Source organism: Halodesulfovibrio sp. MK-HDV (assembly GCF_009914765.1).
Taxonomy (GTDB): Bacteria; Desulfobacterota; Desulfovibrionia; order Desulfovibrionales; family Desulfovibrionaceae; genus Halodesulfovibrio.
On the sequence record NZ_WYDS01000009.1, the window covers coordinates 57,672 to 115,342 of the forward strand.

The 57,671-nt window shown below is 44.3% G+C and carries 55 protein-coding genes and 6 tRNA genes (2 of these 61 cut by a window edge); 28 read left to right on the forward strand and 33 right to left on the reverse strand.

Translation table 11 applies throughout. From position 1 onward, the window contains the following. The 3 genes from MKHDV_RS08705 to MKHDV_RS08715 all read left to right on the forward strand — a co-directional run. Nucleotides 1-193 carry the end of a molybdopterin-binding protein gene (locus MKHDV_RS08705; protein WP_160714358.1) on the forward strand. Its footprint begins 827 nt before the window's first position, so 193 of the gene's 1,020 nt are visible here — the last part of the coding sequence; its start codon lies beyond the left edge, outside the window; its stop codon occupies nt 191-193. A 256-nt stretch (nt 194-449) separates the two neighbouring features. Further along, nucleotides 450-2,054, forward strand: coding sequence for a sensor histidine kinase (locus MKHDV_RS08710; protein ID WP_160714360.1), 1,605 nt, complete (start codon nt 450-452; stop codon nt 2,052-2,054). Between the two features lie 36 nt (nt 2,055-2,090). Next, the gene (locus tag MKHDV_RS08715; protein WP_160714362.1) at nt 2,091-2,765 is read left to right on the forward strand and encodes a response regulator; all 675 of its coding nucleotides are present in this window, start codon (nt 2,091-2,093) and stop codon (nt 2,763-2,765) included. Nucleotides 2,766-2,825: 60 nt separating this feature from the next. Here the strand turns inward: MKHDV_RS08715 and MKHDV_RS08720 are convergent, their stop codons facing one another. The 5 genes from MKHDV_RS08720 to MKHDV_RS08740 form a co-directional block, all read right to left on the reverse strand. Continuing rightward, nucleotides 2,826-4,100 (reverse strand): TRAP transporter large permease, encoded by a 1,275-nt coding sequence (locus MKHDV_RS08720; protein WP_160714364.1) that lies wholly within the window; start codon nt 4,098-4,100, stop codon nt 2,826-2,828. A gap of 9 nt (nt 4,101-4,109) precedes the next feature. After that, a complete protein-coding gene (locus MKHDV_RS08725) occupies nt 4,110-4,610 on the reverse strand; it encodes a TRAP transporter small permease (RefSeq protein WP_160714366.1) in 501 nt (166 codons plus the stop codon). A 75-nt stretch (nt 4,611-4,685) separates the two neighbouring features. Continuing rightward, entirely contained in the window at nt 4,686-5,660 is a 975-nt protein-coding gene (locus MKHDV_RS08730; RefSeq protein ID WP_160714368.1) for a DctP family TRAP transporter solute-binding subunit, read from the reverse strand. 200 nt (nt 5,661-5,860) lie between these two features. Then, on the reverse strand, nt 5,861-6,628 hold the full coding sequence (locus MKHDV_RS08735; protein WP_160714370.1) for an acyl-CoA dehydratase activase: 768 nt from the start codon (nt 6,626-6,628) through the stop codon (nt 5,861-5,863). A gap of 2 nt (nt 6,629-6,630) precedes the next feature. Beyond that, on the reverse strand, nt 6,631-7,908 hold the full coding sequence (locus MKHDV_RS08740) for a double-cubane-cluster-containing anaerobic reductase (RefSeq protein ID WP_160714372.1): 1,278 nt from the start codon (nt 7,906-7,908) through the stop codon (nt 6,631-6,633). Nucleotides 7,909-8,234: 326 nt separating this feature from the next. Between MKHDV_RS08740 and MKHDV_RS08745 the strand changes: the two genes are divergently transcribed. Both MKHDV_RS08745 and glpT read left to right on the forward strand, forming a co-directional pair. Further along, a complete protein-coding gene (locus MKHDV_RS08745) occupies nt 8,235-9,920 on the forward strand; it encodes an alpha-keto acid decarboxylase family protein (RefSeq protein ID WP_160714374.1) in 1,686 nt (561 codons plus the stop codon). A 787-nt stretch (nt 9,921-10,707) separates the two neighbouring features. After that, nucleotides 10,708-12,057 carry a glycerol-3-phosphate transporter gene (gene glpT, locus MKHDV_RS08750; RefSeq protein ID WP_160714376.1) on the forward strand — a complete coding sequence of 450 codons (1,350 nt, stop codon included), beginning with the start codon at nt 10,708-10,710 and terminating at the stop codon, nt 12,055-12,057. A gap of 131 nt (nt 12,058-12,188) precedes the next feature. Here the strand turns inward: glpT and pyrR are convergent, their stop codons facing one another. Further along, nucleotides 12,189-12,728, reverse strand: coding sequence for a bifunctional pyr operon transcriptional regulator/uracil phosphoribosyltransferase PyrR (pyrR, locus tag MKHDV_RS08755; protein ID WP_160714378.1), 540 nt, complete (start codon nt 12,726-12,728; stop codon nt 12,189-12,191). A 453-nt stretch (nt 12,729-13,181) separates the two neighbouring features. On the opposite strand from pyrR, the gene MKHDV_RS18910 reads away from it, so the two are divergent. The 3 genes from MKHDV_RS18910 (at nt 13,182) to MKHDV_RS08775 (ending at nt 14,282) form a co-directional block, all read left to right on the forward strand. Next, nucleotides 13,182-13,496 carry an IscA/HesB family protein gene (locus MKHDV_RS18910; protein WP_254060442.1) on the forward strand — a complete coding sequence of 105 codons (315 nt, stop codon included), beginning with the start codon at nt 13,182-13,184 and terminating at the stop codon, nt 13,494-13,496. A 184-nt stretch (nt 13,497-13,680) separates the two neighbouring features. Beyond that, on the forward strand, nt 13,681-13,995 hold the full coding sequence (locus MKHDV_RS08770; RefSeq protein ID WP_160714382.1) for an IscA/HesB family protein: 315 nt from the start codon (nt 13,681-13,683) through the stop codon (nt 13,993-13,995). Nucleotides 13,996-14,066: 71 nt separating this feature from the next. Further along, a complete protein-coding gene (locus MKHDV_RS08775) occupies nt 14,067-14,282 on the forward strand; it encodes a hypothetical protein (protein WP_160714384.1) in 216 nt (71 codons plus the stop codon). 103 nt (nt 14,283-14,385) lie between these two features. Here the strand turns inward: MKHDV_RS08775 and MKHDV_RS08780 are convergent, their stop codons facing one another. The 11 genes from MKHDV_RS08780 to MKHDV_RS08835 form a co-directional block, all read right to left on the reverse strand. Next, on the reverse strand, nt 14,386-15,336 hold the full coding sequence (locus MKHDV_RS08780; protein WP_160714386.1) for a hypothetical protein: 951 nt from the start codon (nt 15,334-15,336) through the stop codon (nt 14,386-14,388). Between the two features lie 933 nt (nt 15,337-16,269). Beyond that, complete coding sequence (locus tag MKHDV_RS08790) at nt 16,270-16,929, reverse strand: cysteine hydrolase family protein (protein ID WP_160714390.1); 660 nt, start codon at nt 16,927-16,929, stop codon at nt 16,270-16,272. Between the two features lie 281 nt (nt 16,930-17,210). Continuing rightward, complete coding sequence (ilvC, locus tag MKHDV_RS08795; RefSeq protein WP_160714392.1) at nt 17,211-18,200, reverse strand: ketol-acid reductoisomerase; 990 nt, start codon at nt 18,198-18,200, stop codon at nt 17,211-17,213. 109 nt (nt 18,201-18,309) lie between these two features. After that, nucleotides 18,310-18,798, reverse strand: coding sequence for an acetolactate synthase small subunit (gene ilvN, locus MKHDV_RS08800; protein WP_160714394.1), 489 nt, complete (start codon nt 18,796-18,798; stop codon nt 18,310-18,312). Between the two features lie 11 nt (nt 18,799-18,809). Beyond that, nucleotides 18,810-20,501: a biosynthetic-type acetolactate synthase large subunit gene (ilvB, locus tag MKHDV_RS08805; protein ID WP_160714396.1), complete on the reverse strand. Its 1,692-nt coding sequence runs from the start codon at nt 20,499-20,501 to the stop codon at nt 18,810-18,812. Continuing rightward, nucleotides 20,502-20,732, reverse strand: a complete 231-nt coding sequence (locus MKHDV_RS08810) for a DUF465 domain-containing protein (RefSeq protein ID WP_160714398.1) — start codon at nt 20,730-20,732, stop codon at nt 20,502-20,504. It lies immediately after the preceding gene. A gap of 335 nt (nt 20,733-21,067) precedes the next feature. Beyond that, nucleotides 21,068-21,373, reverse strand: a complete 306-nt coding sequence (locus MKHDV_RS08815) for a YggT family protein (protein WP_160714400.1) — start codon at nt 21,371-21,373, stop codon at nt 21,068-21,070. Between the two features lie 134 nt (nt 21,374-21,507). Beyond that, entirely contained in the window at nt 21,508-22,179 is a 672-nt protein-coding gene (locus tag MKHDV_RS08820; protein WP_160714402.1) for an HAD family hydrolase, read from the reverse strand. 283 nt (nt 22,180-22,462) lie between these two features. Further along, nucleotides 22,463-23,323, reverse strand: a complete 861-nt coding sequence (locus MKHDV_RS08825) for a hypothetical protein (RefSeq protein ID WP_160714404.1) — start codon at nt 23,321-23,323, stop codon at nt 22,463-22,465. Between the two features lie 12 nt (nt 23,324-23,335). Continuing rightward, nucleotides 23,336-23,752 carry a hypothetical protein gene (locus MKHDV_RS08830; protein WP_160714406.1) on the reverse strand — a complete coding sequence of 139 codons (417 nt, stop codon included), beginning with the start codon at nt 23,750-23,752 and terminating at the stop codon, nt 23,336-23,338. 3 nt (nt 23,753-23,755) lie between these two features. Beyond that, complete coding sequence (locus tag MKHDV_RS08835; RefSeq protein WP_160714408.1) at nt 23,756-25,381, reverse strand: rhodanese-like domain-containing protein; 1,626 nt, start codon at nt 25,379-25,381, stop codon at nt 23,756-23,758. A gap of 154 nt (nt 25,382-25,535) precedes the next feature. On the opposite strand from MKHDV_RS08835, the gene MKHDV_RS08840 reads away from it, so the two are divergent. Continuing rightward, on the forward strand, nt 25,536-25,724 hold the full coding sequence (locus MKHDV_RS08840) for a twin-arginine translocase TatA/TatE family subunit (protein ID WP_160714410.1): 189 nt from the start codon (nt 25,536-25,538) through the stop codon (nt 25,722-25,724). 70 nt (nt 25,725-25,794) lie between these two features. On the opposite strand, the gene MKHDV_RS08845 is transcribed toward MKHDV_RS08840, so the two are convergent. Both MKHDV_RS08845 and purM read right to left on the reverse strand, forming a co-directional pair. Further along, nucleotides 25,795-26,724 carry a hypothetical protein gene (locus MKHDV_RS08845; RefSeq protein ID WP_160714412.1) on the reverse strand — a complete coding sequence of 310 codons (930 nt, stop codon included), beginning with the start codon at nt 26,722-26,724 and terminating at the stop codon, nt 25,795-25,797. Between the two features lie 145 nt (nt 26,725-26,869). Beyond that, nucleotides 26,870-27,925: a phosphoribosylformylglycinamidine cyclo-ligase gene (gene purM / locus MKHDV_RS08850; protein ID WP_160714414.1), complete on the reverse strand. Its 1,056-nt coding sequence runs from the start codon at nt 27,923-27,925 to the stop codon at nt 26,870-26,872. Between the two features lie 89 nt (nt 27,926-28,014). Between purM and MKHDV_RS08855 the strand changes: the two genes are divergently transcribed. The 7 genes from MKHDV_RS08855 to MKHDV_RS08885 all read left to right on the forward strand — a co-directional run bounded on the left by MKHDV_RS08855 (nt 28,015) and on the right by MKHDV_RS08885 (nt 31,482). Further along, entirely contained in the window at nt 28,015-28,335 is a 321-nt protein-coding gene (locus tag MKHDV_RS08855; protein WP_160714416.1) for a hypothetical protein, read from the forward strand. A gap of 6 nt (nt 28,336-28,341) precedes the next feature. Then, nucleotides 28,342-29,382, forward strand: a complete 1,041-nt coding sequence (amrS, locus tag MKHDV_RS08860; protein ID WP_160714418.1) for an AmmeMemoRadiSam system radical SAM enzyme — start codon at nt 28,342-28,344, stop codon at nt 29,380-29,382. Then, the gene (locus MKHDV_RS08865) at nt 29,369-29,872 is read left to right on the forward strand and encodes a cob(I)yrinic acid a,c-diamide adenosyltransferase (protein ID WP_160714420.1); all 504 of its coding nucleotides are present in this window, start codon (nt 29,369-29,371) and stop codon (nt 29,870-29,872) included. The genes amrS and MKHDV_RS08865 overlap by 14 nt, the downstream gene beginning before the upstream one ends. A gap of 61 nt (nt 29,873-29,933) precedes the next feature. Further along, nucleotides 29,934-30,010: transfer RNA gene (locus MKHDV_RS08870), tRNA-Pro, on the forward strand. A gap of 233 nt (nt 30,011-30,243) precedes the next feature. Then, nucleotides 30,244-30,320: transfer RNA gene (locus MKHDV_RS08875), tRNA-Pro, on the forward strand. A gap of 227 nt (nt 30,321-30,547) precedes the next feature. Further along, nucleotides 30,548-30,624 (forward strand) — tRNA-Pro (locus MKHDV_RS08880). A 171-nt stretch (nt 30,625-30,795) separates the two neighbouring features. Beyond that, the gene (locus MKHDV_RS08885) at nt 30,796-31,482 is read left to right on the forward strand and encodes a DUF554 domain-containing protein (protein ID WP_160714422.1); all 687 of its coding nucleotides are present in this window, start codon (nt 30,796-30,798) and stop codon (nt 31,480-31,482) included. A 251-nt stretch (nt 31,483-31,733) separates the two neighbouring features. Here MKHDV_RS08885 and pcp read toward each other — a convergent pair whose 3' ends face one another. Continuing rightward, nucleotides 31,734-32,402, reverse strand: coding sequence for a pyroglutamyl-peptidase I (pcp, locus tag MKHDV_RS08890; protein ID WP_160714424.1), 669 nt, complete (start codon nt 32,400-32,402; stop codon nt 31,734-31,736). 397 nt (nt 32,403-32,799) lie between these two features. Between pcp and MKHDV_RS08895 the strand changes: the two genes are divergently transcribed. Both MKHDV_RS08895 and MKHDV_RS08900 read left to right on the forward strand, forming a co-directional pair. Further along, nucleotides 32,800-32,876 (forward strand) — tRNA-Pro (locus MKHDV_RS08895). A 206-nt stretch (nt 32,877-33,082) separates the two neighbouring features. Then, a tRNA-Pro gene (locus MKHDV_RS08900) sits at nt 33,083-33,159 on the forward strand. Nucleotides 33,160-33,393: 234 nt separating this feature from the next. Here MKHDV_RS08900 and MKHDV_RS08905 read toward each other — a convergent pair. Further along, a complete protein-coding gene (locus MKHDV_RS08905; RefSeq protein ID WP_160714523.1) occupies nt 33,394-33,936 on the reverse strand; it encodes an AAA family ATPase in 543 nt (180 codons plus the stop codon). Nucleotides 33,937-33,950: 14 nt separating this feature from the next. Then, the gene (pnuC, locus tag MKHDV_RS08910) at nt 33,951-34,583 is read right to left on the reverse strand and encodes a nicotinamide riboside transporter PnuC (RefSeq protein ID WP_160714427.1); all 633 of its coding nucleotides are present in this window, start codon (nt 34,581-34,583) and stop codon (nt 33,951-33,953) included. A 592-nt stretch (nt 34,584-35,175) separates the two neighbouring features. Between pnuC and MKHDV_RS08915 the strand changes: the two genes are divergently transcribed. Beyond that, nucleotides 35,176-35,252 (forward strand) — tRNA-Pro (locus MKHDV_RS08915). A gap of 223 nt (nt 35,253-35,475) precedes the next feature. Here the strand turns inward: MKHDV_RS08915 and MKHDV_RS08920 are convergent. The 6 genes from MKHDV_RS08920 to MKHDV_RS08945 all read right to left on the reverse strand — a co-directional run bounded on the left by MKHDV_RS08920 (nt 35,476) and on the right by MKHDV_RS08945 (nt 42,689). After that, nucleotides 35,476-36,057, reverse strand: a complete 582-nt coding sequence (locus tag MKHDV_RS08920; protein ID WP_160714429.1) for a peptidylprolyl isomerase — start codon at nt 36,055-36,057, stop codon at nt 35,476-35,478. A gap of 74 nt (nt 36,058-36,131) precedes the next feature. After that, complete coding sequence (clpB, locus tag MKHDV_RS08925) at nt 36,132-38,744, reverse strand: ATP-dependent chaperone ClpB (protein WP_160714431.1); 2,613 nt, start codon at nt 38,742-38,744, stop codon at nt 36,132-36,134. A gap of 54 nt (nt 38,745-38,798) precedes the next feature. Beyond that, on the reverse strand, nt 38,799-39,128 hold the full coding sequence (locus MKHDV_RS08930; RefSeq protein WP_160714433.1) for a chaperone modulator CbpM: 330 nt from the start codon (nt 39,126-39,128) through the stop codon (nt 38,799-38,801). Nucleotides 39,129-39,165: 37 nt separating this feature from the next. Next, nucleotides 39,166-40,110, reverse strand: a complete 945-nt coding sequence (locus tag MKHDV_RS08935) for a DnaJ C-terminal domain-containing protein (RefSeq protein ID WP_160714435.1) — start codon at nt 40,108-40,110, stop codon at nt 39,166-39,168. A 347-nt stretch (nt 40,111-40,457) separates the two neighbouring features. After that, on the reverse strand, nt 40,458-41,480 hold the full coding sequence (locus tag MKHDV_RS08940; RefSeq protein ID WP_160714437.1) for a low specificity L-threonine aldolase: 1,023 nt from the start codon (nt 41,478-41,480) through the stop codon (nt 40,458-40,460). 108 nt (nt 41,481-41,588) lie between these two features. Continuing rightward, on the reverse strand, nt 41,589-42,689 hold the full coding sequence (locus MKHDV_RS08945; RefSeq protein WP_160714439.1) for a glycosyltransferase family 4 protein: 1,101 nt from the start codon (nt 42,687-42,689) through the stop codon (nt 41,589-41,591). 265 nt (nt 42,690-42,954) lie between these two features. Here MKHDV_RS08945 and MKHDV_RS08950 point away from each other — a divergent pair, with 265 nt between their 5' ends. The 6 genes from MKHDV_RS08950 to MKHDV_RS08975 all read left to right on the forward strand — a co-directional run bounded on the left by MKHDV_RS08950 (nt 42,955) and on the right by MKHDV_RS08975 (nt 49,232). Beyond that, on the forward strand, nt 42,955-43,953 hold the full coding sequence (locus MKHDV_RS08950; protein ID WP_160714441.1) for a PhoH family protein: 999 nt from the start codon (nt 42,955-42,957) through the stop codon (nt 43,951-43,953). An 11-nt stretch (nt 43,954-43,964) separates the two neighbouring features. Further along, nucleotides 43,965-46,256, forward strand: a complete 2,292-nt coding sequence (locus MKHDV_RS08955; RefSeq protein WP_160714443.1) for an HD family phosphohydrolase — start codon at nt 43,965-43,967, stop codon at nt 46,254-46,256. 5 nt (nt 46,257-46,261) lie between these two features. Next, nucleotides 46,262-46,684 carry an rRNA maturation RNase YbeY gene (ybeY, locus tag MKHDV_RS08960; RefSeq protein ID WP_160714445.1) on the forward strand — a complete coding sequence of 141 codons (423 nt, stop codon included), beginning with the start codon at nt 46,262-46,264 and terminating at the stop codon, nt 46,682-46,684. A 315-nt stretch (nt 46,685-46,999) separates the two neighbouring features. After that, nucleotides 47,000-47,602 carry a 3D domain-containing protein gene (locus MKHDV_RS08965; protein WP_160714447.1) on the forward strand — a complete coding sequence of 201 codons (603 nt, stop codon included), beginning with the start codon at nt 47,000-47,002 and terminating at the stop codon, nt 47,600-47,602. A gap of 458 nt (nt 47,603-48,060) precedes the next feature. Next, nucleotides 48,061-48,702, forward strand: coding sequence for an MFS transporter (locus MKHDV_RS08970; protein ID WP_160714449.1), 642 nt, complete (start codon nt 48,061-48,063; stop codon nt 48,700-48,702). Then, complete coding sequence (locus MKHDV_RS08975; RefSeq protein ID WP_160714451.1) at nt 48,699-49,232, forward strand: MFS transporter; 534 nt, start codon at nt 48,699-48,701, stop codon at nt 49,230-49,232. Before MKHDV_RS08970 ends, MKHDV_RS08975 begins: the two co-directional genes overlap by 4 nt. Before the next feature lie 92 nt (nt 49,233-49,324). On the opposite strand, the gene MKHDV_RS08980 is transcribed toward MKHDV_RS08975, so the two are convergent. The 4 genes from MKHDV_RS08980 to glpA all read right to left on the reverse strand — a co-directional run bounded on the left by MKHDV_RS08980 (nt 49,325) and on the right by glpA (nt 54,398). After that, on the reverse strand, nt 49,325-49,855 hold the full coding sequence (locus MKHDV_RS08980; protein WP_160714453.1) for a type 1 glutamine amidotransferase domain-containing protein: 531 nt from the start codon (nt 49,853-49,855) through the stop codon (nt 49,325-49,327). A gap of 133 nt (nt 49,856-49,988) precedes the next feature. Next, nucleotides 49,989-51,500 (reverse strand): glycerol kinase GlpK, encoded by a 1,512-nt coding sequence (glpK, locus tag MKHDV_RS08985; RefSeq protein WP_160714455.1) that lies wholly within the window; start codon nt 51,498-51,500, stop codon nt 49,989-49,991. 61 nt (nt 51,501-51,561) lie between these two features. Then, on the reverse strand, nt 51,562-52,845 hold the full coding sequence (gene glpB, locus MKHDV_RS08990) for a glycerol-3-phosphate dehydrogenase subunit GlpB (protein ID WP_160714457.1): 1,284 nt from the start codon (nt 52,843-52,845) through the stop codon (nt 51,562-51,564). A gap of 8 nt (nt 52,846-52,853) precedes the next feature. Beyond that, nucleotides 52,854-54,398, reverse strand: coding sequence for an anaerobic glycerol-3-phosphate dehydrogenase subunit GlpA (glpA, locus tag MKHDV_RS08995; RefSeq protein WP_160714459.1), 1,545 nt, complete (start codon nt 54,396-54,398; stop codon nt 52,854-52,856). Between the two features lie 401 nt (nt 54,399-54,799). Between glpA and MKHDV_RS09000 the strand changes: the two genes are divergently transcribed. Both MKHDV_RS09000 and MKHDV_RS18915 read left to right on the forward strand, forming a co-directional pair. Then, nucleotides 54,800-56,134, forward strand: a complete 1,335-nt coding sequence (locus tag MKHDV_RS09000; RefSeq protein ID WP_254060443.1) for a DegV family protein — start codon at nt 54,800-54,802, stop codon at nt 56,132-56,134. Further along, nucleotides 56,041-56,244, forward strand: a complete 204-nt coding sequence (locus MKHDV_RS18915) for a DegV family protein (protein WP_254060445.1) — start codon at nt 56,041-56,043, stop codon at nt 56,242-56,244. Before MKHDV_RS09000 ends, MKHDV_RS18915 begins: the two co-directional genes overlap by 94 nt. A 122-nt stretch (nt 56,245-56,366) precedes the next feature. Here MKHDV_RS18915 and MKHDV_RS09005 read toward each other — a convergent pair whose 3' ends face one another. Continuing rightward, the gene (locus MKHDV_RS09005) at nt 56,367-57,026 is read right to left on the reverse strand and encodes a GntR family transcriptional regulator (RefSeq protein WP_216846896.1); all 660 of its coding nucleotides are present in this window, start codon (nt 57,024-57,026) and stop codon (nt 56,367-56,369) included. A 337-nt stretch (nt 57,027-57,363) separates the two neighbouring features. On the opposite strand from MKHDV_RS09005, the gene hisD reads away from it, so the two are divergent. Beyond that, nucleotides 57,364-57,671 carry the 5' portion of a histidinol dehydrogenase gene (gene hisD / locus MKHDV_RS09010; protein WP_160714463.1) on the forward strand. It continues 1,003 nt past the right edge of the window, so only the first 308 of its 1,311 coding nucleotides appear in the window; it begins with the start codon at nt 57,364-57,366; its stop codon lies off the right edge, out of view.

The window sequence follows — 57,671 nt, forward strand, 5'->3', positions numbered from 1 at the left end:
GCTCGGAGATATTCCGATACTCGGCTTGCCGGGGTGTGTCATGTACTACAAGGCCAGTGTCTTCGATGTTATCGTCCCTCGGATTCTTGCAGGTGTTTCAGTACCCGCTGAAGATATTGTAGCTCTTGGACACGGTGGATACTGTGAAGGCTGTGCTGAATGCCGCTACCCTGTCTGCGGCTTCGGAAAATAAAAATTCTTCTATAGAAATAAAAAGAGTCCTGTAGATTACGATCTACAGGACTCTTTTTATTTCTTCTTTCATAACTTCGCCGCACTATATTTTTTTGCGCAACATCCTTCCCGCAACTATCCCATAAAATATGGGTAACCTACTCTTTTGCCTGCTTGTTCTCGGTATCAAAAAAGCTTATTATAATCCGGCTAAGTATGAGAAAAATGTGTAGATTCTACATTTTTATGTTCACTCAACAAGTACAGGATGCAACATGCAAAAAAGATTAAGCATTAAATACCACATTGCAGGACTTACTATTTTGCTTAATCTATTTATCTTACTCTGTGTGGCGACAATCAGCGGTAACATATCTGCGCAGGTTATCGATGAAGGCATGTCCGAATATGTTATGGCTCTGGCAGACTCTACCGCCTCCATGCCCGTTGTTCAAGAAACGCTCTTCAACGGGACACCTCCTGACAACTCTATTCAAACAATTGTTGAAAAGTTACGAGCTAAAACCAACGCCAGCTATATGGTCGTTATGGATATGAATGCAATTCGCCTCTCGCATCCTATTGCCGCCCGTATTGGCAAGGCATTTGTCGGCGGTGATGAAAAAGAAGTTTTCTCCGGTAAGCGCTACGTTTCGCGTGCCGTGGGAACTCTTGGAGCATCTCTGCGAGCATTTGTTCCTGTCTATTACCAAGATACACAGGTTGGAGCTGTAAGCGTCGGCATTCTTAACACTAAGACTTACCAAGCCAAATACCTTATCTGGTACAAAATAGTCCTTCTTTTCTTTTTGTGCCTCCCTCTCTCTATTACAGGAGCCTTTTTTCTTGCCGGAAGAATCAAAAAGAAAATGCTCAATTTCGAACCACACGAAATCGCAAAACTTCTTTCTGAAAATCAAATGGTTATTGAATCTGTTAAAGATGCGATCATCGCTGTGGATATGCATGGACGCATTACTGTTATCAACCGCGCAGCAAAGAAAATTTTGAAACTGAAGCAGAATGCTGTTGGACGACATATCTCGACAGTCCTCCCCAACTCGTACTTGGAAGATGTGCTCTCATCTGGAAAAGAAATTTTTGATACCTATCGAAAGCTTGGTGGAATCCCTTGCCTCGTAACGGTACAGCCTATCATCATTCAAGATAAGCAAGTCGGCGCACTTGCCTGCTTCCGCGACCGAAGCGAGGCTCACAGGCTTGCAGAAGAACTCACAGGGGTTCGCAAATTTACAGACGAATTACGCGCACAAGCTCATGAATTTTCAAACAAGCTGCATACCCTGCTCGGGCTACTTCACTTCAAAGAGTATAAGAAAGCAGAGGCTCTGATTCTTCAAGGAGCCGAATTACGTACCCAACTTATTTCACAGTTGGAGAACAATATTGAATCACCTGTGATTCGAGGATTACTCTACGGTAAGCTTGCGACGTGCGAAGAAAAAAATATTCATATTGAACTTTCGTTACCGTCCTTTATCCATAATGACATTGGAATTCCGTCGCAGGACATTACTCTGGTTCTTGGTAACTTTATCGAAAACGCCATTGAATCTGTCGAACACAGCCGTGTATCGTCTCCTGAAATCCATATTTCAATGCTGCTCGGAGATAGTGAATTGTGTCTGCAAGTGCATGACAATGGCGGAGGCATACCAGACAACATTGCGTCTACCCTCTTCTCTTCGCAACCACAAAGCAGTAAAGAAGGACACAGAGGATTAGGACTCCGGTTCGTAAAAAAAATTGCCGATTTTTACGGCGGAAACGCCAGCTTCTCATCTGATCCGGAACAGGGCACAGTGTTTACAATAACACTGCCTATTGTCTCCGCATGTTCTATCAGCACGGCGTATTAAGTTTTTTCCTGCTCAATCCTCAACAACGGGAAACACATGAAAATATCTGTAGTAATTGTTGAAGACGACCCAATGGTGGCAGATATTCATAGTAAATACGTATCAAGCCTTGCCGGTTTCACTGTCATTACCGTGCTGGAAAATGGTCAAGATGCCATCGACTACTTGCTGGAACACGACGTTGATCTCGTTATTCTTGATATTTTTATGCCGATTAAGAACGGAATTGATGTGTTGAACACCATCAAAACAGAACAATTACCCGTCGATGTAATTACCATCACAGCAGCTAAAGAGCATGATACAGTTAACACATGTCTTCGCTCCGGCGTGTTCGATTACATCTTAAAGCCGTTTGCATTCTCAAGATTAGAACAGGCGCTACAAAACTATCAGCAAAAATTCATCGCACGGAAAAATATTGGTGAAAAATATCAGCAGCAGCAAATCGACTTAATGCTCAATTTTGCAGCAGAAGAGACCACACTGGAACTTCCCAAAGGGATTCAGGAATTCACTCTGAAAAAGATTTGCACCACGCTCAAAAGCTCGCCTGTTCCTCTTTCTGCTGCGGAAGCTGCTAGCGAATCAGGCATTTCACGCGTTACAGCACGGCGCTATCTTGAATATTTACTTGAAATCAGCAGGGTCACACTTGAACCGCAGTATGCTCCTGTGGGACGTCCGGTAAACAGATACCGGTACCGATAACATTCAATAACAAAAAGCTCCGCCTGAAAGATCAGACGGAGCTTTTTTATTATTTGCAGGCTAGGAAAATAGCCTTGGGAGGAAGAGGATAACATCAGGGAACAAAGTCAGAAAGAGTAGTACAGCAAGCAGCGCCCCTAGATAAGGCATCGTCGCTCGCATCACCCGCTCAATCGGAACATTGGTAATAGCACTTGCAACGAACAAATCCAGCCCGACAGGAGGAGTGATACACCCGATTGCCAAGTTAACAACCATAAGCACACCAAAGAAGAGTGGATCGATCCCTAAAGTAACAGCAACCGGAAGAAAAATTGGGGTAAGAATTACCACCGCAGCCGACGCGTTGATAAGTGTACCAATAACCAACAACAACACGTTCATCATAAGCAGGAACAGGAATGGCGAATCCGTAATGGATACCATGTACGCCCCGATGTGATGCGGGATCTGCAAGTTGGTAATCAGCCAGCCGAAGACCTTAGCAGTACCAACAATAAACATAATAATGGTGGTACCGATTACCGCATTAAAGATAATTTTCGGAACATCTTTCAGGCTCAACTCTTTATAGATAAAGAACCCGACAAAAATACCGTACACCGCCGCAACTGCTGCCGCTTCTGTCGGAGTAAATATTCCGCCGTAAATGCCACCGATGATAATGACAGGAGTCATCAGCGCCCAGAAGGATTCCTTGAAGGATGATAAAACATTACGAACGGAAAATTTTTGTGATGAAGTAAGGTTGTGCTTCTTAGCATAAAACCAACTGACAAGGCACATAGCCAGTCCCATCAGCGCCCCCGGCACAAAACCACCGATGAACAAATCACCAATAGATACTCCGGCAACTACCCCATACACTACCAGTGTAATAGATGGCGGAATAACAATACCTACAGTACCCGCAGCAGCAACAATGCCGGTAGCCTTTTCACGTTCGTACCCATTACGCTCCATTTCATCGACCATTGTTGTGCCGATTGCAGCCGTAGTTGCAGCCGATGATCCTGAAATTGCAGCGAAAAACATACCCGAAACAGTTACTACCTGGGCAAGACCACCTGTGAATGATCCAACGAGTGACTGCGAAAACGATACAAGTCTGGAAGTTACCCCGCCTGCGGTCATAAAAGCGCCTGCAAGCATGAAGAACGGCACTGCCATAAATGAAAAAGAATCAATGCCGGAGTACATAACCTGTGTAAGCACAACCTGTGGTGTGTTTGTAAAAAGATACAAGCACATGGACACGGAAAGTGTCAGCGAAAATGCAACCGGAACACCAACAAGTGTAAGTACTAAGAAACCACCAATAAATAAATATTCCATGTTGTGCCCCTAGCTCTCTGCTAATTCAGCAGAATTTTTGCCACGTGCTTCAGCTATAATGCGAAGTGTGTCACGCACGGTATAGAGCAGCATCAACACCGCTGAAATCGGGATAATAGCGTACACATAGCTCATAGAAAGCCCCATCCCCGGTGATGTCTGGAAGGACATGACGGAGGTCATCTTCCACCCCTGCGTAAACAGCAATCCGATAAAAATGTAACTGCAAATGTTGATAAAGAATTGAAGAACAGTCCCTGAAGGTCGTCCTTTAATCTTGCTTACAAGCAGTGTTACTGCCAAGTGTCCGCCCTCCCCCATAATGAGCGCAGAACCTAGGAACACTACCCATACAAATAAAAATCGTGCGAGCTCTTCTGACCATTCATATGTATATCCAAACACATAGCGGGTAACTACTTGCATAAAAATTATGCACAGCATTGCACTCATGCAACCTACCGAAACCCAATATAAAACAGTACGAAGACGTTTAAGCAAAGAATCCATCTTTCCTCCTAAATATATTTATACCCCTGCGACGTATCGTGGTCACAGGGGTACAATGTGTAGAGGACGAGATAACTACTGTAACGCTTCAATAGCGTCTAAGTTATCCTGACCGACTAATGATGCAAATTTTGCATATACTGGCTTTGTTGCTTCTTTAAAAACGCTGCGATCAACTTCGATTACAGATATTTTTCCGGAAGCCTGAATTTTATTCCAGTATGCCTGATCTTTTTCTGCAGAAAACTTACGCTGCCAAGCGATTGCTTCTTTAGCGCTTTCAAGAATGATGTTCTGCTGGTCCTTATCAAGACGGCTCCATGCAGCCATGGAAATCAGTACTGGCTCAGGAGAATATGCGTGAGCAGTTTTAGAAGCATATTTCTGAACTTCAAAGAAACGTTTTGTCCAAATATGAGCACTCGGGTTTTCCTGACCATCAACAATTCCCTGCTGCATTGCAGAGTACAATTCACTGAAAGCCATAGGAGTTGGAGAGGCGCCGAGAGACTTCATCATTTCGATAAAAACCTTATTGTTCATGACACGAACTTTAAGGTCTTTCATTTCTTCCGGAGTGTTAACAGGACGTACGTTGTTGGTAAGGTGACGGATACCGTTTTCCATGTAACCGAGCAGTTTAATACCTTTAGGTTCAAGCTGTTTACCAATTTTCATACCAACACTATCGAGAGATTTGTAGGCGTGGTCGCGGTTGGCAAAAAGGAAAGGAAGGTCAAAAATAGAAATTTGCGGCTGGAACTGACCAAGCACTGCGGTACCGACAAGAGCCATATCGACTGTGCCGAAAACAAGACCTTCAACCAGATCTTTCTGACTACCAAGCTGGGAGGAAGGGAAAACTTCTACTACAATTTCGCCACCGGATTTCTGAGTAACAAGTTCGGCAAACTTAGTTGCACCTTGTCCGTATGGATGAACAGGTTCCGCAATATGTCCTAATTTAAGAACAGTTTTTGCCTGAACAGAAGCAGCACCAAGCATACACACAAGCGCAAAGACCATAACTAAACAGCGTAAAATCTTCATAGTAGTCTCCATGTTTTTTATGGATATCTAGCACGCGGCAAAAATCTAACGCAATATTGTGGTCTGTTGTTGATAGTTTAGTTCATAATGTTCACGAAAATGTCATTTTCTTTTTTCATAAAGAAATCCCTGTGCTTTTTACACCACAGGGATTTTTCATTTCAATATCAGTTTAGTATAAAATGTTTTTTAGATGCTCATCAACCGTTGTAGCACTTCTCCGCCCACAGGCTCGCGCCAAAAGCACCACACATGTCCGGCTCTTCAGCAACACAGATCGTTTCTTTTTTGCCAAAGTTTTCATGCAGCAACTTTCGAATGCATCCATTATTCGCAACACCACCAGAAAAAACCAAAGGAAAAACGAGACCGACCCGTTTCAACATTGTGCTTGTCCGCCGAACAACGGACGCATGCAATGCCAACGCAATATCCTCTGGACGAGCACCTTGCGCCATCAGTGAAGTAGCTTCCGTTTCGGCAAAGACTGTGCACATGCTGTTAATCAGCGGTGGATTACTTCCTTGCAATGCATATGCACCGAATTCTTCAATCCCCACCTGAAAAACATTCGCGGTATACTCTAAAAATTTACCAGTACCCGCAGCACAACGGTCATTCATCTCAAATCGGACAATACCACCCTTGGCATTTAGCGAAATAGCCTTTGTATCCTGCCCGCCAATATCCAAAACGGTGCGTGCTTCTGGAAACAACGCATGGGCGCCCAAAGCATGAGCCTTAATTTCCGTTATTGCATCGACCTGATACGGTAATTCAAGAGTTTTAATTAACTCCCGTCCATATCCTGTTGCGACTAGGCAGTCAGGGGAGTGCCCACTGAGAAGTTTTTTACACTGCTCTAAAGGCGAAAAAGTTGTAGGCAGCTGAGCACGGTGTACTGCTTCACCATCCTTCTGCAACACAAACTCCGTAGACCGCGAGCCGATATCTATTCCGCCGAACATATCTAGTCTAACATCTCAACAAAGGCTTCAACTCGTGTCTTCAGCTGTTCAACATCTTCCATGCTGTAGCCAGTTTCCACACTCAGCATTGGAATGCCTTTCTGGGACAACGCGTCCTGTAGCTTAATTGCTTCATGCGCATACGGCTGACAGAATGACAATGCATAATGAACCACACCATCAGCATGTAATTCTTTAGCCATATTTTCCACATTAACCATGCGTTCGTCATTCGGGGTAAAACATGCACAGTCAATTTTCATGTAGCGATCTACAAGCGCATCAACCATTCCTTCGATGGTGTCGACGGATTCATCAACAAGGTCACGCATATTTCGGGAACCAATGCAAGACTCTTCGCCCACGATAACAGCATTAGAACTTTCCATTACATATGGTAATTTCCAGTTCGGCACTGCCATTGGACAGCCGGAAAGCAATAGGCGTTTTGTGCCTGTAGGAACAACTCCATCGCCTTGTGCAATACGCTCTTCAATCTGGTCACAAAGAGCATTAATGGATTGTGTGAAGCGTTCTGGGTCATCATAAAATGATACCTGATTAATAAGTAAAGCATCACGGCCGGAAATAGGAGCAGGGTCTGCCGCTCTCAATCGTGAAAGCCTCTGAAGAGCTCTGCGTTTTTCATTCACAATGAAAATAGACTTTCGTAAATTTTCCACTGTGATTTCTACGCCGGTCATCTCTTCCAATGCTTCTTTGTAACGGAGCACTTCAGATTTAAAAAGCTGCTTCGCATCCGCTGTTTTTGTCTGCGGAACTTCCATCACATGCATCGGCACAAGCTTTCCGAATGCTTCGTATGCTTTTTTCTTTCCGTCACAAGTTGTTTCACCAACAACAAGGTCACACGATTCAGTATACGGACAAATACGAGCAAGCTTAAATCCGATAAAGGATTTAATAAGTGCACAGGTATTACGCGGTACAATCTTTTCTGCTTCATCTGTACCGGCATCTGCACCGGAACAAAGCCCCACATGAATGGCATTAGCGGCAAGTGTCAGCTCTTCTGGAACAAACACGCAAAAAGTACCAATTACTTTCTTTCCACTCGCTTTTGCATCCTGAATCTCTTTAATCCGTAATCCATGGACTTCTGAAAGAACAAAATCCAGATACTCCATACCCTTCAATCGATTTTCCTGTGAAAGGTATATATCCCCGTAGAATTTCCCCAGAACTTCCAATAAACCATCGTGTGCAGAAATATCTAAATTTAAATTTTCCCACATTTCTTTATGTGCAGAGTCACTCATCATAACCTCCTAAAATTGAAATGATTATGTATACACATACGACATGGGATTAACAAATTGATAAAAACTATTCGTTTACAGAACGTAGATCGAAAAACCTAATACTTCATGCAATTACAACATCTCTACTTCATCATGGTCTCCTTCCCCCTCTTTCCGAACCTTCTTTCTACAGTTCTAGAATAAGGCACACCACGCGCAGGCATAGCCACGTAATCGTACAGATTAATCAAAATAGAAAATCTACAATTCTGATAAAATGAAATGCACTGCTACGGCGCATTGCTCTGTAAAAAGCCCAACCATCTTAAACATCGAAGAAGGCCATGAAAATTACAGTATCAGACTACATATTCTACAGACTAAAGGAACTCCATGTAGACACCGTATTCGGAATCCCTGGGGACTACGTACTTCCTTTTTTCGACAGACTGCTGGATGGAGAACATGGCATAAAGCATGTTGGAACCTGTAATGAACTAAATGCGGCATACTGCGCAGATGGGTATGCAAAACTTCATGGACTTGGTGTGGCTGCAGTCACATTCGGCCCGGGGGCACTAAATGCCACCAACGCTGTTGCTGGTGCATATGCTGATGACACCCCAATACTCTTAATTGCCGGAGCACCGACCGTAGAAGTCATGCGAACGCCTACCCAAAGGCTTCTTCATCACGTTATCGACACAAATTTTTTAGCCAATATTGAGATCTTTACTCCCATCACATGCGCTGCAAAACAAATACTCCAGATAGAAACAGCCACATCAGACATTGACGATGTTATCCGGAAAATTTTCCAAACAAAAAAACCTGCGTATCTGGAACTCCCATACGACATACAACTCTCGCTCGTTGATGCTCCTACACAGCCGCTCGACCTCTTGTTATTTCAGTCATCACAACAAAACTTAGCAGCAGCTGTAGAAAACTCGCTGGAATTAATCCAAAACTCATCATCCCGATCCGTTATCACCGGACATTTGTTACAACGTGAGAATCTAACCAACATTGTGAAAGGCTTTATTGAAGATATCGGCGCAAACGTGGCTACAACGTTCTGTGGTAAGATTCCCGACTTTGAGGGGCACCCAAATTGCGTTGGCATATACATGGGAGCCATGTGCCAAAAATTCACTCGCGAAACAATTGAAGGCTCAGACGTGCTTATTAATCTGGGACGCACAAACAATGAGTTCGATACTGGAATTTTCACAGCAGAGACAGGCTCAGATCAAAACGTCATTCATGCACTGCATGACCACGTAATTGTAAACAATCAACGATTTGATAATGTCTACCTACGAGAATTTGTACCTACTCTAGCAAACGAAAGTAACAAAATTACTCCTGTATCTGTGGTGGTACCTGATAATGCCAGAACGTTTGCATTTCAACGGAGTGACAAATTTACACCTACGGATAACAACTTAACCATCGATAAACTTTTTATTCAGTTTGCCAATTTCTTTAAGCAAGGAGACATCGTTTACGGTGACACCGGTGGTTACATTAACTGCTCACAAAGCGAATTCCCTTCCGGTGTATCACTCTTTGGTTGTGGAAATTGGGGTTCCCTTGGTTCCGGCTTCGGAATGTTTGTTGGCGGAACTCAAGCACCACAGGCACATACAAAACGCTGCATATGCATAACTGGCGATGGTGCTTTCCAAATGACTGCACAAGAACTCTCCACGCTGATTAAAGAAAAGGTTAATGCCATAGTTTTTATTTTGGACAATGCTGGATACGGTGCAGAACGAGCCATTTACCCCGGAAAATATCGTTCATACAATGACATCCAAGTATGGAACTACGAACGACTTAGTGAGGCTTTTGGCGGGCAGGTTGGTGTAACCTGCGAACACTACGTTGTTCGAACAGAACAAGAAATGGACGATGTATTTGCACAACTTGATAGCCCGAAAGGACTCCACCTTGTCCGCATCCATCTTGAACCAAACGATTCAGCTTCATTTAATATTGAATTCAGCAAGGCTTTAAGACATTAACTTTCGAAGAAGTCCCTATGCTTCTACCTAGTAATACAACGCACGGGAAAAATACTCCGCTCCAAAAATTAGCTTATTTCTACACGAACAAAAAACTCGGCAAATTCTCTGAAGATACTTCAGAAAATTTGCCGAGCTTTTTTGCATCATTTATTCGACTGAACGTGTTTTTCTATTACATGTAACAGCCTAATTTCACCCTAATAACCAAAAAACAAAGCCCAACCCATCCGTTAATTGAAAAAAACATTCATTCTACGTAGATGAAGAGTTTTTTGGGAAACGGAGGCTACAATGTGCCACTTATAAATCAAACTGTAACGATTAAAAACTGTAGTCTCACTCATTATACAAAATAAAATTCAGTAATCAGAATACCATTCACCATCACAGCTATATTTAAAAGCTATTCTTACAATAAAAGCTAAGCAAAATCAAAAAATTTGAATTAGATTTAAGCAAAACACCCCTCGTTGCTTTGAATAACAATACAAAAGAAACCGTTTTCACTACATTAATACAGAAGTACAACATATAGCAACATAACAGCACCTTGTTTTTCTTCTATTTTCTATAAACACAAGATGCAATGTATCCGGTTACACATTTATTGTGAAAAAAGGAATGTTACAGCAATGTGACAAAGTGTTGACAAAAGCGTTGCAACATCGTTTTTTTTTTTAGTAGCTCCTCTTCTGCATTAACAGAAAAGTTAAATGCACACTTTAGTTGCCAACTATTGTTAATTAATTGCTGCTCTATAACTTTAACCAAGTGGAGAGAGAGGATGATTGGTATCTTCAAGCCGGCACCGCACACTGAACGAGTGCCTGAAGAGCGAATCGATGAAGAATACAAAAGAAACAAAATGAAAGTTTTTCTTGGTATTTTCATTGGTTACGCTGCGTACTACCTTGTGCGCAAAAACTTTGCCCTTGCAATTCCAGATATTCTTAAGGAATACCCGCAGTATTCTAAAGCGATGCTCGGTACTGCAATGACAGGTCTGTCTATTGCTTACGGTGTATCTAAATTCATCATGGGTTCTATTTCTGACAGAAGTAACCCCAAATACTTCCTCCCATGTGGCCTGCTCCTTTCCTGTGCCATTCTCGCCTTTACCGGCCTGAACAAATGGGTATTTGAAAGTGTAACATTGCTTATAGTACTTATGACTCTGAACGGCTGGGTTCAGGGCATGGGCTGGCCTCCTTGCGGCAAAACAATGGTTCACTGGTACTCCACCAAAGAGCGCGGCATGACCGTTGCTGTTTGGAATGTTGCTCACAACATCGGTGGCGCTCTTGTTGCCAACCTCGCCTTCCTCGGTGTTATGATGTTCAACGACTGGGGCGCAAAATTTTACTTCAACGCATTCATCGCAGCAGGTCTTGCATTCGTTGTATTCCTTCTTCTGCGTGACACTCCACAGTCTTGTGGTCTTCCTAGTGTTGAAGAATACCGTGACGACTACCCTGAAGGTTACGATGCTAAGAAACATGAAGAAACTTTTACTTTTAAAGAAATTTTCTTCGAACATATTCTTACCAACAAATACCTCTGGGCAATCGCTATTGCTAACGCGTTCTGCTACTTCGTGCGTTACGGCGTAGTTGATTGGATTCCTACATACCTTCAAGAAGTTAAAGGGTACTCCTTTAAAGAATCTTCCATTGCATGGTCACTCTTCGAATACGCAGCTATTCCTGGTACCCTCGTGTGTGGTTGGATGTCCGACAAAGTCTTCAAAGGCAAACGTGCTCCTGCAACAATGCTCTTCATGTCACTGACTTTGGTTTTTGTTGTTGTATACTGGTTCAACCTCAGCGGTCCTAAATGGATCGATTATGTTGCACTCGTTGCTATCGGCTTCCTCGTATACGGCCCGATCATGATCATCGGCCTTCACGCTCTCGACCTCGTTCCTAAGAAAGCTGCTGGTACAGCTGCTGGCTTTACCGGCTTCTTCGGCTACGTATTCGGTTCTGCAATCGCAGGCTCCGGTGTAGGTTGGATTGCTGACAACTTCGAATGGCGCGGTGTATTCATCACCATGGTAGCATGTTGTGTGCTTACCATTATCTTCAGCGCATTCACTCTTGGTCACAAAGCTGAGTCTAACGGCGCAGAAAAATAGTTTGTGGCAGAAAAGCCCTTCTCTGTAATTGCTGACAGACAAGGCACAGTAGAAAACAAAAAGCCCCGTTTCATAATGAAACGGGGCTTTTTTATTCGTTCTGCAATCGAGAACAGCTGCGTGCTAAATAACTACTCAGCATGCTTAAGCAAAACTTCATCTCGACCATCAATCTCTTCAATCAATACATCGACCTGTTCAGCACGTGCAGTTGCAATCTGCTTGCCCACATAATTAGCTTGAATAGGTAACTCACGATGTCCACGATCTACAAGTACCATCAATTCGATACGGCTTGGACGACCGTAATCCAGTACTGCTTCCAGCGCTGCTCTAATGGTTCGGCCTGTAAACAACACATCGTCTACTAACAGCAGAGTCTTACCATCGACGCCCGCAGGAATATCAGTTTTGTTGATCATTGGCTGAACATCCAACGTCGTCCAATCATCACGATATAAGTTAATATCCAGCGAACCGAACTTCACGGTTTTACCCAGCTGCTCTTTTAGAACAGTACGAAGCCGTGCTGCAATATCAACGCCCCTTCTCTGGATACCGACCAGAACAAGGTCTTCGCACTCGCCGTGATTTTCTATTACCTGAAACGCAAGGCGATCGATTGTGCGCCGCACTTCGTCTTCAGTCATAACAGTTTTAACGTTTCCCATATTTATGTCCTTTGCTCTGCTTTTTTCCACGAGGAACTAATACCGTGCATAATATCTTTTTTCTTTCATAAAAGAAACATCATCTACGTGCATTCTGTGACCTATGTCATGGGAGTTTTATCGTTTTTTTATTATCAATGGCTACCGGTTGACTTTAAGTGCCACGAACTTACTTATTGAATCCTAAGCAGTTGACAACCGGAACGGTACCCTTTTGAAGTAGTACATTCGTAGCGGTTACTAAAAGCCTTGTCTGTGGTACTATGAGATACTGTAAATCGACTCAGCACCCCACCCTTTTGGGAAGGCTTCGAAAACACAGCAAGGTATGCTTAAACACCCGTAGAGAGCCAGACTTAACACATCTGAAACTCTGATACGCGGGCTCCATTTCTATTGACAAAGCTAATAACTGTCTTTACTTGATATGAACAACCTAGTGGAGGAAATTCAATGTTTACATTGACTGAAAACGCCCATAAAGAACTTGCGGCGTACTTTGCAGATAAGGACAAATCTCCTATCCGCATCTATCTGGCTCCGGGCGGCTGAAGCGGCCCAAAATTGGCATTGGCTCTGGATGAGCCAAACGAAGAAGATTCCGTATTTGAAGAGAAAGATTTCACTTTCTGCATCAATAAAGACCTCATTGAAAAGTCTGGTAAAATTACCATCGACCTTTCTTACATGGGCTTTGTTGTAGAGTCTGAGAACCCTCTTGGCGGCGGCAGCTCTTGCGGCAGTTGCTCCAGTGGTTCTTGTGGCTAGACGAGCTTAGCTTATTAAAGGCGACTTCATTTTTGAAGCCGCCTTTTTTTGTGCCTTATCTATAAAGAGAACTGATAGTAACAAGGAAAAGTTGCGAGACCTATCTATCTGTTACACATCTATTTGACTTTTTTTCCCCCTGACAGGTATGTTTCTCTATATAAAACTCGGAGGAACACACACTATGTTCACAGTAACTAAAGACGCTCGAAAATCACTTGATGCACATTTTGAAGATAGAGAACTTGCATCCATACGTATATACCTTGCTCCCGGCGGTTGCAGCGGCCCAAACCTTGCGTTAGCAATGGATGAGCCTAACGACGACGACACAGTTCTTCCTGCTGATCCATACACTTTTTGTATCAACAAGGAACTGCTCGACAAAACAGGTGCTCTTACTGTAGACATCCGCTACGAGGGCTTTGTAATTGAGTCCGCAAATCCACTTGGTGGTGGCGGAGGCTGCAGCGGTTGTGGCGGCGGTTGCAGCAGCTAGTCTGATAGGTAAAAATAACCAAAGCGGCTTCGTAAGAAGCCGCTTTTTTTTATACGTATAGGAGATCTACCATGACATTCAAAGAGTCTGTATTGTACGCAATCAAAATTGCACACAAAGAAAAGAAAGAATTTGTGGTAGGCAAAGAAGACGGACGATGGGAAGTGCGCGAGCTTGCAGACCCTAGCTCTGATCAAATGTCACCAAGCATTATCGTTACGGGTAAAGGTATCAAATACCCGGATGATGAATATCTATATGCCCAGCTCATTGAAGAAGGTGCATAAACGAGACGCCATTAAACAGATTTCCCGCATAAACCAAATGGAAAAGACTGGTAAACACCATACAGTAATTTACCAGTCTTTTTTATTACCAAAAGCTCTGCGACTACTTTATAGACTCAAAAACAGCAATTTGCTTGGTTACCCCAAGAACTGTCTGGGCTTCAACAAATGTAAGGAACTTATAATGCCCCTGCAGCTTGGTTCCTTCCATATAGACACCATTTCTTTCACGTTTAACAGCAATTTGTTTTACCTTAAAATTGTTGTCGACATAGGAATAAAATACAACTTCAGAGTTAAGGCTTTGTACTTCATACTTATCGTCGTAGGTAGGCTCAATTGCATAAGTTCTAGCTTGGTCAACCGATATGGAACGGCGTGCAATATTGCTAAGTAGGTTTTCAATTCCTAAAAAGTACTCAGATAGTCCTTTAGATACAGCATAATCATGCATTGCTTTAGCGCGTTGCTCTCTTAATGCGTTAGCTTCTCGCTCTTTTTGGGCTTTAGCTTCAGCTCTTTCTTTCGCTCTTTCTTTCGCCTTTTTTTCCTTTATTTCAGCATATTTTCTTTCATACTCTTTATACGGTGCTAAAAAGTTCCTATCACAAATTTTAAGCTCTTTTTCAAAAAGATCATTCACTTTTTTATCAGTCTCAACTGAGGAATTGAAATAAAGCGTTACGTCGTACTTAATTTTGGATATTTTTTCGTAATACGCTTCTGTGTACGAAATATCTTCTATCGACTCGGCACCTCTTAAGCAAAATTTTAGAGAATTTTTCATGGCGCCTACTGCCATTGCATCATATGTGACCTTGTTAAACTGCTCCTCATTTTGAGCAATAATTTTTTTTGCACGAGCTATGTGTTCAGCAAATGACTTTCCATAGATATCTAGGGTTGAGGATTCGTAATCAGGAACAGTTTTAGCAAGCTTAGCGCATCTAGCTTTAAGATCCTTAACAGAGCCGTAAAAATCGTCTTGAGAGCGCTGATCTGGCTTATAAGAATAGACTCTGAAGCCCTCAATCAGCATTGCAATTCTTTCCATCTGGCCACGGGATCGGTTTTTGTTAAACAGCTCTTCGTTTTGAGCAATAATTTTTTTTTGCGAGAGCTATATGTTCAGCGAATGGCTTTCCCATAATCTTTACGGTTGAGGATTCGTAATCAGGAACAGTTTTAGCAAGCTCAGCGCACCTAGCTTCATGTGCTTCAGCAGAAGCTTGAAAACTGTTTTGCGAACTTTGATTTGGACTATCATACACTCTGAAGCCCTCAATCATTATTGCAATTCTTCTCATCTGCTTAAGAGATTGTTCGTCTACAGTCGAACTTGGCTGTCTTTCTCTTGATGAACTTTTTTCTACAGACTGCGTTGATTGCCTTTCGACTTACTTTTTTTCTTTCTACAGGCTTTGGCTGCCTTTTGACTGCTGGCTTTTTTTCTACAGGCTGAATTTTCTTTTCTGCAACTGCAGGCTTTGAGTGTCCCTTGTCTTGTTGAAGAACTTTAGAAGTATCACTTATAGCTGTTGTAACTTCTTGAACGCCACTGGCTATATCTGACAGTGAATCAAGTCCAAATCCGTAGCATGGGGAGCACGTCAAGAGAAATACAAGGAGAGTGAAGATCGGTCGATTCATTGTCCAATTCCTTATTGCTTAGAATGATAAGATAAATTTTCTACTTGAAGTTCTATGACTACCAAATATTACTTGTCAAATAGTTACATCGAAAATGTATAATTTTGTTAACATTTGCGTGCATATCTTTCAAAACGACAAAAATGTATAGCCTTACTTCCAATATGTTGCCGTTGTATTTCTACTGTAACTGGCAATAAAGAATCAAATGCATTCAAATGATGTGCTGATAAAAAATATCGATTTCTGACACAAAAAAAAGGGTAGATCAACGATCTACCCTCCTTCTCATTTATCTAATCAGAATAGCGTTCTTAGAACGCCCCGCCCTGACCCCTCAGAAATGCTCTACGAGCTCCAACCAGTCAGAACAGTCACACACGCCACATTGAATTTTTGCAAGATCTGCTTCGCCGTCCGGATGTATTCCGGCAATTGCATCACGTAGAGCAACAGTACGGTAATCACGAGCTGTTGCTTCATAAATTGTGGTGCGAACACAGTTTGCAAACCAAGTTCCGGCAATCACCGCAGTAGTAACGCCTCGTTCTCGCAACATCACATCAAGTTGGGTTTCATAAAAACAACCCCAACGTGGTTTATATAAAATTTGTTCATTTTTTGAGATAAACTGCGGTTCACCAGTCAGAAGAAATTCGCCGTCTGCAACGACACCTTCAGGAATTATCTCAGCCACCGGCTGCATTCCTTCTGTTCCAGATAGAACCAGCTGCAAGCCATTTTCTATTGCTTCACGTCGACTCACATCTACTTTTATTGCATTATCTTTAGCAGAGTAGACTCGAACCACATGAATAATAGGTAGATCGTGCTCACGATAAAATTGCACCATCCTGCCCGTCATAGTTGCAGCACGCGCTGCTCCCACACCTTCCGCTGATGCTCCAGGGAGGACAAAGTCATTTTGTAAATCAATAGTAACAAGCGCGCTACGCTTTGGCTCTGGGCGAGTATATTTTGAAAAATGACTGAACATTATGGCAACATCCTTACATAAGCTTTAATTCAAATAAATATGAAATGTATTCCAAAACAACTTCGGAAAAGATAATTTTTCCAGTTTGTTCAGTCAAGAAAAGTGACACTTAATCAATACAATACGAATCTTTTGTAAGATGACCCAAAAGCAAGGAAATTAACCTCGCTGAGAAGATCGTAAACCTCATCGTTAGCAGATATGCGGTTACCAGAGATCCGTTTAACAGATGGCATAAAAAAAGCCGCACTAGGTGCGGCTTTTTTTTATTATAAGACTGCTTATTTCTGAAGCCAAGGCATCATGCCACGCAGGCGTCCGCCAACTTCTTCGATCTGATGAGCAGCTTCGATACGACGAGTAGCAGAGAAGAATGGGTAGTTTGCCTGAGACTCAAGAATGAAGTCACGTGCAAAACGACCCTGTTGGATATCTTCCAGAACTCGTTTCATTTCTTTTTTGGTTTCCTCGGTGATAATGCGAGGGCCTGTTACATAATCACCATACTCTGCAGTATCAGAGATGGAGTTGCGCATGTTGGCAAGACCACCTTCATACAACAGGTCTACGATCAGTTTTGTCTCGTGCAGACACTCAAAGTAAGCGATTTCTGGCTGGTAGCCAGCTTCACAAAGAGTTTCAAAACCAGCTTTAATAAGTGCGGAAATACCGCCACAAAGAACAGCTTGTTCACCAAAGAGGTCAGTTTCTGTCTCTTCAGCAAAAGTTGTTTCGATAATGCCGGAACGTGCGCCGCCAATGCCTTCAGCGTAAGCTAAAGCCTTCTCTTGTGCTTTGCCTGATGCGTCTTGGTGGACAGCAAACAAACAAGGAACGCCACCACCCTCGGTGTAGGTACGGCGTACGAGATGGCCTGGGCCTTTAGGGGCAACCATGAAAACATCAACGTCTTTCGGGGCTACGATCTGAGCAAAATGAATATTAAAACCATGTGCAAAGACAAGTGAGTTACCAGCTTTGAGGTTCGGCTTAATGTCGTTCTCAAAGACAGTAGACTGGTACTGATCCGGGAGTAGAATCATGATGATATCTGCCTGTGCAGATGCATCTGCAGCAGACATCGGCTCAAAGCCGTCAGATTTTGCTAAGTCATAGTTTGCTCCGCCAGGGCGCTGCCCGACAACAACATTAATACCAGACTCGCGAAGGTTCTGAGCATGTGCATGCCCCTGGCTACCGTAGCCAATGATTGCTACAGTCTGATCTTTCAGGAGTTCCAAGTTGGTGTCCTGTTCGTAATAAACCTTCATCTCCACTCCCTGCCGTGCTTTACACGGAACATACGTTTAGGTTGTAGTTATATATAAAAACCCCCGCCTGAGGAAAATCACAAGCGGGGGCATGCCAAGCGAATGATTCTTATTTCTCAGGTTGCATGGAGCGTCGTAGTGCGACGGTACCAGTGCGTGCGATTTCTTTAATGCCAAAACGGTCTAGTAGGGCAATGACAGCCTCTACTTTACCATGATCGCCAATGACTTCCAGCGTTAGTTCATCTAGGCTGACATCAACGACTTTGCATCTAAAAATATCTACAATACGTAGAATTTCTGCGCGGCTAGATTCGGTTGCATTGAGTTTTATCAACGCCATCTCGCGCTCTACAGTTGTGCTGTCCTGCATATCAGTCACTTTAATGACTGTAACAAGCTTGCGCAATTGCTTAACAATTTGCTCAATAATCTGCTGATCACCGCGTGTTACAACGGTCATCAAAGAGACACCCTCTTCAAGCACTGGTGCTACGTTCAGAGAATCGAGGTTAAAACCGCGACCGCTGAACAAGCCGGAAATACGGGATAAAACGCCCGGTTCGTTTTCTACAAGTACGGATAATACATGTCTCATAACGTTATCCCCTACACCAGCAACATTTCTTCAAGAGAGGCTCCAGCAGGAACCATTGGGTACACATTCTCTTCTGCCTCTACACGCACATCCACAATACATGGAAGTGGTGATTCAAAAGCAGCCTTCAGCGTTTCTTTCAGTTTAGCAGGGTCAGTTACTCTGTACCCTTCCGCACCGTACGCTTCAGCAAGCTTAACAAAATCAGGTTGTGCATCCATGCATGTTGAACAGTAGTTTCTATCATAGAACAGTTCCTGCCATTGGCGAACCATTCCGAGGAAACAGTTATTCAACACAACAATTTTTACTGGCAATTTATGGCTTACAGCAGTCATAAGCTCCTGACTATTCATTTGAATAGACCCGTCGCCAGCAATATCAATTACCAGTTTATCAGGGAAGGCCATCTGTGCACCAATGGCAGCAGGAAAACCATACCCCATTGTGCCAAGACCGCCTGATGTCAGCAAAGTTCTCGGCTGACGGAACTGATAGAACTGTGCTGTCCACATCTGGTTCTGACCAACTTCAGTACTGATGATGGCATCACCTTTGGTCAGCTCAAAAATTGTTTCGACAACATGCTGCGGCTTCAAAGAGTCCTCTTTGTGGTACCGCACTGGGTGCGTACCAGCCCACTCTTTGATCTGCTCATTCCAATCATGGTATTGAGCCGCCCAGTCAACATCGGCGAATTCTGTCTGCTGCACCTTAACAAGACCCTGCAAAGCAAGTTTGCAGTCCCCTACTATCGGCACTTCAACTTCAACATTTTTCCGAATTGAAGTCGGATCAATATCAATATGAATAATCTTTGCCGCTGCCGCGAACGAAGAAAGTTTACCTGTAACCCTGTCATCAAAGCGTGCTCCCACAGCTAAGATAACATCTGCATTACTCACAGCCTTGTTTGCTGGGTACGTGCCGTGCATGCCGACCATACCAAGCCATAACGGATCATCTCCCGGAAACGCGCCTAAGCCCATAAGGGTACCTGTTACCGGTACCTGCATAGAACGAGCAAGTGTTCCCAATTCTTCAGCAGAATTAGAGGAAATAACGCCGCCACCAGCAAAAATTAACGGACGTTTTGCTTCGCTTAAAAGCTCAATTGCCCGTCGAACCTGGTTATTGTTCGGCTTATACGTTGGGTTGTAACTACGCATCTTAATACGTTCCGGATAATGGAACGCGTGCATCTGGCTCTGAACATCCTTTGGAATGTCAACGAGAACTGGCCCCGGTCTGCCGGAACGAGCCACGTGAAATGCTTCCTTGATAGTTGCTGCAAGTTGAGACACGTCTTGCACCAAGTAGTTATGCTTGGTGCAAGGACGTGTTATTCCTACAATATCAACCTCTTGGAAAGCATCGTTTCCAATAAGAGGAGTTGGAACCTGACCTGTTAGAACCACTAACGGAATAGAGTCAGCATACGCAGTTGCAATACCGGTAACAGTGTTTGTTGCTCCCGGTCCTGATGTTACAAGGCATACACCGACTTTGCCGGTAGCTCTTGCAAATCCATCAGCTGCGTGTACTGCACCCTGTTCATGGCGAACCAGCACGTGTTTCAAATCGTGATGATTGGACAGTTCGTGATAAATATCAAGAACCGCACCGCCCGGATACCCGAAGAGAACGTCTACATTCTCTTTTTTTAAACTTTCTAACAGGATTCTGGCCCCAGAATACTCCATTTACATCTCCAATTCCCTGTATCGATCAAGCATTATTTGAATCTTAGTTTTACCGTCTAATTTCTGTTTCTTAAGCTCACGCAAAGAAACTTTTTCTTGTGAGGTTAAAATTGATTTGCTCTCAAGTTGATCTAACTGCTTTTCAAATAAGACGTGCTCATCCCAAAGCGCCTTGAGGGTATCATCATGGGGCAAGTGTTTCTCGAGTAATTCTACGTCACGTACTTCCATGATTGCTTCTCCTTTTTTGGAGGTTATCGGTAGCTTTCTTGGTTAAAAACTACCCATAGGGATCGAATACCGTCACATCACGCGTAACGGGATTCATTTATATTGTCAGAGTGTAAGGACACTCGTAACAGCATTCTCCAAGCGTTACTTTTGAGCTTTTTTTTGTGCTTAATCGATTTTGTAGGTTAATTTTTCTACTTTTTCCAACTCTCCTGCTGCGAATATTCGTCAGGTTTTTACATCCTGCTGCCTTCATGGTGATAAAGCAGCCTCTTTTTTCGTCTCCAACCACGTCGCTGTCAGGCGCGTGGTTGGCTCTGACAGAGACTGCCAGGCTAGTGAATAGCTCCGGCAAGTTGGTACATGGAACGGATAACAAAAATCTGTACAAACTGAATTGCAAGCAACAATACAACGGGAGATAGATCTAGCCCGTTGAAATAGGTAAACGGCAACCACTTACGAATGCGGTAAAATGCCGGTTCTGTAAGATTATGTAACATACGCACTATTGGGTTGTACGGATCAGGATTGACCCATGATAGAAGTGCAGAAATGATAACGACCCAAAAATATATACTTAAGACTGCATTTAAAACTTCAGCAATCCCTACTATAAAATTCATAGCAACAATCTCCATTAAGCCTCCGGTTACACGTCCGAGATAAAGTACCTCGGGGAGTTCCACTAAGTTCTACTTAACCATTATGACGGATTACTTATCAAGTAAAAAATTACGAAATTGGCAATTTTTTTTATTTTTTTGTAACAAGTCTATAATTTAGGCTGGTTACACCACTCGATAAGCGTTTCTTTAACTCTGTCAAAATCATCGATATGAATACCACGTAACTTAGCGTTTTTATACGCCCAAAATGGAATTCCGGCTCTTTTTGCCGCTTCTTCATCGACGATACTGTCACCAATGAATACAACCCTGTCAGAAGTTTCGTGCCACACTTTCATAATTTCAAGTGCGCCCTCAGGGTGTGGCTTGCTCTCCACCTTAGCAGCAGTCATCACAGGATGAAAGAACTCATTCATATCATGCTGTTCTAGTACCATTTCCATGGTGTTAGAACGGTTTGTAAATACCGCAAGCTTAATACCAAGCTCTACAGCCGTCTCTAAAAGCTCATATAAGCCGAGTTCCGGCGTCATAAGCGGTAGGACAGTCTTGATGTAGTTAACCTGCTTTTGTGCCTCAGGAATCAGATGATGCTTCTCTTTCGGCACTATGGCTTCATAAAATCCCATCACTGAGGAATAATGCGCCACATCTTCCTGTTCGGCGGTCAACGGAGGCATATCTAAAACATCAAGTACCTGATTATAGTATCCAATATTACAAGCACGTGTGTCAAACATCACTCCGTCACAATCAAAGATGAGACCACCAAGCCCGTTCGGAAACATGTCGTCTAATAATTCTGGCGTAAAATTCATTCTCGTCACGTCCGCTCTTCGCGCATCTTATGGCTGACAGCAAAAATTCGAAATCTGCAAGCTAACCTGTGCACCCTGCTACCGTTTGGCAACAAAATAATGCTATGGTTATAGAGAAAATTACGGCTCGAAAAAACACTAGATCAAAATATACTTAGAAGTATGTGAGAATCTGACATCATTAGATAAATACCATATTTCAACAGCCAATATATCAAGTTTTTTCGATGCTAGCCCTTTAAAGATAAAGATCACAGGCAAATTCTTTTTTGCTATTAGTCCGTTACGCTACTGTAAAAATTTCTAATGTGCGATTCAGATTGTCTCTGCCTTTCGGCGCACGTGTGTGTCCCAATAATGCATATGCCTTTACAGAGTACAACTTCCAACCGTTTTCTTGGGAAAGTGAAAACCCGTACTCTTCAACAGCTACAGAATCTGGAGTGATATCCTTACCAACTTCGGTAAGTACATCCACAAGTTCTTTCTTTACCGCAATAAACCGAGCGTGCTCCGGTGCAAACTCAACGATTGCACTTGCCACAGCACGCCACGGCACCCCTAAATCTTCTTCCACATCACCCGACAAGGCTGCCTTGGGATCAATCCCCGGGAGTTCTTCCAGATCATCCTCATCAGTGATACCAAGAATCGCATCCATGTTGGCGCTGGATGCTGTAAATTTGTCTTTTAGCGCTGCAAGCTCAGCCACACGACTTTCCATGTCCCATGCTAGCAGTAGTGTTTTTTGTGCTGCAATACGCACTTGTAATGCCATGTCCACAACAGGCTCATCTTTCTTTGCCGGTGCGAAAACACCTGTCGCTACAAAAGCATCAAGGTCTGCAAATTCGTCTGCTAGTGGTTTGGGAGTTTCTTTCTTTGTAGACTTCTCCGCGAGCACCACACCGGACATATCGCGGGCACTTCGAAATGAGAACCCGTACTGAAGCAACTCATGCAACTGGCCGCGTGCATCCGCCGGACTCATCGGAAGTTCCGGAGATACAAAGAAGGAGGCACCGGTAGCTTCGCGTAGCCCAGGCGAGCAAAACAGCACTCCCTCAGGTAACGCAGTCGCCACGTGCTGTGGCTGAACTGCCGGAATAACAAGAGTAACTTTTTTCGATTCAGATGCGCTCATTAAGTCACCTAATTATCGTGAACAGCCAGAGACTGCTCCAGAGGTTTGAGAATGTTTGTACCGGCGGCAAACGCCGGTACAAACAGGTAAAGTCAATACACAAATCAGGTTCAATTCATAACAACAGTCTGTAAGATTGCTATCATTCGCACATTGTTTACACGCGTCTGAACAATATTCAGAACAGAGTGTTCCCGCCGGAGGCAGCTCGGCCTCGTGGACATCCCACAAAGTTGCAGCCTGATCATCATCCAGAGAAAACCGATCCGCCCGGTCAACGAATTCATCGTATGCCTGCAGAAAACGAGTAATCTCAGAACACGTCCACTCAATGTGATCTCCGGGATTCACATGCTCTTCATACAGGCAATGCCCCTGTTGATAAAAAGCACAGTTTATTCCGGGTAATTTTTGAACCTGAGCGACCATAAGCTATCCTTTAACGAGATCGTACGGCCATAATTCCATGCCGCCATCAAGTACATAAAGGCTTTTTGCGCCGAGACCATAAAGGTAACAGGCTATGGAATACGGAATATCAGAGTTATGGCTTACAATCACCAATGGGGTAAAGCGCGGAACTTCGTCCTGCAAACGCTTTTTAAGCTGAGTGAACGGTATGTTGTAAGCATCTTCAATATGTCCGTTACGCCATGCAATCTGGTCACGCAGATCAAGAACGAAGAACTTAGCCCCCGCCTCACGTGAAGCAATCAATTCGGCAGGAGAAATGCCAAAAATACGCTCTTCAAGCTTGTTAGAAAGCATTGAAGCAGCCTTATTCAACATCATACCGCCAGCGGCCATATCAACGCAGGAAAGCGCCTGTACGGTCATATTGCTGGCAAGTGCTACAGCTGTGCCCGCGGCTACACCATCTATCCAACCGGCATCAAGTGCGCCGCAAACCTGTGCACCAAGCACGACACCGGTCGCCTTGTCACAGACCATCTTAACAACAGCTTTAGCAGCAATACCTGCAAGAACTGGAGCTGCGTCAAACATAACGAACTCCGGATCGTAACCGGCAACAGTTGCTTCATTCTGAGTAAGACCAGTACGGAAAACAACGCAGTCTGCTGCCTGATAGCGGGAAGTAGCACAACTACCAGTCCATGTTACAGGCTGTTCCAGTGCAATAGCACTCAGCACACGCCCCTGAGCGATAAGGGAATCCACAGAGCTCGCTTCGAAAGGAGCATTTGACTTCCCAGCCACTTCAGTACGTTTAACAGCAACAGCTGAACCGAAAAGATGTACCCCATCAAGTCCGCATGAAAAATCTTCATTAACAGAGATGAAACCGGAAGGATCAAGGTCAATGCCCTGCTCTGCAATAATTGGATGCACAGCACGAGGAGTATCGGCCCAGAAGAAAACATCGCCTTCAACAACTTCAGAACCGCAGGCTAATGCACGAACATCACCTTCTGCGTTTAATTCCGGAGTCACTGCCGTCTCTGTCATAGGGACAACACGAACTTTGCCCTCTGCACCAGCTTCAACTTTGTTGCTCACCACATGCCAGAATTCCGGATCGAACTCTGCACATTCGGAGCGAGCCCACGTTACAGATACGCCAGCAGCAACAAGCGGATCAATAAGGGACATTGCATGAGCGCCGCCGTAGACTACAGCAGTCTTCGGCTTGTAGCTTTCCAGCCATTCATCCACGAGACCTGCTTGTTCAAGTGGCCAAGGAATAACATTCTGTGCTCCACGAATAGCACGAGGCAATCTTGGTGCCGCATCAATTTCCATAATCAGCGTAGTGTAGCGGATTGGAATACTGCCCTGCGGGGAAGAAGCGTGAACGGTTTTGTTTTCAAAATCTAATTCCATGGAAGCCATCGGAAGCACGCTAAGCTGTTTAGCATCAAGCAAAACAGATGAAACGTGTACCATAGGGTTGCATTTTCCAAATACACCCTCTTTGGAACCTTCTTCAACTTCAATAGGAACAAGTAGGTTTACCTCAGCAGACGGAGCCTGCCTTTTAATGCGCGCAGCGGTCTTTGCACCTGCAAGACCAGAACTTATAATAACAATACGTTCCATTTTAACACTTCCTCTTTTCTTAAAAACTTAACAAACGGAGTACTGCCGTTTTTCCGTTTGTTATTCGACATATTACGGGAAACAGCACGAGAACAACCCCTTGACCTTGCTGGCCCCCGTGTGTATAGCGGCTTCATATCCTATGGAGGGAACTATGTTCGGTATCGGTATTCCAGAATTATTAGTTATTCTTGTCCTCGTCCTACTCGTCTTCGGAGCGAATAAGCTTCCTGAGATCGGTGGCGGACTTGGCCGTGCCATTAAAAATTTCAAAAAGGCGACTAATGAGCCTGATGAAATCGATGTCACTCCATCTTCCGAAAAGAAGAAAGACGAAGACTAGCAAGCTGTTTTTAAGCTTACAAAAAATCCCGAAGTACTCAGTACTTCGGGATTTTTGTATTTAAAAGAGCCTACTCGGCAGCTGGCTGAAACTCGTATGTCAACCCGCGTCCATTTACGTACTCAGATAATTTTGAAAGAACCAGATCAATATTTTTGGATTCCACGACCCAGCGTGCTGACACCGAGTCTGACTGAACCACCACCGCCTCTAATCGTGCGCCAGCAGCAGAGCCTACCCAGCCTCTCAGCACCCTGTCGAAGGCTTCGACTCCGTCAGGGAATAACCAGCCACGAACTTGAAGAACACCGCGTTGGGCATTCCCCACAGGTTGCGGGTTTGAGCTTTGTGAAAAATATTGTCCCCACACACTGTACCATGCTGCATCCAAATCTTTGGATTCAGCAGATATAGGGGCACCTGCTCCCTGTAAAGACAGCTCCCACTTATTTCCAACGGTATTCATTACTAGAATAAGCGAGGAATTGTAGTCTGGACGCAAACCATACAACTGGTGAAGACGTCCTAACTGTTCCCATGTCTCACTCTGTACACCGGAGTACTGTGGGTTATACACAACAGGGGTAGTCTTGGTGTTAAAGAAACCAAGACGCTTTATCACAGATGTTAATGAAGAACGGTTTACAGAAACTTCCACGGACATTTCCTGCCCATATCCATCTGCCATATGCGTGGACCCCAACTCACGATAGCTTAAAACATATGTTTTTGCTTTCGGAGCCAGAAACTTACGCAGCTCTTCTTTTCGGACATCCGTAATGGGATAGCCTATAATTTCAAGCGATTCGTCAAACACAGCATTTACAAAGACTCTCTGTAACGCAACAGAACGAGACCGAACTGTATACGCGCCTTCCTCAGCACCATCAGGAACTGATTCATACCAGACAGACTGCGCAACACGAGCCTGAACAAGCGAACTAAACATAAGCACAGTCGCTAACGCTATACCAACAAGAACTAATTTTTGTTTTATCATATTGAATCTACTGTATGCCTTACAATTTCAGTTGTCCAAATGTACTGTATCGTGCTGTAAAACACCAGAGTTATATATACAGAAAAAGGCCGGACACCTAAAAGGAGTCCGGCCTTTATTGCAATAGCTAAAAAGCTAACATTGCTTATGCAAAAACTATATTAACCTGTTCTGCTTCCAGATCATCGCGCTTTTCAATGCTGCCGATAACCCAGGCATCCTGATTCATTGCTTCAAGACGGGACATAACTTCATCCTTCTCTTGAGCACTGACAATAATCGCATATCCGATACCACAGTTAAATATCTGCAGCATTTCCGGCCAGCTCAATTCGCCCTGTTCTTTCAACCAGTTAAACACTGGAAGAATATCCCAAGAACCAAAAGAGATAGATGCACGTACGGACTTTGGAAGCACACGTGGAATGTTATCGTAGAAACCACCGCCGGTCACATGTACCATACCCTTGAGATTGAAGTCCCTCATGAGCACGCCTACAGCTTCTGTATAAATTGCGGTTGGTTTAAGCAAAACTTCAGAAACGGGCTCTTCTGTACCCGGCATCATATCGTCGCCGGAAAGTCCACTTTCTTCAAAAATTTTACGTACGAGAGTGTATCCATTAGAATGGACACCGGTAGAGCCAATACCAATAATCGCATCACCGACACGAATATTGGATCCGTCTACAATGTTAGCATTGTCTACAATACCAACACAGAATCCAGCAAGGTCGTACTCGCCTTCTTCATACATATCCGCCATTTCTGCGGTCTCACCGCCAAGCAGTGCCATTTTAGACTTACGACAACCAGCCGCAACGCCCGCTACTACCTGCTCGGCTTTATCCACATCGAGTTTACCTGTGGCGAAATAATCAAGGAAAAAGAGTGGCTTTGCACCCTGAACCAGAATATCATTAACGCTCATGGCAACAAGGTCGATACCTACAGTATCATGCTTGTCGAACATGAAGGCTAACTTGAGCTTAGTTCCAACACCATCGGTTCCGGACACGAGTACTGGTTCTTCCATACCCGACAGATCCGGTTTGAATAAGCCACCGAAGCCGCCAATATCCGAAAGCACACCTTTCGTATGGGTATCAGCTACAACGTGTTTAATTCTATCAACAAGGGCGTTTCCTGCATTAATATCAACACCTGCTTCGGTATACGCTCTTGAACGATCTTCAGACATTATCTGCTCCTTGATACTAGTATGATAACAAGATCCTTCGGGAAGCCCGTACATAGGTCTTTACGAAATAAAGAGCAAGGGAGAAACTCATGCACCGTACCCCCATTACAACCAATACCTCATTCATTATAAAACGCGCGCTATACATGCTTTTTACAGCCACAATATGTGTAATAGTGCTTGCACCTTCTCTCACTTTTGCCAAAAAATATCCTAATGTTCACAGAAAGGACAAAGTCATTGGCACGGACTCTTCCGGCATTATTATCAAAGAAGAGTCTCGCAGTGGTGATAGAATCATTCGAGTGAAGCCAGAAAAACAAAAAGAAGAAGATTGTAACAAATACACTGACGGTCAGTATCCAATCATTATTGAGCTGAAACCGGACATTTCAAATTACAAAAAGTAGGTGACTATGCATCCTGCCAAACTATGGAGACCCCTGGGTGAATCAGACGGTTCTGCGCCTACCAATGTTCAGTGCAGACTATGCAGCCACTTTTGCAAAATCAAGCCGGACAATATCGGCATCTGCGGTGTGCGCAAGAACGTTAACGGCAAGCTGTACACCCTTGTATACGACAGAGTAGCAGCCGCCAATTTAGATCCTATTGAAAAAAAGCCTTTGTACCATTTCCTACCCGGAACCAACACGTTTTCATTCGGGACTGTAGGATGCAACTTGGCGTGTTCATTTTGCCAGAACTATTCGCTCTCAACAACGCCTCGACTAACAGGTAACATTACAGGGCAACTTACAAGACCAGAACAAATTGTGGCACTAGCACTTGAATCTGGCGCGAAGTCCATTTCGTACACGTACTCTGAGCCAACTGTATTTTTCGAACTCGTGGTCGAAACTGCAAAACTTGCTATTGATCATGGGTTAAAAAATGTTCTGGTATCCAATGGGTTTCAATCACCTGAATGCCTTGCAGAGCTGAAAGACCTTATTCACGCCTGCAATATAGATCTTAAAGCCGCCACAGAATCCTTCTACCATAACATTTGCGGAGCACATATTCGTCCAGTTCTGCGCAATTTAAAAACTATTCGTCAAATGGGTTGGTGGCTGGAAGTGGCAACCCTGCTTGTGCCAAAAGAAAATGATGCCAAAGAAGAACTCGAAACCCTTGCCTGTTTTATTAATGATGAACTCGGCAGTGACACCCCGTGGCACATCACCCGATTCCATCCGACATATAAAATGCAAGACCACATTGCGACTCCAATAGAAACTTTAGAACAGGCCGCAGCTATTGGCAAAAAAGCCGGTCTCAATTATGTGTACGTAGGAAACATCCAAGGACACAACGGGCGCGACACACAATGCCCTTCGTGTGGCTGCACAGTCATACACCGCAAGGGGTACACTGCAGCCAAGAACGATTATTCTAACTGTCCGTCCTGCAAGGCACATATCGCAGGCGTATGGAGTACTCATGATTCTCGTTAATACCGGAAACGGTAAGGGAAAAACAACAGCATCTGTCGGCCAGGCCATTCGCGCACTGGGACAGGAACACACAGTGGCATTCGGTCAATTTATGAAGCGGGACAATCAGGCTGGCGAGCAGTACATGCTGCGCAAGCTATTGGGCGATCTCTTCTTTGCACCGGGCGATGGCTTTTTGACTAAGCCGGAACAATTTCCAAAGCATCGGGCAAGTTCTGAAAAACTTATCTGGTGGGCAAAGGAACGGATTCTGGACGTTGATATGCTTATTCTCGATGAAGCGCTCTACGCTCTTTCCTCTAAACTTATTACACGTGAAGAGCTGGAAGAATTAGTAGCATTAGCAAGGAATAACGACACCCACTTAGTACTTTCAGGTAGAAATGCTCCACAGTGGCTTATTGATGAAGCAGACCTTGTTACCGAGATGACAGAAGTTAAGCATCATTATAAAGCGGGCATCCCAGCACAAAAGGGAATAGAATTTTAACATAAATTTATACATTTCCTCTTGCCAGCAAGAGAAGATTCCCCTAAAAACTTCTTCGCGACGGAGAGTAGCGCAGCTTGGTAGCGCATCTGGTTTGGGACCAGAGGGTCGCAGGTTCGAATCCTGTCTCTCCGACCACGAATATTTAGCTCACAGTGAAAACTGTGAGCTTTTTTCGTTTTCAGCCATGAAACACCTCGACTGCTCGATTCTTCACCTCAATTCTCTATAGTCCATGAACACTTCTCAACACATTCACTCTATTTTTCTTTGAGCCTCAATCAAAAACAGTTCTAAAATGCACTAATTTGAACTTTTCTGCATTTTTTCCTTGCAAGTCGCATGAGTTTTCCTTAGTACTTCTTTCGCGACGGAGAGTAGCGCAGCTTGGTAGCGCATCTGGTTTGGGACCAGAGGGTCGCAGGTTCGAATCCTGTCTCTCCGACCACGATTATTTAGCTCACAGTGAAAGCTGTGAGCTTTTTTTGTATCCAGTGCACGCAACTGAACATATCATCACTACAACAGCACTCCTTATTGTTATAGTAGCGCACATGGATAGAACTCGAATATAGTCATCTTCAGCAGAAAAAGAGCGCAAACAGCATTTATTTTGTATTTTCTGCATTTTTCACTTGCACCGCCCGCTTCTTTTCCTTAGTACATCCTTCGCGACGGAGAGTAGCGCAGCTTGGTAGCGCATCTGGTTTGGGACCAGAGGGTCGCAGGTTCGAATCCTGTCTCTCCGACCACGAATTTAAAGCTCACAGTGTAAACTGTGAGCTTTTTTTGTATCCAATCCTCTTCCCTCAAGCCCGACACGTTCCCCATTCATTTCTCCCGTAAATAACGCTTTCTTTTAGGCCAGATACGGCGTACCTAGCTCTTTATTTACAAACTTGTCATATTTACGGAGCAAAGCTGTGATTCTTCCACTCGGTTCACTTTTCAATGTTGCCTGCATTGTCATTGGGGGTACATGCGGACTTGCGATTGGCGGTCGATTACCTGAACGGGTACGCAATATTGTTTTTTCCGGTCTTGGGCTATGCACTCTCATCATTGGTGTTCAAATGGGTATGCAAAGCAAAAACCTTTTGGTTCTTGTATTCAGCATACTTCTTGGTTCCATCACCGGAGAATTGCTCAATCTAGAAAAGTTACTCACACGCGGCGCAGACAAACTAAAAAAAGTCGTCAAATCAAATAATTCAAAATTTACAGACGGCTTTGTTTCTACCTCAGTACTTTTTTGCATCGGTTCAATGGCAATTCTTGGATCATTTGAAGAAGGGCTTCGCGGCGAACATACAATTTTATTCGCCAAATCCATTCTTGATGGATTCGCAGCCATGGCATTTGCCGCTACCTACGGCGTCGGCGTGCTGTTTTCCGCTATTCCCGTTTTCATTTATCAGGGCAGCCTTACTGAGTTTGCTACATATTTACAGCCTATCATGACAGACAGCATGATGACGGAACTCACAGCCACCGGCGGCGCGCTTATTATCGGCATTGGCATCAGCCTGCTTGAACTCCGCACCATCTCGTTAACAAACATGCTTCCTGCTCTACTTTTTGCACCAATATTCGCTTACTTTTTTGGTTAGCAGAAATAGTTCAACAAATTTTTAGTTACCGCGACATGCAAAGAAACGTTCAAACTATCTCGGCTGCAATTATCCGACATATTTAAAAAGAAGGAGAAATTCACAATATGAATGTGAATTTCTCCTTCTTTTTAAATATCATCTAGTTACTCAGCAGAACACGTCCCTCATCAAACATGCAGGACGTCATCGAAGCCTCTACTGCCTATTCCCATAGTGACACAAGACACTTTACCGATATCCTTTGAGTATCAGATCTGCCAGCAGGAACGCACAGGCATATCTACATCTAGTTTATGTTCAATTGCGGCCTGTATGGCAACCTTAAGACCGCCAACAGTGGTATCCAACGACATACTCGGGCTCCCAAGAAAAGCATCCGTAGCAGCCACTTCTGGCAGTGCAGGTAAATGTATCCACCCTGCCCTTATAGGGAGCTTATTCGATTCGACATGATGTATTACACCATACATAAGATGATTACACATCAAGGTTCCAGCCGCATCAGAAATATCCGCAGGAAATCCCGCTTTACGCATTGCCAGCACCATAGCCCGTAACGGCAGCGTGGCGTAATATGCTGCAGGTCCACCCGGCACGACTGGCTCTCCCTGTTGCGTCAGTCCGTCATTATCATGCAATCCATACCGGGTAGAATCATTTATGTTCTGAGCGATTCGTTCAATCGTCAACATTGCCCTACCGCCAAATTCACCCAGCATTATGACCATCACTGGATTATGTTTTTCAATAGCACTGACTACTGTGTCGATGCATTTGAACCAGTAGCTCGGGGCTTCCACACCTACAACACGAACGCCAGCAATGATTTGACCATCTAAAGCCTCGGCTGATTGATTGGCGGGATTCACAGGCGTATTGCCGTAAGGCCCAAAGCCAGTCACCAAAATTGTATCCATGCAAAACTCTCCTTTCCTTGCCGGTCAACATCACCGGTGTTCCAAATGTCCACACTGTGCCTCCCTAAAAACAGAGGCCTCTCAACAGTACTAACATTATGGCATGGAGAGTGTTGTTACAAGAAAGCCAATCATTCTATAAACAGTCCCCACCGCTTTCGAATACTTCCTATTTCTAAGCTTTGAACTTATGCGCTCGACTTGAGTGCTCCTACCAACGTATATTTTCAAAATTCTGCCAGTGGCAGTTTTTCATAGAAAAGCATCAAACTTGAGCTTAAAAACGTTTTTTTTGCATTGAAAGTCAAAATATTCACTTTTTTTTTCGCATAAACTTTACGTTTTCTGCATTTTTTCCTTGCAAGTCACTCCGGTTTTCCTTAGTACTTTTCCGCGACGGAGAGTAGCGCAGCTTGGTAGCGCATCTGGTTTGGGACCAGAGGGTCGCAGGTTCGAATCCTGTCTCTCCGACCATGAATTTAAAGTTCACAGTGAAAACTGTGAGCTTTTTTCATATCCACTGCTTTGCATTTTTACACCTACAGTAGAAAATAGCGGAGCACAGGGAACCTCTATGCAGACTCAAAGAGCCTACATCAAAAAAATGTGACTAAATTTTAATAAAATTGCATTTTTTACTTGCAACTCCCGCCACTTTTCCTTAGTTACATTTCTCGCGACGGAGAGTAGCGCAGCTTGGTAGCGCATCTGGTTTGGGACCAGAGGGTCGCAGGTTCGAATCCTGTCTCTCCGACCACGAATTTTTAGCTCACAGTGCAAACTGTGAGCTTTTTTTATGTCCGCTGCCTTGCTGCAAGCAGCTACGTCCAGAACAAAAGTCTATGGCGTCACCCTATCGTCATGGAACAGACAGCATCAAAGGCGCAACGCCAAGCACCCTTGCCTCATTCTCATTTCAAAAATTCTCCATAAAAAAACGCTTCTATGTTTTCACACAGAGGCGCTTTATATTTCTATCGCTATGCCCTTGCTAGCAACGTCCAAAAAGCACAGCATCAATAGCTGCTACTGCACATGTAAGGCGTTCCTGCCGTGTCCCTTGTACTTCTACAAAAGACACACACCGATTCTCCAACTCTTTCTTAAACAGCTTCTGCATACGCCCGCGTTCAAGAGGTCGATCCCGCTGTCCGTCATCTTCCCACGGAATGTCGATTCCACAAAGAACGTATAGAGTATAGACTCTTTCATCCATTGTCGTCTCAATCCACTCAGGATTATTTTTGTAATAGTATTTGTTGTACACAGCCGAAGATAACATATTCGTATCGCAGAGCAGAAAGGGAGGACGCTTTGCTTCTACAGCCAATTCTGCCTCAAGCTGTCCTTTTGCAATAGGCAGAGCATCTTCAAGTGTGAGCTCTCCGTCATGCTCTACAAAGTACTTACGCAAGTACTCTTCAACATACGGCACACCATAATACTTTGCTAACATGTCTGTTAACGTAGATTTCCCCGTACATTCAGACCCGGTAACAACAACACGAACAATCGGGGCAGCGTTAGGCGACATAATCTTTTCCTCGTTTAAGCAGTCTGGCATTTGGCTTCAGTATTCACGGTATCTGCCTGCATAGACTTGTACCAACTGTAAAGACCGGCAACTGCCATAATGGTGTACACAGCCATAAGACCACTGTACCCAGTCCACCCTTTAGCAAAGTAAATATAGATGTACATTGCGTCAGCAACAATCCACAGAATCCAGTTCTCCAGATATTTTCGTGCGAGCAAGTACTGAGCAATCAAACTGATGACTGTGGTAATTGTATCCAGCCACGGAAATGCAGCATGTAATATATTCTGAGAGATGTATCCAAAAATCATTATGCCCACGATGCCTACACCAGTGAGCTTTAAAGCAAGTGCCTTATCCACAGTGCGCACCGGCAACGGAGTATCATTTTCGCCACCGCGCATCCACTGCCACCAGCCATAAAAGCCGAGCACTACGTACACAAACTGGAGAAAGGCATCCATGTAGAGCCTTCCGTTAAAAACAACCACCATCCAAATGCCAACACTGAGAATGCCAAACGGCCAGCATAATGGCTTTTGACGCACACTTAAAACAATATAAATAAGTCCAGTTGCAATCGAAATACGTTCAGGCCAGCTCATAGCTTCCACAAAGCCGAGAACGAAGTTAAGAAGTTCCATAGTATTTCCTTTAGAGCCGCCAACTTGAGCAGATGCAACCCGTATAAATAGTAAAATAAAAAAAAAGATTAATTACAAACAGCACGCCACAGCGCACCCGCAGGGTACTCATTCAGTACAGCTTGAAAGCTCGCCTACGGTTGATACCGCTACTTCAAAAAACAAATCCACACACACCCAAGTATGCCTCAATCTCATTTTTTTATGCCGCTATACTCTCTTTATCCGTGAAGCTCGAAGACTTACTAACGGCTAACGGCTGCGCAGCTCTTTTTTAATCTGTAAAAAAAGGCTTTGTACGCAATCTCAATCAGCACAGGATGCCTCGCCAGTAAAGAATCATGCTCTCTTCTATCGACACCCTCATGCGCATGAGCGTTTATGTATTGATTGAATGTACAAAGTCAACTCACCGTGCCCACCTATTTTTCTCATACGATGAAATCTAGCCGTAACCACATCGAGCGATAACAGTCACACAACAATGCATGAGTGGGCATCGCTATATCATGCGCAATATCAGAAAAAAAAATGATTTTTTGCATTTTTTACTTGCATCTAACTCCAGTTTTCCATATCACTTCTTTCGCGACGGAGAGTAGCGCAGCTTGGTAGCGCATCTGGTTTGGGACCAGAGGGTCGCAGGTTCGAATCCTGTCTCTCCGACCACGAATATTTAGCTCACAGTGAAAACTGTGAGCTTTTTTTGTGTCCTATTTTTCACCAGCACGTTCCATCGTCTGTCCCACCAGCGAAAAAGAGATCTATTCCCAAAAAAAACTCTCAGATTTATCAGTATACAAAAAAAGGAGCTTCAGATTACTCTGAAGCTCCTTTACTATTCTAGGAATAAACGCCTCGCCGCAACAAGTGCAGCGAAGTGTACTACAACCTATTCTACAACGTATGCTTTAACGATAGCAACCTGCTCAACAGGAACGTCCTGATGGAAACCGAAGCTACCAGTTTTTACGCCCTTCATGATGTCGATGATCTCAGTGCCTTCTACAACTTTACCGAAAACTGCGTAGCCCCAGCCGCTCACGGATTTACCGGAGTGGTTAAGGAATGCGTTATCTTTAACGTTGATGAAGAACTGAGCAGTAGCAGAATCAGGATCCTGAGTACGTGCCATTGAGAGAGTGTATTTATCGTTAGCGAGGCCGTTGTCAGCTTCGTTTTTGATTGGCTCACGAGTTTCTTTCTGTTCCATATCAGCGTCAAAACCGCCGCCCTGGATCATGAAGTTGTCGATTACGCGGTGGAAGATAGTACCATCGTAGAAACCGTCACGAACGTACTGTTCGAAGTTCTTAGAGCTTTCAGGAGCTTTTTCTGTATCGAGTTCAACAACAAAGTTGCCCATTGTAGTTTCAAATTTAATCAAAACGGAATCCTCTTTAGCCAGCGCACTGCTGGAAGTGAATGTTACTAAAAGAAGCGCTACTGCGCCAAGTAAATGTAAAAGTCGCATATGCACTCTCTCCATATTATGTAGATTGATTGTAGGTGCATTATCAAAAGCCGCTTGTATCTGCAATATTCGTCTTATGAAATCGTAAATTGCAAATCTTCGAAGTCGTCATCTTCCGTTACAACATCAATGACAACATGCTGACCTTCTCGTAACTCACCGCCAATAAGCTTGCGTGCAAGCGTAGTCTCAAGTCTCTGCTGTAGATAACGTCGCAGAGGACGAGCACCGTACACAGGGTCGTACGCGTTGTCTGCAATAAAATCACGCGCAGCCTCGGTGAGCTCCAAGGTGATCTTACGACCTTCCAGCCTTGCACGCAACCGGCCTAGAAGAAGTTCAATAATCTCTTTAATCTGTTCACGTAACAGAGGTTTAAAGAGTACCGTCTCATCAACACGGTTCAAAAATTCCGGCCTAAAGTGCTTGCGCAGCTCCTGCATAACAGTCTCACGAATACCATCTGCAAGATGGCCGTCCGGAGAGATGCCCTCAAGCAACAACGGTGCACCGATGTTGGAGGTCATGATGATAATTGTATTTTTAAAGTTAACGGTGCGTCCCTGACTATCAGTCAAACGTCCGTCATCTAAAATCTGCAACAAGGTATTAAACACATCGGGATGTGCTTTTTCTACTTCATCAAAAAGCACTACACTGTAAGGCTTACGGCGCACAGCCTCTGTGAGCTGTCCACCCTCGTCATATCCGATGTATCCAGGAGGGGCACCGATAAGACGGGCAACAGTGTGTTTTTCCATGTACTCACTCATATCGAGTCGTACAATATTATCTTCTGTGTCGAACAATGCTTCTGCCAGAGTCTTACACAACTCTGTTTTACCAACACCGGTCGGTCCCAAGAATATGAAGGAACCAATAGGCCGGTTTGGATCAGAAAGGCCTGCGCGTGAACGCAGAACAGCTTCAGAAACAGCCTCAACAGCTTCATCCTGTCCAATCACTCGTTCATGTAATTCAATAGGCAGACGTAACAGTTTGTCACGCTCAGCCTCCACAAGACGTGTGACAGGAATGCCTGTCCAAAGTGCCACAATACTGGCTACGTCTTCAGGACGAACTTCTTCTTTCAGCAGACGCTCGTCTCCGCCCTCTTCATCCTGTTCTGGATTCAGGCGGTTCTCAAGATCATTCAGCACAGAATATTTAAGCTGTGCAGCCGTATTCAAATCATAATTACGTTCAGCTTCTTCAATCTTACGCTTGGTTTCTTCAATCTGTTCTTTCAACTGTCGCTGCGAATCAATGGCACCCTTTTCTTTTTCCCATTTAGACATGAGGTCTGCATGAGTGCCGCGCAACTCAGAAAGTTCATTTTCAAGTTTTTCCAAACGCTCACGGGAAGCTTGATCAGTTTCTTTACGAAGTGCTTCACGTTCAATTTCAAGCTGCATCATCTTGCGGCTGGCTTCATCCAGTTCCGCAGGCATAGAGTCAATCTCTGTACGAATCATTGCCGCAGCTTCATCAATAAGGTCAATAGCCTTATCCGGCAGCTGACGGTCTGAAATATATCTGTCGGAAAGCATAACAGCTTCCACAATTGCGGAGTCGCTGATGCGCACACCATGGTGCACTTCAAAGCGTTCCTTCAAGCCACGCAGGATAGAAATAGTGTCTTCAAGCGTCGGTTGATCTACAACAAGCGGCTGAAAACGACGCTCCAGAGCAGGATCTTTTTCGATGTACTGACGGTATTCATCAAGTGTAGTGGCACCAATGCAATGCAGTTCTCCTCGAGCCAGCATAGGCTTGAGCAAGTTACCGGCATCCATTGCGCCTTCTGTTTTACCGGCACCTACAATAGTATGCAGTTCATCAATGAACATTAAAATACGGCCTTCAGATTTTTCAACTTCTGCAAGAACCGCTTTAAGACGCTCTTCAAACTCACCACGATACTTGGCACCAGCAATCAGCGCGCCCATATCAAGAGCAAACAAGCTTTTGTCTTTTAGACTTTCAGGCACATCACCGTTCAAAATACGATGAGCGAGCCCTTCAACAATAGCTGTTTTACCAACACCTGCCTCACCAATAAGCACAGGGTTATTCTTAGTACGACGGGAAAGAATACGGATAGTACGACGAATCTCAGCATCTCGCCCGATAACAGGATCAAGCTTGCCTCTTCGGGCTTCATCTACAAGATCACGACCATATTTGATCAAAGCCTCATAGGTATCTTCTGGATTCTGTGATGTTACACGCTGAGCACCACGAACTTCGTTCAGAGACTTCAAAACATCTTCATAAGTGAAGTTCATAGCCTTAACCACTGCCGCAACGGATGGAGCAACAGGTGGTTCCAGTGCTACACAAAACAGATGCTCAACGCTGACAAATTCGTCTTTCATGCGTTTTGCAAAATCCTGTGCGCGCACTAACAACTGGTTCAGCTGCTGAGTCACCATAATAGTGTCGTGACTGGCACCGGGGCCGCTCACGGAAGGTCTTTTACGAATTTCTTTTTCTAATGCAGACCCAAAACGGGCTGGATCAACATTCACGCGCTCTAAAATGCGCCGAACAAGACCCTGCTCTTGATCCACCAATGCAAGCACGAGATGATCAACATCCACTTGCTGGTGCCCAAAACGAATTGCAATGTTTTGTGCCTCACTAATGGCTGCCTGAGATTTTTCAGTGAACTGATTTAAATCCATATTGCACTCTCCGAATCATTGAACATACTGAAATATAAAATCGTAACTGCGATATTATTCCGCGCCAGACTCAAGCTCTTCAACTTTACGTTCTAAATCCTGAACACGTTCGAGCAAATCAACAATGATCGAACCGCCTGTCGGAGTTAGACTAAAATCATCACAAATACGGATAAGCTTGCGGACGCGAAAAACGTCCTTACGAGTAAACAAGTAATGCTTATCCGCAGCCTTCGCAGGAATAATCCATTCCATCTCAAGCAACTCGCCCAATTTAGAAGGATGAATTCCCGTAAGCTCTAAAAATTGAGCCCATGCAATGCGATCCGATTGAACAGGCAATTCTTCAGATATCATCTGTAACTCCAGAATAGTACGTGTCATTGCAAGCCTCCCGTATTTGCGAAGATATTATGCCATGCTAGAATTCACGAGGGGTAAAGTCTTCAAATTCTTTTGAAAGCTCTTCCCAAAGTTCTTTTTGCTTATCTGTAGTGGATTCAGGAACAACAACTTTAATACGCACAAATTGGTCACCTTTGTTCGAACCAGTTCCCAGACCTTTGTTACGCAGACGAAGTTTACGACCGCTGCCGCTGCCGGCTGCAATACGCAGGCTTACGTTACCATCAAGCGTAGGTACGGTTACTTCTGCACCAAGAGCTGCTTCCCATGGGGATAATGGTAATTCGAGAAGAACATTCAAACCATCAAGGGTAAAACGATGATGTGCAGCGATTTTTACTTTAAGATACAAATCGCCTGATGCACCGCCACCATAGCCCTGATCACCCTGACCGGACAAACGAATACGTGCGCCATCCTTAATACCAGCAGGAATGTTAACTTCCAGCGCCTTTGTACCGCCGCCACCGTCTGAAAGAGTAATGGATTTACGACCGCCGTGGTATGCTTCTTCCAAAGTTAAGGACAAAGAAGCTTCGACATCACGCCCACGCTGCTGACGACTGCCGTAGCCGCCACCTTGTCCACCAAAGCCCTGAAAACCGCCTCCACCTTGGAAGCCACCACCGCCGCCACCAAACATGTTTTCAAAGAAGTCACTAAAATCGCCGCCACCACCAAAGTTCATATTCTGATAGCCGCCTCCGCCGCCACCATTAAAGTGCTGACCTTGCTGCCAGTTAGGGCCAAGCTGATCATACATGCGACGTTTTTCAGGATCTTTAAGCACTTCATGCGCTTCGTTCGCTTCTTTAAATTTTGTTTCGGCTTCAGCATCATCCGGGTTCAAGTCAGGATGGTATTTTCGCGCAATTTTCTTAAACGCACGAGAAATCTCATCTTTCTCTGCGGTTTTGGAAACACCTAAAATTTTATAATAATCTTTATACTCAACAGACATGATCACCCCTATCTATATATAAATACGTATTTTTTTATGATTATCAAATTCGATATGGGCGCCGTGCACACCGATTTAGTATTACCTAAAGCCCGTGCCGGGACTCTTATATTTTATCCCGTGGCGCAATCGATTCAAACATAAAGCTACTGTTACTCAGCGTCCTGAGAACCGTAGCTATTTTTTATATGCTTAACAAATTGATACAACACTACAATAGGTTCAAGATTGTTTGAGTCAACCCCGCGTTACTGTAATATTGACAATAAAAAACAGCACATTGCCCTCAAAAGCATTGCAGGCAACGTGCTGTTTCGTAGTAACTTATTTATTTTTCGGACAAAACACTATCCGCAAATAGCTTTTGCTGCGGCAACAAAACTATCCACATCCTGTTCACTTGTATCAAAAGAACAAACTAGGCGAACCTCATGGGTGCATTCATCCCATTCATAGAATGCGAATTGCTTATGCAACTCTTCCTGATGCTCTGGGCTGATAATGGCAAATACAGAGTTTACGTCTACCTTATTGCAAATCGTAACACCGGCAACATCCGCAAGACCTTCCGCAAGGCGTTTTGCCATTGCATTCGAATTACGAGCAGTTTCAAGCCACAAGCCGTCACACAGTAGTTCTTTAAACTGACAGGATGCGTAACGCATTTTGGAAAGCAACTGTAGATTCTGCTTACGCAGGTATTCAAAACCTTCCGCGAGTTTTGGATCGAAGAAGACAATGGCTTCACCAAACATCAGACCGTTTTTAGTGCCACCAAAAGAAAGTACGTGCACACCGGCATCACGAGTAAACGCGGTAACATCTACACCTAGTGCTGCGGCAGCGTTCGCAATGCGGGCGCCATCCATATGCAAGTACATGTCGTGTTCACGAGCAAAATCACCCAGTGCTTTTACTTCTTCAGGCGTATACACAGCACCGTATTCAGTGGACTGGGTAATAGAAATAACTTTTGGCTGACTATGATGAACAACACCCTTTGCAAAAAGGAACTGCTCAACATCTTTCGGGGTAAGCTTACCGTCTTTTGACTCTACAGTAAGAAGCTTACTGCCAAGAACATTTTCGGGAGCGCCTGTTTCATCAACATTAATATGCGCCATGGCTGAACATACGACTGCATGATACGGTCTCATAAGGGCAGACAATCCGAGTACATTAGCGCCCGTTCCGTTAACCATTATATAAGAAGCAATATTATCCCCGAACAATGCCTTAAAGGCAGAATCGGCATCTGCTGTATATGTGTCATCACCGTACGCACAGGCACAACCTTCGTTTGCAGCGGCAAGAGCCTGCATAATACGTGGATGCACTCCAGAATAGTTATCACTGGCAAAGTTAATCACGATCTAGCTCCTTTATCGCTATATCACACGAAGAACAGCCGCCTCACTAAGAAGCGGCCTTTTGAAATTTCTATACGAGCCCTTTTACAACTGAGAAATTTTATAACGCTACAATCTTGAGTATAAATCGAGCGTGTTCTCAAGGAAATGCTGTCCGGAAAGTTCAGTAATTTCTTTCTGCTGTAAATCAAAAATACGTTGAAGATACACTTCGTCTTTCGCAGCACGTTCTATGGTGTCCACTAAGGCATCCACATTACCTGCTTCAAACATAGCATCTTCATCCATAAAGTCCGGCATTACACCTACGCCTGTTGAAATGAGCGGGCGTTTGCACGCCATGATTTCAAAAGCAGCACGGGCGATGGTCTCTGACCACTTGGAAGCAATAACGCCTAAATCCATGGCTGAAATAGCTGCGGACACATCCGGCACTTTACCCGTAATGCAGGTAATATCTTGTAAATTATTAGCAGCAATCCATGATTCTACTTCAGCTTGAGTCGTGGCAGTTTCAAACCCGAGGAGCATAAGGCGTAGCTGCTTCATGCCCTTCTCATGGTAGAGTTTTCCTACGGCTTCAATCAGCTCTTTTTGCCCTTTGACTTCATCGAAACGACCGAGCATGGAAACCACAAAGTGCGAGTCATCATAGCCAAGTTTTTCACGAAATTCTGCACGTCCGGCACTATTAAACACAAACTTTTCTGTATCTACCCCACCAAAGATGGTAGAGACTTTATATTCCGGCACGTTCAGCTTAGAAATAAAGTGGTTTGCCATTACGCTGTTTGTCGCAATAACAGCATCTGCAACGTTGGTATGCAGCCACCGGTTCGGGAAATTATTCTTAGGAAGACGCTGGTCTCCCCTTGTTCGTACAAGCTTAAACGATCCAAGACACTTGCGTAACAATCCCCAGAGAATAAAGCCTTCTCCACGATGACAATTGACTATATCTGGAGTAAAATCTGTAATAAGCTTATGGAGTTGGGTATATGCACGCAGCAGTTTAAGCGGATTTGAAGAATTCAGATCAAAATGAAGCGGAGTAAAACCCCATTCTTTTGCTTTATCGTCTGCCTCTGTACCCGGTTCTGTAATGACCAATGTCTCGTGCCCTGCGTCACGCAGCAAACGGGCGAGATACAACCCGTACCAGGCTGTGGCATTAAACCAGCGTACATTTATTATCTGTATCGTTTTCATGTGTGGACTCATGACAGCAACACGTTCAGAAAGCAAGTGCGCTGTCCTTTTTCATAATTATTATGACTGGTCAGATCGATAAAACCGTGCGCACTATCGCGTCAACAAGTCTCATTCCGAGTATTTTATAAGCGTTGTCAAAACGCAATACGATTTAAAAATCGATTTGTTAAGGGAGCCTGAGTAGACTCATTGTAAAAAACAGGCTACCACACGAGCAGATTATACACATTAACCTTTCCGAAAGGATGCGGCCAGAACGTATATGACAAACACATCTGTGACGAAGACATTGGACTTTGATGACATTCAACTCGCGAACGCCCTTTTTGGCCCGCAAAATAAACATCTCACGCTCATATCCAAGCAAAGTGGCGTACAGCTGGGCACAAAAGGCACTACTCTACATGCCAGCTCCACTAATCCAGATGCACTGCAAACAATTCTAAATCTCCTCACGCAGCTATACGGTCTGCTTAAAGCAGGCAACACTGTATATCCTAAAGACATCACCTATGCCTACGGTATGCTGCAACGCGAACCAAGCATAAATTTGCAAAAACTGTTTAAAGATTCAGTTTTTGTTGTTTCGCCTAAAAAAACCATTGCTCCAAAAACATTAAACCAGCGCGACTACGTTGCTTCATTACGTGAAAACGAAATGGTGTTTGCGATAGGGCCAGCTGGTACAGGTAAAACGTATCTAGCTGTTGCAATGGCATTATCAATGTTTCTCACAAAGAAAGTACAAAAAATCATTCTTACCAGACCGGCTGTTGAGGCGGGTGAGAAATTAGGATTTTTGCCGGGCGATCTTGTGGAAAAAGTTGATCCATATTTACGTCCACTTTACGATGCTCTGCATGACATGCTGGATTCTGAAAAAGTAACTCACATGATTGAAACTGGAGAAATTGAGATAGCCCCGTTAGCATTCATGCGCGGTCGCACTCTCAATAACGCATTCGTTATATTGGATGAAGCACAAAATACTACACCTGAACAGATGAAAATGTTTTTAACACGTATGGGATACGGTTCCCGTATGGTAGTTACCGGAGATGTTACACAAATTGACTTGCCAGTATGTGGAAAATCAAACACACATCGCTCCGGTCTCATAGAGGCACAAAGAGTCTTGACAAATATCAATGGAATCCGTTTTCTACACTTTCACCATGATGATGTTGTTCGTCATCCATTGGTTGCAAAAGTTGTTAACGCGTACGAGCGTTATACAGCAGAACTGACAAACAAAGATTAACCGAGCAGGCTATGACTTCTAAAAGTAAAGCGCGCGGTTCAGCACAAAAGGGATCTGCTAAAATACGTAATGCCATTTCGTCTTATCCAAGACTTGGCATTTTTGTGTTCCTTATTACGCTGATCAGCCTTGCGATTCTTAGCGGAACCAATCTGCGCCCCCCACTTCCCTTGTATGTTGCAGGAGAAGTTGCGGCACAAGATGTACTCGCAACCCAAAACCTACTCTTTGAAGATACCAGTTCCACCCTCGCCAAGCGCAGACAGGTTGCAGCACTACAACCGCCTATTTATGACCTGGACCGATCTCCTATCTCCAAGATTCAAGACAAATTCCGTGTGATTTTTGATCTGATCAATTCTCCCATGGCTTCCTCCAGTGACGAAGATGCTGTTCGCTGGCAAATTGAGGAACTTCTCAATGTTGAAGTATCCCGTCAAACTTACAGCCATTGGAAGGAAGAGCGCTTCCAGACAATTTTTTACACACAGGCGTTGCCCTATATTGTAGATATACTCAATAAAGGCATCGTGGCGGACAGAACGCTGTTGCTGCAAAACAGAAACGGATACCTTATCCGCGACCTTGAGCAGAAAAACGAAACGCTTCACTCTGTAGCCTTTAAGGTTGATGATCTTTCAACTACAAAAAAGGGACTGCTCAAAGAGCTACGTAAGAAAGGTAAAGCACTGCTTCGTACGCGAAACGCTATCCTCTCTCTCATTTCTCCTGTCCTTACCCCGACGATTACGCCGAACAGGGTGGAGTCACAGCTTCGTGAACAACTGGCAATAGATGCAGTTGATCCCGTGTATTACAGCATTAAAAAAGGCGAGAGCATTGTTCGCAAAGGCGAACGTGTGACCTTGCCTATCCAAATTAAGTTACAAGCACTGCTCGCACATAAGAATCAGCGCTTTTTCCCGTATCAAATGCTGGGTGTGTTTATGACCGCCTTACTTCTCGGTGCCGGATTAGCCTTTGAACGCAGGGGGCGCAGACTCTGTTCATTGCGTAACGAAGACCTGCTTTTCACCTCTTTGCTAATCATTTTATTTGCCGGTGGCGCAAAAGCCTTCATGCTTCTACAAGGTAACCTTGACGGAGCACCACAAGCCGCAGACCTACTCCCTATCCTTTACCCTGTACCGGGTGCACTGGGATTAGTAGGACTCATCTTCGGCATAAGACGATGCAGCGTAACCGCACTTATCACCAGCTTTCTCTGTACAGTAATGATGGGTGGAACTATTGCACTCTTCTTATTCTATTTCATCGGCGGAATGATTAACGTCTGGCTCGTGCAACACGCAGAAAGCCGTAAAGACATTGCGTTAAGTGGTCTTCCGCTCATGGGCGGACTCCTCATTACGTGGGTTGCCTTAGCACTTTACCAACAATTGGATATGCCTGACATCGCTGTCGGCGCTGCCTTTGCAGCGGCAAATGGCTTAATCTCCTTGCTTGTTGTGTTTGCTCTCAGCCCGATTATCGAACTAATTTTCAACTACACCACCCGCTTCAAGTTGATGGAATTAATGAACCTTGAGCAGCCTTTGCTTCAGGAACTGATGATGAATGCCCCGGGCACATATCATCACTCACTTATTCTCTCCAACCTTGTAGAAGCCGGTGCTAAGTCAATTGGTGCCAACAGCCTGCTATGTAAAGTAGCGGCGCTCTACCATGACATCGGTAAGTTAATTAAACCACAATACTTTATTGAGAATCAGGGACGAGCAAAGAACCCTCATGACAAGCTTACTCCAGCCATGAGCACGCTCATTCTTATTTCTCACGTTAAGAAAGGTGTCGGGCTTGCCCGTAAATTCCGTCTTGGTCATGAAATTGAAGATATTATCCAGCAGCATCACGGCACATCTGTCATCCGCTACTTCTACACTAAAGCAGCGGAACAAGATGAAAGCCTGTGCAAAGACGACTTCCGCTACCCGGGACCTAAACCGAAAAGCAGAGAAGCCGCTATTGTTATGCTGGCTGACGCTGTTGAGGCTTCTAGCCGTGTACTTGCAGACCCGACTCCAAGCCGTTTGCGCGGACATATCGACACTATCATTAAGGGTATCTTCTCTGAGGGTCAGCTTGATGACTCTGAGCTTACATTCTCCGACTTAACCAAAGTCGGCGAAAGCTTCCATCGTGTGCTTACCGGTATTTTCCATCGAAGAATTGAATATCCCGAAGATCAGCGCGCAGGATGCGTCAAAAATAATGAAGAGAAAAAGAAGCATCAAGACAAGCCTGAAAAACCAAAAAATGGACCTGCTCCTGAAGCAGCGTAGAATATATGATTACAATAAAAAAAAGCCAGTCTGTTGACTGGCTTCTTCCCTTTTCCCGCACGGAACTGACACGTGTAATGGAAGCAATGCTTTCTGCCATCAAGCAGGAGGATAAAGACGTTGAGATCAATCTTGTGGACGATGCCACAATTGCCGATCTAAACGCATCCTTTCTCCAATGCGATGGACCTACTAACATCCTGTCGTTCCCTTCCACAGAAGACGGAAGCGCACAGAGCATTGGCTGGCTGGCTTTGTCCATGGATACTCTCGAGCGAGAATGTCTCTTGTACGGACAGGATAGAGCAGAGCACGCGTTGCGCCTTATCGCTCACGGAATGCTTCATCTTGCAGGCTACGATCATGGAGACGAAATGTTTGCACTGACCGATGTTGCTGTTGATGCGGGGCTTAACACCATTAAATAACTGTACCGTTACAATCAAACCGCTCTATATTTTTAAGAAAATTCTAGAAATAAAGAAACAATGCAATATACTAAAACTAACACCATGCAATATCTATTGCATGGTGTTTTTATTTAATACAACTACAAGCACCGCGAACTGCCCATACAAATGGGACTTCCTTCCTATCATGAATTTTATTTCCATCAAAACAATGAATTAGCAACACTACTACCGTTTAGTATATGCAGTTTAACATAAAAGATTATTGCCCAATGGCGTTTCTACTGTATAGTAGAACACTCGCACACTATACTTTTATCTACATGAGTAATAATGAAAAACTGCATCTACTTACTTATATCACTCGCTGCTGTAATATTCATAATTCAGCATCAGCGTGAGATACGACAGCTTAGGCAATTGATTGATTCTCAAAATCAATCAATACATGCCATGCAAGTAGTGTTGCGCAATAATTCAATTCAAACAGAACTTGCCCTCGAACTGGGGCGTAATACACAGAAATCGTTACATGACTCACGATCCAAACGATTGGTAAAAGTTACAGCATACAGCCCCCGTATTGAAGAAACAGATTCCACACCGTTTATCACTGCATATAACACCAAAGTTCGCCCGGGCATCATCGCGGTATCCCGTGACCTTTTTGCAAAAGGCTGGACGTTTGGAAGAAAAGTTTACATTAAATCACTTGGAGTTTTTACCATTGAAGATTTGATGGCAAAACGGAAAAGAAACCAAGTTGATGTGTTCATTCCTGAGACTACAAAAGCTCTCTCATTCGGTAGAAGGAATCTTGAAGTTCACCTGCTTGCACCGCCTACAATTCCGGCGCAAACATACACCCAACTGTATCGTACTCCTCACAGAGATTTTCTCCTTGCTACCGACGACATCTGCCGACGCACGAACTAACCCACGTTCACACACCCTAATTGAACGCATCGGGTATAACAAACAAAACGCCGCTGGAAGTATTTCCAGAGGCGTTTTGTTTGTGGAAGTGAAATTGAGAGCAACAGGTACTAGCTAGGACTATCAACCATGTCTTTTTTCAATATCAACTTCTCTTTACAATAGGGACAACTTAAATCGATAACTCGCCCTTCGCCATTAATTGAGCGAATTCTGCATCGAAATACTTTGGTGCAATAGGGACATCGGATCTTCTTTTCCATAAATATATCTCCTCTATCCCCCCCGCTTCCCACAGTATATAGGAATAATAGCGGATGCAACTCTAAAAAAAAGTCACAGAATGAGAGTGTCACCCTTAAAGACAACCGATGCTCCCTCCGCAGTGCTCCTTGACCTTATGCATCTCAAGAACTAAACAAGTCAGGCATTAATTATTTTTCACCCGCGAGCACTGCATGAAATCCCCCTTAAAAGATAAAAATTTACTTTTACTCTTCGGCATCACCCTTTTTGTTGTTATGGGTGTATCCAGTATCCTTCCAGTACTGCCATCTGCTGGACGCTCATTAAATATTCCGATGGCGGAAATTGGTTTACTCCTCACAAGCTTTACGCTTCCAGGTATTTTTCTTACGCCATTTGCGGGAATCCTTGCAGACAGATACGGCAGGAAGGCTGTACTTATTCCGGCACTTGTAATCTTCGGAATCGCCGGTTTTTCATGCGCATTCGCAACTGACTACAAAACAATTCTTTTTCTTCGTGCCTTACAGGGTGTTGGGGCAGCACCAATCAGCCTGCTCTATACAACCATCACCGGCGACCTGTACTCTGGTACAGAGCGCCTTAAAGTTATGGGCTACAACGCAAGCGTACTCAGCCTTGGCACTGCAATTTTTCCATTCTTTGGCGGATTACTTGGTGAAATAGGCTGGCAATATCCATTTATGCTGCCAATATTAGCCCTTCCACTTGCTGTACTTTGTGCAATTCATCTAGATTTACCGAATCCGAAATCTAAAGAAACAATGGCTGGCTACTTCAAAAATACTGCGCAAATTGTTTCTTCAAAAAAGCACTTGTCCTTTTCGGGATGACGCTTTGCACCTTCACAATTCTGTACGGTCCGATCATTACATATGTACCAATTCTCTCCGATACGGTTTTTGACGCAAGTCCATCCCGTATTGGTTTTATGTTTGCCATATCTTCCCTGTTTACAGGAGTTGCAGCCTCACAGTTAGGACGCATACGTCAAATCCTGTCCGTTCGAACCATGCTATGCCTTGCCGCTGTATGCTTCTTTGCTTCAATGGCAACCATGTCTATTCCTGACAATTTCTGGCTGTTAGCTATCCCAGTAGGCTTCTTCGGCATGGGACAGGGTCTGTCCTTTCCGAACCTTGCCGCCAAGCTTACCGGCATCGCATCCATTGAAAAACGTGGCGCAGTTATGGCAGTAAACGGTACGGTGCTTCGTATTGCACAAACCATCGGGCCATTAATATTTTCGATTCCTCTTATTATGGGAGGCATTTCAGCTGTATTTTACACGGCAACAATCATTGGTGTTGCCATGTTTATTCTGGCGCTGAACTGTCCTTCAGACGAGCAGACAAAAAACTAATTTTGCCTGCTTAATAATGCTGCCTGTGCAAATTCAGACATAAAAAAGCCCCCGTGAACTAATGTTCACGGGGCTTTTTTTCACCCGTTCGTCTAATTTTTATTGCTCTCTACTTCGATAATTGCTTTACAAAAAGCAGGAAGATCATCCGGAGCCCTACTGCTGATAAGATTGCGGTCCACAACAACAGGTTCATTTACCCATTTTGCTCCAGCATTCTCAAGGTCATCAGTAATACCCCGTGTAGATGTACAAGTGTATCCATCAAGGATACCGGCTGAGATTGGAATCCACCCAGCATGGCAAATAAATGCTATTGTTTTACCCTGCTGATGCATCGCGCGAGTTATCTTTTTTACATCCATATCGCGACGTAATTTATCAGGTGCAAACCCACCTGCAATGACAAGAATATCAAAATTATCAGGATTCACATCAGAAAGTAAAATATCTGCCTTTGTTGGATACCCATGATACCCCTTGTACACCGTCTCTGTATCCGTTCCGGCGAGAACTACTGCCGCGCCTTCTTCAATAAGACGCAACTTAGGATACATGAGCTCAAGATCTTCAAAAAGATCTCCTACAAACATCAAAACTTTTTTACCATTCAACAAGCCCATAGCGTGCCTCCTACGTTACTATCTACTTTACCATGAGGAGGTAATTATTCTGTTATTTCCTGCTTGCTGAACATAAAAAAAGCGCACAGAGCATATGCTCTGTGCGCTTATAATTACGGATGATGAATAAAGATTATTCAACCCAGTCGAAAGTACGCGTAATCGCTTTCTTCCAACCAGCATAACCTTTTTCACGTTCTTCTTTGCCAAATGTAGGTTCCCAAGTTTTGTCGATTGCCCAGTTAGCACGAAGGTCATCAATGCTAGTCCAGTAACCAACAGCAAGGCCAGCAGCATATGCAGCGCCAAGACAAGTGGTTTCTGTAACCTGAGGACGGATAACTGGAACACAAAGACTATCAGACTGGAACTGCATAAGCAGTTCGTTCATTACCATACCACCATCAACTTTGAGAGTAGTAAGGTCAACGCCGGAATCTTTGTTCATAGCTTCAAGAACGTCACGGGTCTGGTATGCTACGGACTCAAGACAAGCACGTGCAATGTGACCTTTGTTAGCGAAGCGGGTAAGACCTGCGATTACGCCGCGAGCGTCGGAACGCCAGTACGGAGCAAACAAGCCCTGGAATGCAGGAACAACGTAAACGTCGCCATTGTCTTCCACGGACTTAGCAAGTTCTTCGACTTCAGGTGCTGAATTGATAAGGTTGAGGTTATCACGCAGCCACTGAATGAGAGCACCAGCAATAGCAATGGAGCCTTCCAGGCAGTATACAGTTTCTTCGTTACCGAATTTGTAACCAACGGTAGTAAGAAGACCCTGTTTAGACTGGATAGGTTTGGTACCGGTATTAAGGAGCATAAAGCAACCTGTACCGTATGTGTTTTTCGCTTCACCAACATCAAAGCAAGCCTGACCAACGAGTGCTGCCTGCTGATCGCCAAGAGCGCCACAAACAGGAATACGTGCGCCGAGAGGACCATGTTCTTCAGTAGTACCCCAAGTGTCATTGTCAGAAGAAGACACGATACGTGGGAGAGCTGCTTCAGGAACATCCATGATCTTAAGGATATCTTTGTCCCATTCGAGACTAGCAAGATCCATAAGCATAGTACGGGAAGCGTTAGTTACATCAGTTACATGTGCGCCGCCTTTTGCGCCACCTGTAAGGTTCCAGATAATCCAGGTTTCCATGGTACCGATAAGAGCGTCACCATTACGTGCAGCAGCTCTTACGCCCGGTACGTTATCCATGATCCATTTCATTTTAGGACCAGAGAAGTAAGTCGCAATCGGGAGACCGGTTTTTTCACGGAAACGATCCTGACCACCTTCAGCCATCAACTCTTTACAAATTTTGTCAGTACGGGTGCACTGCCAAACAATTGCGTTGTAGTAAGGCTTACCAGTTTTTTTATCCCAGATAACAGTAGTTTCACGCTGGTTAGTAATACCAATAGCAGCGATGTCTGTACCTTTAAGGCCGGTTTTCTTTAAGGCGCCCTGAATAACTTCCTGAGTATTTTCCCAAATTTCCATTGGGTTATGCTCTACCCAGCCTGGTTTAGGGAAAATCTGCTCATGCTCTTTCTGATCCATGCCAACGATCTGGCCTTTCTTATCAAAAATAATGAAACGTGAGCTTGTAGTTCCCTGGTCAACAGCGCCGATGTACTTAGACATAGTGATTCTCCACTTTTAAGGTAAGGCTACAATAAAACTGATTACTACTTAAACAGTAAGCCTACTGCTGAGCTACAAAAGCTTCAACAGCACGAAGTGAACTAGCAACCGCAATGCCAGTTCCACACTTCATTCGCATCCAATCCTGATGAGCTAACAGAGAGCCAACAGCGAATACACGCTCGTGTACAACTTTTCCGTTTTCATCAATCGGGCGGAATGAAGAATCGACCTCAACACCTGCGGAACTAACTTTGTGTCCACGCGGGTCAAGCAGGTCGGTACGATGCCACTCTTCACGGTCAGCTGGCTGAGATACTGGCAGGCCCATCACAGTCTCCACAATGTGATGTCTGTCAGCGAACAGTCCGCCGCCGAGGAAACGACCGGTGGCAAGCACAACGCCTTTGGCAACTACTTTTTCGGTTGGTGCTTGTACACCGAAGGTCACTTCATAGCGACCATCGTTGAGTGGGGTTATGGAAAATACCTTATGTTGTAACTTTAAATCAACACCTAAGGTACCAATTCTTCCTTCAAAAAGGCTTTTTAAGCGCATTCCCGGCACGGAAGCCGGTAAAGTCGGTAGTTCGAAGACTTTTACGCCAAGCTCTTTTTCCATTTCTTCCAGAATCTCATCGGTAGTGTAGATACCCAGAATAGCAGGCACGCCAACAGCCTCCACACCGTTAAGGTGAGGCTTAATGAGGGCATACAGCTTATCGCGGGTTTCTTTAAGTTCCATGGACTGCGCCATGATACCGGTAAGGATAGGCTTCATTGATGCAGAATCCGGAAACTCAAGACGCATTGTTTTAAGGTTAGACCACTTATCACCAATGGTGGTGGCAACCTGTTTTGCGCTGAATTCACGGAGGCCTTCGAAGTCAATCAGCAATGCAGGGGCATTGTTTTTGAGAGCTTCTACGCCTGCCCACATGGTAACTGGAACAGCCCATGTGGTTTTTTCTGTACCAATTGGGGTAAGCACCTTGCTGTTCGCTTCTTTCTCCATACGGTACTCAAGACCGAATTCAGAAAGAAAATCGAACAGTTCGCCATATGCTTTTTCTACATCTTCACGAGACACATGCGCGTAAGGATGATTAGGCATATCGGCAGCAACTGCCGCCATGGCTTCCCAAGGATTTTCCCAAAGCTTTTTTTCTTCCACAGGATGGACGGCCATTATATCGAACAGGCCGCTAGAAAACACGATTTCACCGGTACTGCCTGCCTGAGAGACAGACAATCCGCGTTTTGCTGCGTACACAGCAGCGGACATACCAGCGATACCGGTACCTACTACAAAGAGATCACGTTCAGTGACTGGCAAGTTGCTCATATCACCCTCTAATCCATTTCCAGATTAAGAAGACCGAAGTACAGTGCTTCTTTAAGTTCTGCCTGATTGAACTGAGCATCCCAAAGGATAGGACGCTGACCCTTCCAGCGTTTGGAAAGGAACTCGCGCAGACTGTCCACACCATCACGGCCTTCGAAAAGGTCACGATCATACATGTGCGCAGCAATACGCGCACCACAGAATGCGCCCTGACAAGACCCTTTACCTACACGGCTACGCAGACCAACCGCCTGAATACGCGGCTTTTCGTCTGGACCGAAGGAATCAAGGATAGCGTCAACAGCACTCTTAGGTACAATTTCACATTCACAAAGGAGGTGGTCATCAGAATTATGGCGACGCATCCACTCACGCTTGGTGAGAATGGAAGGCTCCGCCCATTCTGTCTGAACATAATCAGGGAGAACAGTACCGCGGGTGAGACAAGGGGCATCAACCTTAAGTCGGTTACAGACAAGGTCAGCGCACCGCTCTGCCATAAGGCGGTAGGTAGTAAGTTTACCACCGGTGATGGTGATAAAGTTATCAAGGCTTTCAGATTCGTGATCAATCAGTGCGTAGCCACGGCTTGCGGCACGGTCACTGGAAGATTCACCAAGCTGAACCAGCGGGCGAACGCCAGCATATGCACGAACGTAACGACAGGTATCTAAGGCAGGTACCATCTGGGCGCCCTGGTCGATGTTGCGGTTGATCTCTTCGATGGACGGAGCCACGTTATCAAGATCTTCAACACGAACAGAAGTGGTACCTAATATAGAGACCGTGCCGCCAGGAACGAGAATATCGCCGTCTCCCGGAGGACGCAGTCGGTTAATCACACGATGGTTCAGTCGAGAAAGGGTTACTAGCAGGCTACCTTTTGCATATGTCATGCGAATGTTAGCACCTGCCATTTCTGCGACGTTAGCTGCCCATGCTCCGGTTGCGTTAATAAACTGATCAGCTTCGATAACAGACTTTTTACCGGTGCGGGTATTAACCACGCGGGCGCCGGTAATTGTGTCGCCATCTTTGCTAAAACCAAGCAGTTTCATGTAACGCTTATACACACCCCCGTGTGCTTCAGCGTCTGCAACGTTCTCAAGGGAAAGCTTGAACGGATCAATTGATGCATCTTCAACTTCATAAGCTGCTATTACATCAGGGTTAAGGTTAGGCTCGAGTTTTAAGGCCTCTTCAGGGCTAATTTCCCTGCACGGCACTCCAGCTTTCTCACAGTTAATAGGGAACTGTTTGACATATGCTTCATCATCGCCTTTCACTGCTACAAACAAACCGCCTGTATTTTCAATGCAGTGAGGAGCAAATTCTTTGATGATGTCCCCTTCAACCTTACACTCATTTGCAGAATGCGGGTCAGTGGTCACATAACGGGCACCACTGTGGAGCAAACCGTGGTTGCCGCCGGAAGCTCCGGCGTTCACGTCGCGTTGCTCAATAAGCATGCATTCTACGCCCCGAAGGGCTAAGTCTCTAAAAATACCGGTACCTGTTGCACCTGCACCGATAATAAGTACTTGAGTCTGCAAAAAAACCTCCAGACATCATGTATCACTAAACGATTATAACAACATAAACCAATGCAAAGAGTAGTACCCTTTGCTAACTGACGGCACAAATACAATTGTCTACCGTACAGTCTCACATTGAAACTAGCCGAACTATCACAGATATAAGACAGCGCAAAAAACATTTTGTCAGCCAGTATTAAGCCTACAAAACAGTAAAAAACACCCCTCGACTAGTATCGACTATATGTATGCAATTGAACCTATAATGTCCAGTCTGACTATCCATCCCCCAAAACTCTAAGGAACCTAGAAAGTAGTTTTTTAGGTTAGCGAACACCGTTCACCTTGCTTAAATGACATTTGTCACTTATAGGTGATTGGCTAATGCGCTTTTTATAAGGCCGCTTAAGGAGATAAGCTTGAAGTCATCAACGACAAGAATTCAATATTTAGACGGTATTCGCTTCAAACGAGTTATCAACGCTGCAGCGAAGCGTCTCATTGAAAAACATGGTCATCTTAACGACATTAATGTCTTCCCCGTACCAGACGGAGACACCGGCAGTAACATGGCCGGTACTATGGATAATGTTGTTAAAAAATCTGCCAACGCACTTGACCAGTCAATCGGCAAAATGAGTGAAGTTATTGCGGAGAGCGCCCTTCTAGGTGCCCGTGGTAACTCCGGTGTTATTCTTGCTCAATTCCTTTGCGGTTTTTCTGAAGGTGTAAAAGGTCTACAACGAGTCACGCTCAAAGACTTTTCCGATGCTGCTTCCAATGCATCACAGCGTGCTCTTGAAGCTATATCCGAACCTAAAGAAGGAACTATCCTTACTGTTATTCGTGACTGGTCTGATCACCTGTCTGCGAATCATCAGAACTACAACAACTTTCACGATCTGTTGTACGATTCTCTCGAACATGCGAAAGTATCTGTACGTGCCACAAAAGAAAAACTTGCTGCACTGAAAGCTGCTGACGTAGTTGATGCTGGCGCTCTTGGTTTTGTATATCTACTCGAAGGCATTGTAGAATTTACAGAACGCGGCAACTTGAACAGACAGGAAGAACAAAGCATTATTCCTGAACCTTCAGGAGCCGTACACGACCGTGTCGCTGTTGACAGCCTTACATTCTCTTTCTGTACAGAATGTATGATTTCCGGTGAAGATATTGACCGCGATGCTCTTCGCGAAGAAATTGGTGCACTTGGCGACTCACTAGTTGTTGCAGGTACATCTGCTAAAATTCGTGTGCATGTACATACGAATGAGCCTGAAACCGTTTTCGAAATTGCTGAAAAATACGGCGAAGTCTCTCATCATAAGAAAGAAGATATGCTCGAGCAGCATAGAAATCTTCTTGCCGCCAAAGAGCAACGTACCGGCATTCTTACTGACTCAACCTGCGATCTACCAGACGAGTTACTAAAAAAATATGACATCCGTGTCGCACCGCTTAAGCTGTACATGGATGACAAAGAAATGCTGGATAAAGTGGATGTATCCACTGAAGAATTTAACAAAATGCTTCCGGATTCCAAGTCTGTAAAAACATCACAGCCGTCTCCGGGACATTACAAAGCACTCTACAAAGACCTTAACGAGAGCTATGAAGAAGTTGTGGCATTCGCCATTCCGAAGCACGTCTCATTAAGCTGCTCAAAAAACGTGTTCACGGTAAAACGAATCTTCGCTTTGCCATCACTCATGTTGAAGCACCGGAAAAGGCAAAACGCCTTGCTGCTATGATCAAAAAAGAATTTCATTCCGACATCGAATTTGTACTACAAGCATCTCCAGTTCTTGGCTGCTATAGTGGGCCGGGAGCATGTGGGGTATCAGTATTATGTGATTCCTAATCACCACTAGATAAAACACACCAAAAAAGCCGCTTAGTTTTCTAAGCGGCTTTTCTTATGTCAAATCGTATTCAGCAAAATCAAACAGTACGATACAAGTCCCTACTAGCCAGCGCAAAATATTACACTGAGCAGCGTATTCTGTCATACGCTTCACCAACAAGTCCAAGCCCGCCTTGAATATTTACTTTGAGCAAAGAAGTAAGAACCTCAGCATCCTTTTCACGTAGTGCCTTTATGATTCTCGCATGTTCTTCATTAAAGCGTACGCAGTCATTAGCTTTGTACTGATATAAGCTTAAGAACATCTCGATAAACTCCAGAAGTTTTTCAAGAATTGAATACAAGTGAGATAACTCAGCCCTACCTGCAATATACAGATGAAACTGACGATCTAACGCAAAGAAACCTTCATTGGTGGATTTCAGTTTAACCATCTGCGCGTGCAATTCCTCAAGCTCTTGAAAATCTACTTCATTCATATTTTCCATTGCAATGAGAGCTAGCTCAATTTCAATGTCGGCACGCATCTTATATATATACTCAATCTCTTTTTGCTTCGGTGGACTTGCAACGACTGCCCCTTTGTAAGGCACATTCCGAACAAGACCAGACCGGTCAAGGCGGAGCAAAGCTTCCCTGAGTGCTCCACGGCCTATCTGCAGTTCTGCCTCCAGATCTGCAAGTACAAGCCGTGTTCCGGGCAATTTTTTTCCTGACAATATTAAATCGCGAATTTTTTCATACGCTTTCAGATACTTCATATTTTCTGATTTCTTCAAGAGGCCCTCTCTTTATATGAAAGCACAACGAGTACCCCCTCGTCACGCAAACACCATTCTACACAGTTCGATAACGATCAAAACAACAATTCGTATCTCTTTCTCACTAGATCGCCCGATCAAATAGCCCAATTTTCTTCGACGGGACTATGTAGCCTTTTTTACACAAGATCAATACTAAAAAACACGCAGCATATTATTTATGTATTATTTTATGAAAGATTTTATGAAATATTTCATAAAATCTTGACGTATGAAAAAACTCCACTTAGTGTCCTCTTCAACACGTTGCATTTATGCCGCATTTCAACATGCACTAACCACTTTTGGAGTTCATATGGAATTTATCAAAAAGGCTCAAAAAACAGCTGAATCAAACAGTCAAAAAACACGTGAAATTGTAAAAAATATTTTAGACGACGTTGATGCTAGAGGCGAACAAGCTGTTCGCGAATTGGCAAAGAAATTTGATGGATGGGAAGGCGATTTCATTTTGAGTGATGAAAAAAAAGAACGTCTCATCAGCACTCTTTCTCAACGCAAAAAGGATGATATTCAATTCGCTCACGAGCAAGTTTCAAAATTTGCTTTGGCGCAGCGCGAAAGCCTAAAAGCATTTGAAGTAGAAACCCGCCCCGGCGTTCG

Bases quoted from the DNA above. Each gene is read 5' to 3' on its own strand.
- MKHDV_RS08710 (WP_160714360.1), top strand. From the start codon at position 450: ATGCAAAAAAGATTAAGCATTAAATACCACATTGCAGGACTTACTATT.
- MKHDV_RS08715 (WP_160714362.1), top strand. From the start codon at position 2,091: ATGAAAATATCTGTAGTAATTGTTGAAGACGACCCAATGGTGGCAGAT.
- MKHDV_RS08720 (WP_160714364.1), bottom strand. From the start codon at position 4,100: ATGGAATATTTATTTATTGGTGGTTTCTTAGTACTTACACTTGTTGGT.
- MKHDV_RS08725 (WP_160714366.1), bottom strand. From the start codon at position 4,610: ATGGATTCTTTGCTTAAACGTCTTCGTACTGTTTTATATTGGGTTTCG.
- MKHDV_RS08730 (WP_160714368.1), bottom strand. From the start codon at position 5,660: ATGAAGATTTTACGCTGTTTAGTTATGGTCTTTGCGCTTGTGTGTATG.
- MKHDV_RS08735 (WP_160714370.1), bottom strand. From the start codon at position 6,628: ATGTTCGGCGGAATAGATATCGGCTCGCGGTCTACGGAGTTTGTGTTG.
- MKHDV_RS08740 (WP_160714372.1), bottom strand. From the start codon at position 7,908: ATGAGTGACTCTGCACATAAAGAAATGTGGGAAAATTTAAATTTAGAT.
- MKHDV_RS08745 (WP_160714374.1), top strand. From the start codon at position 8,235: ATGAAAATTACAGTATCAGACTACATATTCTACAGACTAAAGGAACTC.
- glpT (WP_160714376.1), top strand. From the start codon at position 10,708: ATGATTGGTATCTTCAAGCCGGCACCGCACACTGAACGAGTGCCTGAA.
- pyrR (WP_160714378.1), bottom strand. From the start codon at position 12,728: ATGGGAAACGTTAAAACTGTTATGACTGAAGACGAAGTGCGGCGCACA.
- MKHDV_RS08770 (WP_160714382.1), top strand. From the start codon at position 13,681: ATGTTCACAGTAACTAAAGACGCTCGAAAATCACTTGATGCACATTTT.
- MKHDV_RS08775 (WP_160714384.1), top strand. From the start codon at position 14,067: ATGACATTCAAAGAGTCTGTATTGTACGCAATCAAAATTGCACACAAA.
- MKHDV_RS08780 (WP_160714386.1), bottom strand. From the start codon at position 15,336: ATGGAAAGAATTGCAATGCTGATTGAGGGCTTCAGAGTCTATTCTTAT.
- MKHDV_RS08790 (WP_160714390.1), bottom strand. From the start codon at position 16,929: ATGTTCAGTCATTTTTCAAAATATACTCGCCCAGAGCCAAAGCGTAGC.
- ilvC (WP_160714392.1), bottom strand. From the start codon at position 18,200: ATGAAGGTTTATTACGAACAGGACACCAACTTGGAACTCCTGAAAGAT.
- ilvN (WP_160714394.1), bottom strand. From the start codon at position 18,798: ATGAGACATGTATTATCCGTACTTGTAGAAAACGAACCGGGCGTTTTA.
- ilvB (WP_160714396.1), bottom strand. From the start codon at position 20,501: ATGGAGTATTCTGGGGCCAGAATCCTGTTAGAAAGTTTAAAAAAAGAG.
- MKHDV_RS08810 (WP_160714398.1), bottom strand. From the start codon at position 20,732: ATGGAAGTACGTGACGTAGAATTACTCGAGAAACACTTGCCCCATGAT.
- MKHDV_RS08815 (WP_160714400.1), bottom strand. From the start codon at position 21,373: ATGGAGATTGTTGCTATGAATTTTATAGTAGGGATTGCTGAAGTTTTA.
- MKHDV_RS08820 (WP_160714402.1), bottom strand. From the start codon at position 22,179: ATGAATTTTACGCCAGAATTATTAGACGACATGTTTCCGAACGGGCTT.
- MKHDV_RS08825 (WP_160714404.1), bottom strand. From the start codon at position 23,323: ATGAGCGCATCTGAATCGAAAAAAGTTACTCTTGTTATTCCGGCAGTT.
- MKHDV_RS08830 (WP_160714406.1), bottom strand. From the start codon at position 23,752: ATGGTCGCTCAGGTTCAAAAATTACCCGGAATAAACTGTGCTTTTTAT.
- MKHDV_RS08835 (WP_160714408.1), bottom strand. From the start codon at position 25,381: ATGGAACGTATTGTTATTATAAGTTCTGGTCTTGCAGGTGCAAAGACC.
- MKHDV_RS08840 (WP_160714410.1), top strand. From the start codon at position 25,536: ATGTTCGGTATCGGTATTCCAGAATTATTAGTTATTCTTGTCCTCGTC.
- MKHDV_RS08845 (WP_160714412.1), bottom strand. From the start codon at position 26,724: ATGATAAAACAAAAATTAGTTCTTGTTGGTATAGCGTTAGCGACTGTG.
- purM (WP_160714414.1), bottom strand. From the start codon at position 27,925: ATGTCTGAAGATCGTTCAAGAGCGTATACCGAAGCAGGTGTTGATATT.
- MKHDV_RS08855 (WP_160714416.1), top strand. From the start codon at position 28,015: ATGCACCGTACCCCCATTACAACCAATACCTCATTCATTATAAAACGC.
- amrS (WP_160714418.1), top strand. From the start codon at position 28,342: ATGCATCCTGCCAAACTATGGAGACCCCTGGGTGAATCAGACGGTTCT.
- MKHDV_RS08865 (WP_160714420.1), top strand. From the start codon at position 29,369: ATGATTCTCGTTAATACCGGAAACGGTAAGGGAAAAACAACAGCATCT.
- pcp (WP_160714424.1), bottom strand. From the start codon at position 32,402: ATGGATACAATTTTGGTGACTGGCTTTGGGCCTTACGGCAATACGCCT.
- MKHDV_RS08905 (WP_160714523.1), bottom strand. From the start codon at position 33,936: ATGTCGCCTAACGCTGCCCCGATTGTTCGTGTTGTTGTTACCGGGTCT.
- pnuC (WP_160714427.1), bottom strand. From the start codon at position 34,583: ATGGAACTTCTTAACTTCGTTCTCGGCTTTGTGGAAGCTATGAGCTGG.
- MKHDV_RS08920 (WP_160714429.1), bottom strand. From the start codon at position 36,057: ATGCGACTTTTACATTTACTTGGCGCAGTAGCGCTTCTTTTAGTAACA.
- clpB (WP_160714431.1), bottom strand. From the start codon at position 38,744: ATGGATTTAAATCAGTTCACTGAAAAATCTCAGGCAGCCATTAGTGAG.
- MKHDV_RS08930 (WP_160714433.1), bottom strand. From the start codon at position 39,128: ATGACACGTACTATTCTGGAGTTACAGATGATATCTGAAGAATTGCCT.
- MKHDV_RS08935 (WP_160714435.1), bottom strand. From the start codon at position 40,110: ATGTCTGTTGAGTATAAAGATTATTATAAAATTTTAGGTGTTTCCAAA.
- MKHDV_RS08945 (WP_160714439.1), bottom strand. From the start codon at position 42,689: ATGAAAACGATACAGATAATAAATGTACGCTGGTTTAATGCCACAGCC.
- MKHDV_RS08950 (WP_160714441.1), top strand. From the start codon at position 42,955: ATGACAAACACATCTGTGACGAAGACATTGGACTTTGATGACATTCAA.
- MKHDV_RS08955 (WP_160714443.1), top strand. From the start codon at position 43,965: ATGACTTCTAAAAGTAAAGCGCGCGGTTCAGCACAAAAGGGATCTGCT.
- ybeY (WP_160714445.1), top strand. From the start codon at position 46,262: ATGATTACAATAAAAAAAAGCCAGTCTGTTGACTGGCTTCTTCCCTTT.
- MKHDV_RS08965 (WP_160714447.1), top strand. From the start codon at position 47,000: ATGAAAAACTGCATCTACTTACTTATATCACTCGCTGCTGTAATATTC.
- MKHDV_RS08970 (WP_160714449.1), top strand. From the start codon at position 48,061: ATGAAATCCCCCTTAAAAGATAAAAATTTACTTTTACTCTTCGGCATC.
- MKHDV_RS08975 (WP_160714451.1), top strand. From the start codon at position 48,699: ATGACGCTTTGCACCTTCACAATTCTGTACGGTCCGATCATTACATAT.
- MKHDV_RS08980 (WP_160714453.1), bottom strand. From the start codon at position 49,855: ATGGGCTTGTTGAATGGTAAAAAAGTTTTGATGTTTGTAGGAGATCTT.
- glpK (WP_160714455.1), bottom strand. From the start codon at position 51,500: ATGTCTAAGTACATCGGCGCTGTTGACCAGGGAACTACAAGCTCACGT.
- glpB (WP_160714457.1), bottom strand. From the start codon at position 52,845: ATGAGCAACTTGCCAGTCACTGAACGTGATCTCTTTGTAGTAGGTACC.